We start from the raw sequence: 53,642 nt of genomic DNA, 5'->3' as shown, positions 1-53,642 counted from the left end.
CGACCGGGTGCTCTCGACCACGACCACGACTTCCGGCTTGTTCGACGAGGCGCGGACAAGGACCCACGAGCCGTCTTCCAGGTGGACGCGGACGCCGTTGACGGTGATCACCTCGATGATCTTGCGGCCCAGGATCGAGCCGCCCGCGGCGAACAGGTCCTCGTATTCCTTCACCACCTCGGCGACGACGCCGTATTTCTTCTCGTCGTCGCAGTGCGGGCTCATGGTCAGCGAGGTGAAGGCGATCGGCAGGGCCTTGCGCAGATCGCTGAGCTTCCTGCCGGGGTTGCGATCCAGCATGGCCAGGACGGCGGCGGCGGCGGTCAGGCCGCAGTCGTAGCCGTAGCCAAGCTCGCCGTTCATGAAGAAGTGGCCGCTCTTCTCGAAGCCGGCCAGGGCGCCCAGCTCGGCGCTCTTGCGCTTGATGTAGCTGTGGCCGGTCTTCCAGTAGACGACCTTGCAGCCGTGCTCCGCCAGGATCGGGTCAGTGGCGTAGAGGCCCGTGGACTTCACGTCGACCACGAAGGTCGCGCCGGGATGCAGCGGAGCCAGGTCGCGGGCCAGCATCAGGCCGATCTTGTCGGCGAAGATCTCCTCGCCCTCGTCGTCCACGACACCGCAACGGTCGCCGTCGCCGTCGAAGCCGAAGGCCAGGTCGGCTTTGTGCTCACGGACGGCGTGGGCCATCTCGTGCAGCATTTCGACGTCTTCGGGGTTGGGATTGTACTTCGGGAAGTTGAAGTCCAGATCGGTGTCCATCGGCACCACATCGGTGACGCCCATCTTCTGCAGGGCCTCGACCACGAAGGCGCCGGCCGTGCCGTTGCCGCAGGCGGCGACCACCTTCAGCGGACGCTTGAGGCTGACGCGCTTGGCGACGTCGTCGATGTAGCGCTGGGCCTCGCCCTGGACGCGGATCAGCTTGCCGCCCTCGCGCTCGACGAACTGGGCGCCGAGGACGATCTCCTTCAGGCGGCCCATCTCGTCCGGACCGAAGGTCAGCGGGCGTTGGGCGCCCATCTTCACGCCGGTCCAGCCGTTCTCGTTGTGGCTGGCGGTGACCATGGCCACGCAGGGGATGTCGAGGTCGAACTGGGCGAAATAGGCGGTCGGCGACAAGGCCAGGCCGATGTCGTGGACTTCGCAGCCGGCGCTCAGCAGGCCCAGCATCAGGGCGTTCTTGATCGAGGTCGAGTACGAGCGGAAGTCGTGGCCGACCACGATCTTCGACTGGCCCAGCTCGTGGATATAGGTGCCCAGGCCCAGGCCCAGCGCCTGGACGCCCAGCAGATTGATCTCGGGGCCGAACAGCCAGCGGGCGTCGTACTCGCGGAAGCCGGTCGCCTTGACCAGCGCTTCGTTTTCGTAGGCGGCGGTGTTGGGGACGAGGTCGGCGCGGGGAGCGGAGAACATCGAAAGCTCGCTTCAGTTTGAGGGGGTCGCTTTAGCCGTCTCTTGGTCGGACGGCTAGCGCGGCCCCATGACAGGGCGTCGGGGGAAGGGGGAGGCGACCTACATCACCCCGGCGCGGAGCAGGTCGTGGACATGGAGGACGCCGACGGGTCGATCGGCCTCGACGACGAACAGCACCGTGATCCGGCGCTCGTTCATGATCTTCAGGGCCTCGGCCGCCAAGGCCCCGGGCGCGATGGTCAGCGGGGCGCGGGTCATGACCTCGCCGGCCATGTGCGTGAGCAGTCCGTCCATGTGGCGGCGCAGGTCCCCGTCGGTGATCAGGCCGGCCAGGCGGCCCGAGCCGTCGACAACGCCCACGGCGCCGAAGCGTTTCTCGCTCATCACCAACAGGGCGTCGGGCATGGCGGCCTCGACGCCGATCAGCGGCAGTTCGCCGTCGCCGTGCATCAGGTCGCCGACCGTGCGCAGCATGGCGCCCAGCTTGCCGCCCGGATGGAAGACGCGGAAGTCGCTGGCCGTGAAACCGCGCCGCTCCAGCAGGGCCACGGCGATGGCGTCGCCCAGGGCGATCTGCAGGGTCGTGGAGGTGGTCGGGGCGTTGACCTCGGCCGTGGCCTCGGGCGCGTCGGGCAGCAACAGGAGAATGTCGGCGGCGCGGCCCAGCTGGCTGTCGGCCACGGCGGTCATGGCGATCAGCGGGATCGAGAACCGCTTGGCGTAGGCGAGGGTGTCGGAAAGCTCGCGGCCCGCGCCCGATTTGGACAGGGCCAGCACCACGTCGTCGGGCCCGATCATGCCGAGGTCGCCGTGCGAGGCTTCGGCGGGATGGACGAACATCGCCTGGGCTCCGGTCGAGGCCAGGGTGGCGGCGATCTTGCGCGCCACGTGGCCGGACTTGCCCATGCCGGTGCAGACGATGCGCCCCTTGGCGTCGAACAGGGTTTCGACCGCCTTGGCGAAGGCTTCGTCCAGCGACTCGGACATCGTGCGGAGGGCTTCGGCCTCGGTGCTCAGCACCCGGCGGCCGATCGCGACGGCGTCAAAAGCGCTCATTGCTGGAACTGGCTCGCGGCCTCGACGGCCTTCTTGGCGGCCTCGTCGCGACGACGGGCGGCGTCTTTCTCGCGCTGGATCTTGGTCTTCATCTCGGGCGTCTGCTGCACCGGCGTATGGCCGAACGGCCCCCAGGAGCGGTCGCCCTGGCCTTGCGGCCAGACGAGGGACAAGGTGATCAGAGCCAGGGCGATCAGCCCCATGAGCGGCATGAAGATGCGATCAGGCATGGCCCGCCTATAGCACGGGCGAGGAGCGGGGGGAGGGGGCACGAGAGAGGAAGCGGGAGCGCGAGGTGGTTCCGTGCTTGACGCTGCGGCCGCCTGGCCTTAGCCCGCGCCTGACAATTCCCGATCTACGAAGGAAGCCCGATGCCGACGCTCGTCCTGCTCCGCCACGGCCAAAGCCAGTGGAACCTGGAAAATCGCTTCACGGGCTGGGTCGACGTCGACCTGACCGCCGAGGGCGAGGCCCAGGCCAAGAAGGGCGGCGAACTGATCAAGGACGCCGGCATCCAGATCGACCATGCCTTCACCTCGGTCCAGACCCGCGCCATCCGCACGGGCAACCTCGCCCTGGACGCGGCCCAGCAGAGCTTCGTGCCGGTGACCAAGGACTGGCGCCTGAACGAGCGTCACTACGGCGGCCTGACCGGCCTGAACAAGGCCGAGACGGCTGAGAAGCACGGCGAGGCTCAGGTCACGATCTGGCGCCGCTCGTACGACGTGCCGCCGCCGGAACTGGCGCAGGGCGGCGAGTACGACTTCAGCAAGGATCGCCGCTACAAGGGCGCGACCCTGCCGTCGACCGAGAGCCTGGCCACGACGCTGGTCCGCGTGCTGCCTTATTGGGAGAGCGACATCGCGCCGCATCTGAAGGCGGGCGAAACGCTGCTGATCGCCGCCCACGGCAATTCGCTGCGCGCCATCGTCAAGCACCTGTTCAACGTGCCGGACGACAAGATCGTCGGCGTTGAGATTCCGACGGGCAATCCACTGGTGATCGAGCTGGACGATCAGCTGAAGCCGACCGGCGTTCGCTATCTGGACCAAAGCCGCGCCGAAGCTCTACCCGCGGTGGGTTAAGCTTCACCGGAAACTGTTGGAAAGACGACGTTAATTTTGATCTGCGCATGGTGATCTCAACCTTTGGGATTCCATGCCAGCATGAGCGTCGCCGCGCCGACCACTCAGGACTACAAGCGTCTGACGCAGTATGACGTTGACGTCATCTGCGCCAAGCACGACCGCCTGTGGTCAGCCCGCATGGGCGGCGCGCGCGCCGTGTTCGCCTTCTGCGACCTCTCGGGCCTGTCGTTGACGGGCCGCAATCTCTGCGACGCCGATTTCACCGGCGCGATGATGGTCGGCTGCGACCTGCGCAAGACCAAGCTGGACAACGCCAACTGCTACGGCGCCGACATGCAGGGCGCGGACCTCACCGACGCCTCGCTGCGCCGCGCCGACCTGCGCGGTTCCAGCCTGCGGGGCGCGAACCTGACCGGCGCCGACATGTTCGAGGCCGACTTGCGCGAAGGCACGATCGCCGCCGCCGACCGCAAGGAAGGCTATCGCGTCATCGAGCTGACCCAGCGCGAGGCCTACGCCTCCGGCGCGAACCTCAGCGGCGCGAACCTGGAACGCTCGCGCCTGTCGGGTATCGTCGCCCACAAGGCCGATTTCAGCGACGCGATCCTCAAGGACGCCAAGCTGGTCCGGGCCAATCTCAAGCAGGCCAATTTCAACGGCGCCAATCTCGCCGGGGCCGACCTGTCGGGTGCGAACCTGACCGGCGCGGACCTGCGCAACACGGTCCTGGTCGGCGCCAAGACCATGTCGTGGAACATCAACGACACCAATCTGGACGGCGCCCTGACCGACAAACCGTCGGGCACCAGCGTTTCCGACATGCCGTACGAGCAGATGATCGCCGACCACGCCAAGTGGATCGACACGGGCGGCGCCGAGGGCAAGCCGTCGGTGTTCGACAAGGCCGACCTGCGCAATCTGCGTTCGGTGCGCGGCTTCAACCTCACGGCCCTGTCGGCCAAGGGCGCGGTGTTCTACGGCCTCGATATGGAAGGCGTGCAGATGCAGGGCGCCCAGCTGGAGGGCGCGGACCTGCGAGCCTGCAACCTGCGCCGGGCCGACCTGCGCGGCGCGCGGCTGAAGGGCGCCAAGCTGACCGGTTCGGATCTGCGCGACGCCCAGCTGGGTCCGCTGCTGATCGCCGCCGACCGCGTGCTGCCGGCCGACCTGACCGGCGCCATCCTGGCCAATGCCGATCTCGCCCGAGCGGACCTGCGACAGGCCCGCCTGTCGGGTGCGGACATCTCGCGCGCCAACTTCACGGGCGCGCAGCTGAAGGATGTCGAGCTGACCGGCGCGATCCGTCTGGGAGCCCGGGGGCTCGACGACGTGATCTGAGAAAATTCGCGACAATCGGACGCAGGCTTAACGGTTCGCTCGTCCATCGTCGCTTACAGTCCGCGTAACTGAGGAAATAGAACCTAGCGGGAGCAAAGCGTTATGAACGCCGCGCAAAGCGTGGCCGGGCGTCGTCGCCTGAGCCAAGCCGAGCTCGACATGATCGTAACGGCGCACGAGAAATTCGTTACCGGCAAGCAGGGCGGCAAACGCGCTTCCCTACGCTTCATGCAGCTGTCGGGCCTTGATCTGTCGTTCCGAAACTTGACCGACGCGGACCTGTCCGCCTCGATCCTCGAAGAGTGCCGCATGGTCCGCACCAAGCTGGACCGAGCGAGCCTGTTCGGCTGCGACCTGCGAAAGGTCGACATGCGCCAGGCCTCCTTGGTGCGCGCCGACCTGCGCGGCGCCTGCCTGCGCGGCGCCAACCTCGCCCAGGCCGACCTGACCCAGGCCGACTTCCGCGAAGGCCAGATCGCCATCCCGCATCCCCGCAAGGGCCTGGACACCCTCCGCCACGAAACGCGTCAGGGCGAGGCCGACGAGGTCAACTTTTCGGGCGCCACCCTGGACGGCTCGCGGTTCGAAGGTGTCTCGGCGTTCAAGGCCGATTTCAGCGACTGCTCGCTGCGCGGCGCCAAGCTGTCGGGCGCGAACCTCAAGGAAGCCAATCTGGTCGGGGCCATCCTGGATGGGGCCGACGTAAAGGGCGCCAATCTCGAAGGCGCCAACTTCGCCGGCGCGGTCATGACCGGCGTCGACACCTCGACCGCCCGCGTCAGCGGCGCCCACATGACCGGCGCCCTGCACGGTTCGACCCGCGAAGCGCTCGCCAAGGCCGAGGAACTCTACAACCGCTGCGTCGACAACCAGCGCTGGTGCCAGACCGGCGGCAAGGAAGGCCAAGCGGCGCGTCTCGACGGCGAGGACCTGCGGCCGCTGGGCGGCAAGCTCAAGGGCCTGCGGATGACCGCCATGAGCGCCAAGGGCGCGTGCATGGTGGGCCTGGATCTGTCCGGCGCCCAGCTGCAGGGCGCGAACCTGCAGAACGCCGACCTGCGCATGGCCAATCTGCGTGGCGCGGACCTGCGCGGCGCCAAGCTGTCCGGGGCCAACCTGACCAAGGCCGATCTGCGCCAAGCCTATCTCGCGCCGTTGCCGCTGGGCCCCGGCCGTTCGACCCCCACCAGCCTGGCCTCGGCGCGCATGCGCTATGTGATGGGCCAGGTCTGCGATCTCACCGAAGCCGTCCTGGACGGGGCCGACCTGCGCGGCGCCGACTTCACCGGCGCCCAGACGGCCAAGGCCAGTTTCCGAGGCGTCGACCTGAACCAGGTCCAGGGTCTGGATTTCTCCGCGCCCTAGTCGGCGTTCCCTACATCTTTGTGGCTTCTCATCATCCCGCGCTTGCCGCGGGATGATGCGTTTTGGCTCCCCACCTGAATTGGCGCGCGCGAAAAAGGCGGCGCCTTTCGACGCCGCCCAAGTCAGAGAGGGGAGTGTGGGAAGACGGGACCGGGGTTAGGCGGCCTTTTCGCCCTCGATCAGGGGCGAGGCGATCGTCTTGATCTCCACCGTGCGGGGCTTGAGGGCTTCCGGCAGTTCACGCTTCAGCGCGATCGACAGCAGGCCGTTCGACAGATCGGCGTCGACCACCACCAGGTAGTCGGTCAGCTGGAACTTGCGCTCGAAGTTACGCTCGGCGAGCCCACGGTGCAGGTACTGCTTGGCGTCGTCATTGGCCGCCTTGCGGCCGGTGACGGTCAGCAGGTTTTCCTTCACCTCGACGTTCAGTTCTTCCGGCTTGAAACCGGCCACCGCGATCTCGATGCGGTACTCGTTCTCGCCGATGCTTTCGATGTTGTAGGGGGGATAGCCCGAGGCCGCTTCGTTGCGGGCCGCCGCGTCCAGCTGGGCGGCGAGGCGGTCGAAACCGACGAGCGAGCGGTACAGGGGCGAAAGGTCGATCGTACGCATGGAATTCAGATCCTTCTTATCAAGCAAGGTCTTGTGGGTTGCGTCCCGTGGCGACCCGAAATCGGCGTCGCCCTTGGTCCGGAAGGCCCGGATAACCAGCGCCTTCGTGAAGGTAATTGGTGAGCGGATTTGGACGTTCAAGGGGCGCCAATTCATCGAACGTGAATCGTTTGACGCACCGTTCGCCCCGGTTAAGGTCGCGGCCTCTGTAACGCCGAAGGACACGTCCCCATGCCGCTTCGCCGCCCCCTTCTGCTTCGTCGAAATGTTCTTCTGCTCGCCGCGGCCATGACCCTGTCGGCGCCCGCCGCCTTCGCCGCCGTCGACCCGGCGCTGAAGGCCGCCGTCGCCTCGCCGACCCGTCCCGCCGGCGACGTCGCCCGCGACGGGGCGCGCCACCCCTATGAGAGCCTGTCGTTCTGGGGGCTGAAGCCCAAGCAGACGGTGATCGAGATCTCGCCCGGCGGCGGCTACTGGACCGAGATCCTGGCGCCCTACGCCAAGGCCACCGGCGGGACCTATGTCGCCGGCGTCACCGACCTGTCGAACCCGAGGATTTCCGAAGGGGCCAGGAAGGGGCGCGCCGACTTCGAGGCCCGCTTCTCCGACCCCGCCAAGTACGGCAAGCCACAGTTCGTCAACTTCAGCGGCCAGTCGGGCCCGCTGGGCGCGCCGGGCTCGGCCGACCTGGTCCTGACCGCCCGCAACGTCCACAACTGGACCAGCAACCCGGTCACGGCCGACAAGGTGTTCGCCGACTTCTTCGCCGTGCTGAAGCCGGGCGGCGTGCTGGCGATCGAGGATCACCGCGCCGATCCGCGCTCTGAGAAGGCCGCCGACGGCTATCTCAACACCGCCACCGTGGTCGCCCTGGCCGAGAAGGCCGGCTTCAAGCTGGACGCCAAGTCCGAGATCAACGCCAATCCCAAGGACACCAAGGATCATCCGTTCGGCGTCTGGACCCTGCCGCCCACCAAGCGGTCGGCGCCCGCCGGTCAGCCCGCCGATCCGAACTTCGATCGCAGCAAGTACGACGCGATCGGCGAGAGCGACCGCATGACCCTGCGCTTCCGGAAGCCCGCCTAGGTTTGGCCCGCCTGACTTTGGCCAAGGTCGGTGAGCACGCTGGCGCGTGTGGTGGGGAAATGATGGTTCCAGCAGGGCAGTGGTCACGGCGGGGAGTTCTGGCGAGCGTCGGCGCGCTGGGGCTCGCCGCGTGCGGCAAGAAGAACGATCCGGCCAAGACCGAGGCCAAGGCGGCTCAGAAGACCGGACCCGATACGATCGAGGCGGCGGTGGCCGGCGACTGGCGTCGCCCCGCCGACCGCGCCCGCGACGTCTGGCGCCATCCGGTCGAGAGCCTGAGGTTCTGGGAGCTGAAACCCGGCCAGACGGTGGTCGAGTTCTGGCCCGGCGCCGGCTGGTACACCGACATCCTGGCGCCGTTCCTGGCCGACACTCACGGCAAGCTCTACGAGGCCATGCTGGAGGCGTCCGATCCATCCGATCCGGCGGCCGCCGAGATCGTCGGGGCCTACCGCCGCAAGCTGGCCGACAAGAAGAAGATCTATGGCGAGGTGGCCTTCACCGCCTTCGGCCCCACCAGCGGCCCCGTGGCCCCGGCGGGGGCGGTCGACCTGGTGCTCTTCCTGCGCAACCTGCACAACTGGATGGCCGGCGGCATCGCCGAGAAGGCCTTCAAGGACGCGCTGGCGGCCCTCAAGCCCGGGGGGATCCTCGGCGTCGAGGAGCATCGCGGCGAGCCCGGCCGCGTCCAGGACCTGCTGGCGACGGACGGCTATGTCCAGCAGGACTATGTGATCCAGATGGCCAAGGAGGCCGGCTTCGTGCTGGCCGGGACCAGCGAGGTCAACGCCAATCCCAAGGACACCAAGGACCATCCGTTCGGCGTCTGGACCTTGCCCCCCACGCGCCTGTCGGCGCCGCGCGGCGAGCCGGCCGAGCCGGGCTTCGACCACGCCAAGTACGACGCGATCGGAGAGAGCGACCGCATGACCTTGAAGTTCGTGAAGCCGAAATGAGGCGTGTTCTGATCCTGGCCGCCGCCTTGGCGGTCGCCACCCCGGCCCTGGCCGAGCAGAGCGCGCCCGCTGACAAGGTCTTTCCGTTCCTGGGGCGTTTCCTGGCGGTGCCGGCGGGCGAGCGGGGCCGGATGAAGCTGTCCTACGCGGTCCGCCACGACGGCAAGATGATCCCGAATCTCAAGGCGACCCTGGTCGAGAAGAACGGGACGCGCACGCCGCTGCCGGTCACCGCCGAGGGCCATTTCGAGCGCTTGCCGACCGCCGCGCAGCTGGACGGCGACCCGACCGTCGTCCTCGACGTGCCGGCCGACTGGAAGATGGGCGCCCTGATGGACCTCGCCCCGGCGCTGAAGCCGGCTCAGGCGTATGACGTCCGCGACCTGACGGCGACCGTCAACGAAACCAACGGCGTGATCGGCAAGGCCGCGGGCATCGCCAGCCTGATGGCCCCGAAGATGTCCGGCATCACCTTCCTCAAGGCTGAGGGCGGTGTCGTCGTCTTCGCCGACGGCCACACCGCGGCGCTTCCCGAGGCCAAGGAGATGCCGTACTTCCGACCGGAAGATTACAAGGGCGCCGTGCAGGTAAAGTTGACAAAAACCCCGACTAAGGTCGCCTTCTATGTGGGGAAGAAATAGGCCCTGGGTCGTCTGAACGGTGTTTACTTACCCGTTCTGCCCGGTCTAGCTTTTCACCAACACATATACGCGCAGAGGGAGATCGCGCTCATGGCTACGCTTCAGGAAATCACCGATCGCATCAAGGGCGCCGTGGGCGACGACAGCGGTCTGGGCAAGAGCCTCAAGTTCGACCTGAAGGACGCCGGCGTCATCCACATCGATGGCGGCACGGTGACCAACGAAGACAGCCCCGCCGACCTGACCATGACGCTCAGCCTGGACGACCTGCTGGCCATCGGCGCCGGCTCGCTGGACCCGACCATGGCGGTGATGACCGGCAAGCTGAAGCTGTCGGACATGGGCACGGCCATGGCCCTGCAGCCCAAGATGGGCGCCCTGTTCGCCAAGATGCGCTAAGCCGCGATGACGGAGCCGGCGCGTCTGGTCTCGATTCCAGAGGCCTCGGTTCCCGATAGCGGTAAGGCCGAATGGTTTAGCGGCGCGGATGGGGCGACCCTCCGCGCCGCGACGTTTTTTCCGGACAGCCTCGCCTATCCGGGCGGGGCGCGGGGCTCGGTGGTGCTGAGCCCCGGCCGCAGCGAGCCGATCGAGAAGTATTTCGAGGTCGTCGAGGACCTGCTGGGACGCGGCTTCGCCGTCCTGATCCACGATTGGCGAGGGCAGGGACTGTCGGCTCGAGGCCTGCCCGACCGGCTCAAGGGCCACGCCCAGGGCTTCAAGACCTTCCTGGCCGATTACAGGGCGCTGCTCGACACGTTCGAGACGCGGGTGCCCAAGCCGTGGATCGCCCTGTCCCACTCCATGGGCGGCTGCCTGACCATGCTGGCCCTGGCCCACGGCGAGACGCGGTTCTCCGCCGCGGTGCTGTCCGCGCCAATGCTGGGCCTCAACAGCGGCGGCGTCCCGCCCTGGTTCGCCAGGCCTCTGGCCTGGACGATGTCCCGGGTCGGCTTGACCGGCGAATACGTCCAGGGCGGCCAGTACGACCCGCTGGCCCAGACCTTCGCCGGCGACGCCCTGACCCACGACGAGAAGCGCTACGACCGCTACCAGGCCCAGCTTCGCGCCGAGCCCCAGCTGGCCCTGGGCGGCATGACCTGGGGTTGGGCGGACTTCGCCATCTCGGCCTGCGCCTGGCTGCGCCGGAGCAAGGGCGTGGAGGCGATCTCCATTCCGGTGACCATCGCCGCCGCCGAGCTCGACAACCGGGTGCTCAATCCTGACCAGAAATCGATCGCCGGCCGTATCCCCAAGGGCCGCTACATCGAGGTGCCGGGCGCCTTCCACGAGATCCTGATCGAGACCGATCCGCGCCGGGCGATCTTCTGGCAGGCCTTTGACGAGACCGTCGACCCGGTCGCGCCGCGCGATCCGATTATTTCGCCGAACGCCTCAGACTGACCAGGGCCTCGTCCAGAGGGCGACGGTCGCCGGAGATGACCATCTGGCCGCCGTCCTGGCCGACGGGCTCGCCGCGCCAGTTGGTGACCATGCCGCCGGCGCCCTCGATCAGGGGAATGGCGGCCTCGATGTCCCAGGATTTCAGGCCGGCCTCGATCACCATGTCCATCTTGCCCATGGCGACCATGGCGTAGGCATAGGCGTCGCAGCCCAGGCGGGCCAGCTTGGCGGCGGCGCGCACCTGCAGCCAGGCGCCGCGCTCGGCCCCGTCGAAACAGGCGTCGGGATCGGTGGTGGCGATGACGGCGTCGGTCAGGTCGGCGCATTCGCGGACCTTGATCGGCGTGCTCTGGCCGCGGGCCAGCAGGCGCGAGCCGCCGGCATGGCCGACGAACAGTTCGCCGATATAGGGCTGGCCGATGGAGCCCAGAACGGGACGCCCCTGATGGCGCAGGCCGATCAGGGTGGTCCACAGGGGCAGGCCGGAGATGAAGGCGCGGGTGCCGTCGATCGGGTCGAGGACCCAGACGAACTCGGCGTCCGGGCGGTCCTCGCCATATTCCTCGCCGATGACGCCGTGCTCGGGATACCGCTCGCTGATCAGCTGGCGGATCGCCGCCTCCGCGCCGCGGTCGGCCTCGGTCACCGGGTCGAACGCCGCGTGGGTGTCACGCGGCAGGTTCTTGCCGGCCCCCTTGTCTTCGAGGCCATGGTCGGCGCGGAACAGCGGCAGGATCGCGCCCGCCGAAGCCCGGTTCAGGTCAATGATGAAGGCGTCGAGCGCCGCGAGCTGGTCAGCGGAGAGCGTCATGCGGCGGGTTTAGCGTTCCCGCCTCCGACGCGCTACCGCGGATGATCAAGCGTCAGCGTGCTCGGCGCCGCCGTTCAGCGACTTGGCAAGGTCCAGCAGGCGACGACGCGGACGCTCGCCCAGCAGGTAGTAGGCGCGGATCAGGTCCAGCGTCTCCTTGCGAGCGAACATCTCGCCGCCTTCGGCCGCTTCGCCGGCGCTCTCGCGGCGAGCGTCCGACAGGCCGTCGTAGAAGTAGCCGACCGGCACTTCCAGGGCCTCGGAGAGCTGCCACAGCCGCGCGGCCGAGATGCGATTGGCGCCGCACTCGTACTTTTGGATCTGCTGAAAGCGCACGCCGACCGAACCCGCCAGTTGTTGCTGGGTCAGGCCCAGCAGACGACGGCGGCGGCGCAGGCGCTTGCCCAGGTGGGTATCGATGTCGTTGCCCATGGAAGCCATGCCCCCTACTTGTTACCGGACCCGTCCCGAAACGGAACGGCCTGGGTCCACAGCCGCAAGTCGCGTGCCGCGCGAGGCGGCGTTGCGCCTGGCGGACGAGCGCGCCTAGAAGAGGGTCATGTCGGAAAAGCGTAGACCCTGGGTCCAGGACCTGTTGTGGCGGTTGGAAGCCGTGGGCTTTGACCTGTTCATTGGGACCGTGCGCCTGATGGGCGTGGATCGCGCCTCGGACTTCGGCGGCTGGCTTGGCCGCACGTTCGGGCCGATGAGCGGGGCCCACAAGGTCGCCACGCGCAATCTGAAGCTGGCCTTCCCGGAAAAGGACGCCGCCTGGCGCGAGACGATGCTGCGCGAGCAGTGGGACGGCCTGGGCCGTTCGTTCGCCGAATTCCCGCTGATGGACAAGATCCTGCCGTCCACCGGCCGGGTCGAGGTCGTGAACAAGGAACGCCTGGCCGAGATCGCCGAGAAGAAGCTCCCCGTGGTGTTCGTTTCGGGACATCTGTCGAACTGGGAGGTCATGCCGGCGGCCATCGTCGACAGCGGCGTGATCTGCGAGATGACCTATCGTGCGGCCAACAACCCCTATGTCGACAAGCGCATCAAGGACAGCCGCTTCCGCTACGGCGTGCGCCTGTTCGCGCCCAAGGGCGGAGATGGGGCCCGCGAACTGCTGGACGGCATGAAGGAGGGCAGGTCGGTCGCCCTGATGAACGATCAGAAGTTCAACAACGGCGTGGCCGCCCCGTTCTTCGGCCATGACTCGCGCACAGCGCCGGGACCGACGCGCCTGGCGCTGCGTTTCGGCACGGTGCTGCAGCCGATGTCGGTGCAACGCCTGAAGGGCGCGCGCTTCCGAGCGGTGGTGCACGATCCGATCGTGCCGCCCAAGACCGGCGACCGCACGGCCGACATCGAGGCCGGCGTGCGGATGATCAACGCCTTCATGGAAGACCGCATCCGCGAGCGGCCGGCCGAATGGTTCTGGGTCCACCGCCGGTGGCCGAACGAGGTCTATGCGGAACTGGCCGAACGCGAGCGCGCGGCGGCGGCCGAAGGCTAGATTTCGAGCGCCCCGGCATCCTTCTCGCCGGAACGCCGGAAAGGGCCGGTATAGTGCGGATCGACGCGGCGGCGGCGGCACGGGCCGAAATAGTCAGCCGAGCGGATGAACGGCCGCTGGTGGAAGATCACCGTATTGATCCGGTCCAGCAGCGAGCGCGCCGTGACGGGCTTCACGACCACCTCGGTCACGCCCGCATCGCGCGCCTCGAACACGCGGTGACGCTCGGCGAAGCCGGTCAGCATGATGATCGGCAGGAACGGGTCGACGCTGTCGGGCGAATTGCGAACCAGCTGAGTGAACTGCACCCCGTCCAGCGGCGACATCTTGAAGTCGACGATGGCGATGTCGGTCTGCCAGTCCCGCAGAATCTGCAGGCCCTCGGCCCCGTCCATGGCCTCGCGGATATGCTTGACGCCTACGCCCTTCAGGATCGCCGAGACGATCGACCGAATGTGCTGGTTATCGTCAACCAACAAAAAGCGCAGCTTTTCGAGCGCCACCGACATGGGGGAGCAGCCTCCTCAAGGTTCTCGCGGGAAGACCGGACTTGGGATCGCTCTCCCTGCGATCTCTTGTTCCGATAACGGCGGCATAGCTAACGAATGATTGAAACTCGCGCCAGGGGCGAATTGCGGGAATCTGAGAGTCAAAAGGGGCCGGCTCCGACCAGAAGGGACGGATCCAGATTGCGTCCACGCCACTTCATGCGCCAGCAGAGATGTGGACCGGTCGCGCGACCTTCCTTGCCGGACTCGGCGATCGCCTGCCCTTGGCGGATATAAGTCCCCGCCGAGACGAGAGTTTTTGAGAGGTGCAGATAGGCCGTGATCAGGCCCTGGCCGTGATCGACCAGGACGAGGCCGCCTTCGAAATGCAGTCCGGTCTCGGCGAAGCACACCAGCCCCGAGGCGGGCGCGCGCACCGCCGTGCCGACCGGGACCGCCAGATCCACCCCATAATGGGGACGCTTGGGCTCCCCATTTAAAATCCGTTGCCCGCCGAAGCGCGCCGAGCGTCGCGCGCCCACAACCGGAAGTATGAAGCCGTCCCGGAAGCCCTCGATATCGGCCTGACTCGCGAAGCCGGCCTGTTTGCGGGCGTTCTCGGCGGCCAGCCGCTCCAGAAGGGCCGGGTCGGTCGGGGTCACCTGCTCGGGCGGCAGGCCGTCGATTCGCTGGATGTCGAAGTCGCCGGCGGCGATCGTGGCCTCGTGCGTGGCCGAACCGTCGGCCGTCGTGACCGTCAGCTTGCTGGGCGGTGGGGCGTCGCGATCGAAACCGGCCACGAACCAGCCATCGGCCGAGGCGGCGGTCAGCACCTGGCCATCGACATCGACGATCGCGCGGGGCGCGGTGCGGCCGATGGCGTAGCCACCCTGCACGAACTTGCCGGACAGGGTCAGGCCAGGCGCGGCGGCGCGCGCGGCGTCAGGAATGGCGGCGGCGGGCAGGCCGATGGACAGGGGCAGCGCGGCGAGGACCGCGCGGCGGCTCAGGCCGCCTGCCAACGCTGCAGCGCCTCGCTGGGACCGGCATAGGCTTCCTGGCGCCCGGGGCTCCAGTAACGCAGGGCGTCCAGCGGGATCTGTTTGCTGGTCACGGCGCACAGCACGAAGCGGCCCGGGCTGAGCACGGCGTACTCGCCATCGCCATAGTGCAGGACGGCCAGGCCGTCGGACTTGCCGAGATCACGATCGAAAGCGTTCATGGCTCTTACTCTACGCCACTCGGGCGTCTCAGAACAGATCGCCCTGTTCGGTCGGCGGCGGAATGGACTTGGGGCGCGGCGGTGGCGCCGGGCGGACCGGTGCGGCGGTGGGCGGCGCACCCTCATTGCCGATCACGGCCTCGCGCTCGCCGTCGGCGAACTGCAGGGCCACGTGGTCGCCCAACGCCAGGGCGGCGGACGAACGGACGATGGTCCCGTCGGCCTTACGCACCAGGGCGAAGCCCAGCTCCAGTGGTCGGCGCGGATCCAGCGAGCGGCGCAGTTTTTCCAGGCCGGTCAGCTGGTCCTCGGCCTTGGCCAGGCGGCGCTCGGCGGCGGTCCGCAGGCGATCCCACAGGGCGGGCAGGCGGGCGTGGGCGGCGGCGCGATCCGGCGCGCGTGTCCCACAGGCGTCCAGGCGTCGGGACAGGTCGGCAAGGCGCTCGGCCTTGATCGCCCGCTGGCGGGTCAGAACCTCCGGCGTCAGGCGCGCGGTGGTCTTCAGCAGGTCCTGGGCATGGACGTTGGTGTTGCGATGCAGGGCCGCGTCCAGGCGGCCGGAGGCGATGTCGAACCGCTGCTGGGCCAGGGCCAGGATGTCGTCGGGGCGGGGCAGGCCGCGCGCGGCGCCCATCAGGCGGGTGCGGCGCTCCTCGACCGTCCGCGAACCGCAGCGGTTCAGGCGGCGGTCGAAGTCCGAGATCAGGGCGCGCAACTCGGCCAGCACCGGCGTGGCCATCTCGGCGGCGGCGGTCGGGGTGGGGGCGCGACGGTCGGAGACGAAGTCGATCAGGGTGGTGTCGGTCTCGTGCCCGACGGCCGAGATCAGCGGAATGGTCCCCTCGACCACGGCGCGGGCCAGGCTCTCGTCGTTGAAGGCCCAGAGGTCCTCCACCGAGCCGCCGCCGCGGGCCACGATCAGGATATCGGGGCGGGGGACGAGGCCGCCCGGCTGGATGGCGTTGAAGCCTCGGATCGCCGCGCTGACCTGGGCGGCGGCGGCGTCGCCTTGCACGACGCAGGGCCAGACCAGCACCTGGCAGGGCCAGCGGTCGCGGATACGGTGCAGGATATCGCGGATCACCGCCCCGGTCGGGCTGGTGATCACCCCGACCACGGCCGGCATCGAGGGCAGGGGGCGCTTGCGCTCGGGCGTGAACAGGCCCTCGGCGGCGAGCTTGGCCTTCAGCCGCTCCAACTGGGCCAGCAAGGCGCCGACGCCGGCGGCCTCCATGCTGTCGATGACGATCTGATAGCGCGAGCCGGCCGGATAGGTGGTGATCTTGCCGGTGACGATGACCTCGAGCCCGTGCTCCGGCCGGACGCCCAGGCCCCGGACATTGCCCTTCCAGACGACGCCGTCGATCGCCGACTTGTCGTCCTTGATGGTCAGATAGACGTGGCCGTTCGAGTGGTGGGTGACCTTCGAGAGTTCGCCGCGCAGCCGCACGAAGCCGTAGCGGTCCTCCAGCGTCCGCTTGAGGGCGAAGGCCAACTCGGAGACCGAATAGGGCGGCGCATTGGAATCGTTCGGCGCGAGGTCCGTCATGAGCCTTATCTAGGCCAGCAGGCGGTGATGCGCCAAGGCGGGTCCTGAAACGGAAAATCCCGGGCAGTCGTGAGACTGCCCGGGATCCGCCGCCTGAGAGACTTGTTGTTCTTCTTAGATGTAGCGGCGAAGCGAGCGGGCGAGCTCGGTGGCGCCGCCCTTCTTCTTGGTCTGCTGCGGCTGGTAGGCCACCCGGGCGTGCTCGACGCAGTAGGGGCCTTCCGACGAGCGGCGGCCGCAGAAGGTGAAGCCGTCCGCCGACGGGTCGCCGATCGGCCACTTGCACATGTGCGCGCCCAGGGTCAGCACGGTGGCCGAGCCCGGCTCTTCATGCCGGAAGGCCGGCAGCGGCGCCGGGGCGGAGGCCACCGGAACCGACGAGGGCGCTTCGACCGGCGTCACGCGACGCGGAGCCGAGGGCATGGCCTGGGCGGCCGGACGCGCGGGGCGCGGAGCCTTGAAGGCCGGACGCGCCGGTTGCGAAGGGGCCGCGCGGCCCGACAGGCCAAGGCGGTGAACCTTGCCGATGACGGCGTTGCGCGTGACGCCGCCCAGTTGCTTGGCGATCTGGCTGGCCGACAGGCCGTCCAGCCAGAGTTTCTTCAAGGTCGAGACCCGTTCGTCGGTCCAGCTCATAACCCGTCTCCGCCATCCGATGGAGCGAGGGGCGTCCCCACGCCCCACACCCCATATGTGGTGATCAAACCGCCCCGCCGGCGGTCGTCCTACTAGATATCGTAAAGAATGTGTTAAAACCTACAATGGGCGCCATCGACTCTGTCCACAGAAACAAGATGTTGATTCACGCAAGCCCAAGCTTGCGGAAGGGCGCCGTAGGGCGCACATCCCCGTGGATTCAAGGGATTGAGCGATGAGAGACATGGCCGAGAGCGTCATTCCGCCGCAGCCGCGCGACTATCACGGCTGGAACTGGTCCGGGTTCCTCACCCTCTATCAGCGCGAGATCCGCCGGTTCTGGAAAGTCGGCACCCAGACGGTCGCCGCCCCGGTGGTCACGACCCTGCTCTACATGCTGGTTTTCGTGGTCGCGGTGGGCGACAGCCGGCCGGCCGTGGGCGGGGTGAGCTTCGGCCATTTCGTGGCCCCCGGCCTGATCATGATGGCGATCCTGAACAACGCCTTCGCCAATTCCTCGTCGTCGCTGATCCAGGCCAAGATGATGGGCCTGACGCCCGACTTCCTGACCCCGCCGCTGTCGGCGCTGGAGCAGGTTCTGGGCTTCGCCCTGGGCGCGGCGACGCGCGGCGTGGTGGTGGGGGCTGTGACCGCCCTGGTCATCAGCGTGCTGCCGGGCGCGGGCCTCTCGTTCGTCCACCCCTGGGCGATCGTCTATTTCGCCGTGACGGCCTCGCTGATCCTGGGCCTGGCCGGGGTGCTGGCCGGTCTCTGGGCGGAGAAGTTCGACCAGCTGGCGGCCGTGACCAACTTCCTGATCATGCCCATGACCTTCCTGTCGGGCACCTTCTACCTGGTCGACAAGCTGCCCGAGCCGTTCCGTTCGGCCAGCCATTTCAATCCGTTCTTCTATCTGATCGACGGCTTCCGCTACGGCTTCATCGGCCATGCGGATGGTTCGATCCTGATCGGCGTGGTCGCCACCGGCGTTTTGACCGTGGCGCTGTTCCTCTGGTGCTGGCGCCTGTTCGTCACGGGCTACCGGCTGAAGAGCTGACACCGGTGGCCTATGGGAGACCTGTGGCTCGGGCGACAAAATCGCCGGATTTCATAAGTCTTTCATGGCCGTTTGATTGACACGACGGGGTTCCACGGCGACAACCTGCGGCCTTCCGGTCCCCGTGCGAACAGCGCGGGGGCTTCTTTCCTTTTTGGGAGGTCGTCTTGAGCACTCAGACGTCGTCGTCGAATTCCTCGCAACACCACATTATGGGCGTCTACAACCGCGCTCCGCTGGCGTTCGAGCGAGGCCGAGGCGCGCGCCTGACGTCGACGACCGGTGAAGACTACCTGGACTGCGTGGCCGGCATCGCCACCTGCGGCCTGGGCCACGCCCACCCCGTCCTGGTCGACGCGCTGAAGACCCAGGGCGAGAAGCTCTGGCACGTCTCCAACATCTACACGATCCCCGAGCAGGAAGTGCTGGCCGACAAGCTGTGCGCCCACACCTTCGCCGACGTGGTGTTCTTCACCAACTCGGGCACCGAGGCGATCGAGTGCGCCCTGAAGGCCGCGCGCCGCTACCACGTGGTCAACGGCCAGGCCGAGCGGATCGACGTGATCGGCTTCGAGGGCTCGTTCCACGGCCGTTCGTACGCGGCGGTCAACGCCTCGGGCAACGCCGGCTATCTGGACGGCTTTGGCCCGCGCCTGCCGGGCTTCGTCCAGCTGCCGTTCGGCGACCTGGAAGCGCTCAAGGCCGCCTTGGGCCCGACCACGGCCGCCGTGATCATCGAGCCGGTGCAGGGCGAGGGCGGCGCGCGCGCCCTGACCGAGGCCCAGCTGCTCGAGCTGCGCGACATGACCCGCGAGGCCGGCGTCCTGTTGATCTACGATGAAGTGCAGAGCGGCATGGGCCGGACCGGCAAGCTGTTCGCCCACGAATGGGCGCCGGGCAGCGAGCCGGACATCATGTGCGTGGCCAAGGCCCTCGGCGGCGGCTTCCCCGTCGGCGCCTGCCTGGCCAGCCATGAAGGCGCGAGGGGCATGACTCCCGGCACCCACGGCTCGACCTACGGCGGCAACCCGCTGGCCATGGCGGTCGGCGCGGCGGCCTTCGACGCGATCAACGCGCCCGAGCTGCTGGATAACGTCAAGACCGTGTCGGGCTACTTCACCCAGCAGCTGAACGGCCTGAAGGACCGCTTCCCGGACGTCATCGTCGACATCCGCGGCAAGGGTCTGCTGATCGGCATCAAGGTCGTGCCGAACAACCGCGAATTCATGGTGATGGCGCGCGACCACAAGCTGCTGATCGCGGGCGGCGGCGACAACTGCGTGCGCCTGCTGCCGCCGCTGAACCTGACCATCGAGGAAGCCAGCGAGGCGATCTCCAAGCTCGAGAAGGCTTGCGAGACCGCGCGCGCCAAGGCCGCCGCGTAACCCTACCTGACCTTTGAAACCCCGCTCCGGTGCGCCGGAGCGGGCGTGAGGGATTTGGCCCATGACCGCCCCCCGCCACTTCATCGACCTGTGGAAGCTGGATGGCCCGACGCTTCGGCTGATGCTCGAGGACGCCAAGGCCCGCAAGACCGCCCGCAAGGGCTGGCCGCAGGGCAAGGTCGACGCCGACGCGCCGGCCCGGGACCGCGTGCTGGCGATGATCTTCCAGAAGAACTCGACGCGCACGCGCTTCTCGTTCGACGCGGCGATCCGCCAGCTGGGCGGGGACGCGATCATCTCGACCTCGTCCGACATGCAGCTGGGCCGCGGCGAAACCATCGAGGACACGGCCAAGGTGCTGTCGCGCATGGTCGATGCGGTGATGATCCGCGCCAACAGCCACGCCGATGTCGAGCGCTTCGCCCAGGTCTCGACCGTGCCGGTGATCAACGGCCTGACCGACAAGAGCCACCCGTGCCAGATCATGGCCGACTTGCTGACCATCGAGGAGCGTTTCGGCGACGTCGGTGGCCGGACGATCGCCTGGGTCGGCGACGGCAACAATGTCTGCTCCAGCTTCATCCACGCCGCGCCGCTGCTGGGCTTCGAGCTGAAGATCGCCTGCCCGGCGGTCTACCACGCCGACCTGCACGACCTGGCCCGCGCCGAGAGCCTGCAGGGCCGGGTCAGCATGACCACCGACGCCAAGGAGGCCGTGCGCGGCGCCGACGTCGTCGTGGCCGATACCTGGGTCTCGATGGGCGACACCGATCACGACGAGCGCCTGGCCGCGCTGGAGCCCTATCAGGTCGACGATCGCCTGATGGATCTGGCCAAGCCCGACGGCGTCTTCCTGCACTGCCTGCCGGCCCATCGGGGCGAGGAGGTCACCGACGCCGTGCTGGACGGTCCGCGCTCGCTGGTCTGGGACGAGGCCGAGAACCGCATCCACGCCCAGAAATCCGTGCTGGCCTGGGCGTTCGGGGCGATCGGCTAGGGCGAAAAGGGCGTTGCACTCGCAATTCTCTCTCCACCGTCCTATCTAACCGCGCCATGACCGACATCGCCCCCAATCCCGGCGTCCTCGACGACGTCGTTTCCGCATTCCAGATCGAAGGCCTGCCCGTGCGCGGCCGGATCGTCCGTCTCGGCGCAGCCGTCGACGAGGTGCTGACGCGCCACGACTATCCCGAGCCGGTCGCCAACCTGCTGGGCGAGGCCTGCGCCCTGGCCGCCCTGGTCGGCTCCTCCCTGAAGTTCGAAGGCCGGCTGATCATCCAGGCCCAGGGCGACGGCCCGGTCCGCTACGTCGTGGTCGACTACGACACCTCGGGCGGCCTGCGCGGCTATTGCCGGTTCGACGCCGAGGAGGTCGCGGCCATCTCGGAAGGCTTCACGCGTCCGGGCGCCAAGACCCTGCTGGGCGGCGGCGTCTTCATCATGACCCTCGACCAGGGCGCCGACATGGACCGCTACCAGGGTGTCACGCCGATCGAGGGCGAGACCCTGGCCCTGTGCGCCGAACAGTATTTCGCCCAGTCGGAACAGACCCCGACCCGCGTGCGCCTGGCCGTCGGCCAGGTCGATACGGGCGAGGGCCCCAAGTGGCGCGCCGGCGGCATCCTGATCCAGGTCATCGCGGGCGACGAAGCCCGGGGCGACACCCAGGACGCCTGGACCCACGTCCAGGCCCTGTTCGAGACCACGGGCGAGGACGAGCTGATCGATCCGACCCTGACGACCGCGACCCTGCTGTGGCGGCTGTTCAACGAGGACGGCGTGCGCCTGGTGGAGGAAAAGCCGATGCGCGCCTTCTGCCGGTGCTCGGACGAGCGGATAGCCGTGGTGATGGACTCGTTCTCGGCCGAGGAAGTCGCCGACATGGTCGAGCCCGACGGCAAGATCCACGTGACCTGCGAGTACTGCTCGCGTGTCTACAAGCTGGATGCGCCGACCGCGGCTTGATCGCCGATGATTTGAAAAGAAAAAGGCCGGCGCCCCGAGGCGCCGGCCTTTTTGTTCTCGGTGTCGCTGAGGGTCAGAACCCGCAGCCGACCTTCGTCCAGCCGGCCTGGAAGGCATCGCGATTGGCCGGGGTCTCGAGCGTGGCGATGGACGGACGGGCGATGAAGCGCTGCTTTTCCGTTTCGCCCGCCGAACCGGCGGTCTCAACGAAGCCGCAGACGACCATGGCCTGCTGATAGCGCCCGGTGCGCAGGCCGCGCAGCTCGGTGGTCTCCGGCTGGGCCAACTGCGCGGTGACCGCTTTTTCTATGCGCGGCATCATCGCTTCGACGCGCTTCTGCTGGTTGTGGTTTTGCCAGATCACCAGGCCGCGGCCGATTTCGACCGGCGGCGCTTCAGGCGATCCGGCCTGGGCCGCGTTGAAGAACGGGTGCGAGGGCTGTTGAGCCAGGGTCTGCGGCGCCAAGGCGGCGGCCAGCAGCAGTGCGCAAACGGAAGTCCGAACCAGCATGGCGATACTCCGAAGAACGATGTCTTCGAAGCTCAACCTTCGCGCGCGCGTTGTCAATCTCCGCGCGTTCGTCCGTCAGTTCAGCTTCAGCGCCGCGCCGGGCAGGTGCAGTGAGAATTCGGGAATCTCGACGTCGAACAGTTCGCCCTCTTCGGTGACCATCGAATAGCTGCCCTTCATCGCGCCCGAAGGGGTGGGGAGGGGGCAGTTGGACACGTAGCGGAAGGCCTCGCGCGGCTTCAGTTCCGGCTGCTCGCCGACCACGCCGCTGCCTTCGACGTCGTTCACGCGGTTGAAGGCGTCGATGATCGTCCAGCGGCGCGAGATCAGGGTGACGGTCTCGCCGCCATGGTTCTCGATCTCGACCGTGTAGGACCACAGATAGAGACCCTGTTCGGGCGAGGATTCCTCGGCCGCATAGACCGGGAAGACCCTCACGACGATGTCGCGCGTGCGCGCTTCATAGGTCGCGGCGTCCTGGCCGCGACGGCGGCGCATGCGCTGCATGGACGGTGAGGTTTCACGCCTGATCGAGCGCACGGTTCACATCTCGCGTTAGGTCGGCCAGGGCTTCTAGGCCCACGGAAAGGCGAACGCCGCCCTCGGTCACGCCCAGCAACGGGCGCTCCTCTTCCGGCACCGAACGGTGGGTGGTGGTCGGCGGGTGGGTCGCCATCGACTTGGCGTCGCCCAGGTTGTTGGAGATGTCGACGATCTCCAGGGCGTTCAGGAACTTGAAGGCCGCGTCGCGCGTGCCGAGGTCCAGGGCGATCACGGTGCCGCCGCCGGTCATCTGCTTCTTGGCGATGTTGTGGCCCGGATGGTCGTGGCGGAAGGGGTAGAGCACCTTCTGCACCTTCTTGTGCTCGGCCATGACATTGGCCAGGGCGAAGGCGGTGTCGGTCTGGCGGCGCACGCGCAGGTCTAGCGTCTCCAGGCCCTTCAGCATGACCCAGGCGTTGAACGGCGACAGCGACGGGCCGGTGTGGCGCAGGCTGTCGCGGTAGAATTCCTCGTTGATCGCCTCGCTGGTCAGGATGGCCCCGCCCAGCACGCGGCCCTGACCGTCGATGTGCTTGGTGGCCGAATAGACGACGACGTCAGCGCCCAGTTCCAGCGGCTTCTGGAAGATCGGGGTGGCGAAGACGTTGTCGACGATGACCTTGGCGCCGACCGCGTGGGCCATCTCGGCCACGGCGGCGATGTCGGTGATCTCCAGGACCGGGTTCGAGGGCGTCTCGATCAGCACGGCCTTGGTGTTGGGTCGGATCGCCGCCTCCCAGGCCTTGGGATCGGTGGCGTCGACGAAGGTGGTCTCGACGCCGAAGCGCGGCAGCCATTCGGCGACGATCCAGCGGCACGAGCCGAACAGGGCGCGGCCGGCCACGACGTGGTCGCCGGCGCGGACCAGGCCCATCAAGGCCGAGTGGATCGAGGCCATGCCCGTCGCCTGGGCGCGGCACACCTCGGCGCCTTCCAGCAGGGCCAGGCGGTCTTCGAACATCTTCACGGTTGGATTGTTGAACCGCGAATAGACGAAGCCGGGGTCCTCACCCGAGAACCGGCGGTCGGCGCCCTCGGCGCTGTCGTAGGTGAAGCCTTGCGTGAGATAGAGGGCCTCGGCGGTCTCCATGAACTGCGAGCGCGCGATCCCACCACGGATCAATTTCGTCGCGACGTCCCAGTCTTTCGGATCCTCGGCCACGGCCTGCCTCCAACGCGTAAAAACGCGGGCATAAAGGGTTGGGCGGGGGGCACGGTCAAGCGTGAAGGGCTTTTTCTCAAGCCAAGAATTGTCACGCGCGAAAAGCCAATTGTCACAGGCGAGTTCGACACGGGGAGCCTTAACCAAGAAGTCGGTTCCCCCATTGGAAGGAAACGACCGACCGGGCAGGCGCAGCCTTGCGTTTGCGCCTTTGTTTGGCGAGTGTCGCGCCGATGACCGACGCCCACGCCGCAGGGATTCTGCCCTGCCAGAACATCGAAGAGCTGATCTCCCAGGAGGCGATCAGCTCTCAGACGCCGTTCGATGTCGACCAGGTGCAGCCCGCCAGCCTCGACCTGCGCCTGGGCGCGCGCGCCTGGCGGATCCGCGCCTCGTTCCTGCCCGGCCTGCACCGCAAGGTGCCTGACCGTCTGAAGGACGTGGCCATGCACGAGCTGGACCTGTCGAAGGGCGCGGTGCTGGAGAAGGGCTGCGTCTATATCGCCGAGATCCAGGAGCGCCTGGCCCTGCCGATGACCGTGTCGGCGCGCGGCAACCCGAAGAGCTCGACCGGCCGGGTGGACGTCTTCGTCCGTCTGCTGACCGATCACAGCCGCGCCTTCGACGACGTCGACGCCGGCTATACGGGCCCGCTCTATATCGAGATCGCGCCGCAGACCTTCTCGGTGCTGGTGCGCGCGGGCACCCGCCTGAACCAGCTGCGCCTCAAGCGCGGCGAGCCGGCCAAGCTGGCGACGCGCAGCGTCGGGGTCGACCTGACGCCGGGGACGACGGGCATCGTTGGCTTCCGCGGCCGTCGCCACGCCGGCGTCGTCGACCTGGACCACGAGGACGGCCACGACCCGCGCGACTATTGGGAGCCGCTGGAGGCCCGCCGGGGCGAGCTGCTGCTGGATCCGGGCGAGTTCTATATCCTGGCCTCCAAGGACGACATCGAGATCCCGGTGCTGGAAGCGGCCGAGATGACCCCGATCGATCCGTCGGTCGGCGAGTTCCGCGTCCACTATGCCGGCTTCTTCGACCCGGGCTTCGGCACGGAAGAGGCCTCTGCGGTCGGCTCGAAGGGCGTGCTGGAAGTGCGCAGCCACGAGACGCCGTTCCTGTTGGAGGACGGCCAGACCGTCGCGCGGCTGGTCTATGAGCCGCTGACCTCGCGTCCGGCCCGTCTCTACGGCGAGGGTGGGTCGCACTACCAGCGCCAGGGCCTGAAATTGTCCAAGCACTTCAAGGCTTGGAGCTGACCGGGCGCACGCTGAGTCGTTATGTCGCGGCGGCCGTTCACTAACGGCTGACCAGACTCGCGCTTATCTCGGGGCCTCGTTCTAGTCGGGCCTTGAAGAGATGTTTAGTGGCGTATTGAGGCGTCTGTCGCGTGGGGCGATCGCGGCGGGTCTCGTTTGGATGGCGGGAGCCGGCGCGGCCAGCGCGGCCCCGGCCATGTGGGAAGTCCGCGACAAGGACTCCGTCGTCTATCTGTTTGGCTCGATGCATGTGCTGCGCCCGGACGTCCGCTGGCGCACGACGGCCTTCGATCGCGCCTACGCCGCCGCCGACCGTGTGTGGTTCGAGGCGCGTGTCGATGTCGGGCCGGATCAGATCCAGGCCCTGGTCGACCGCTACGGCGTCGATCCCGACCGCTCCCTGACGGAAAAGCTTTCGCCGACGGCCCTGGCCACCTTGCGTCCGGTGCTGGACCGCGGCGGCGTGCCTCTGGAGCGCGTCGAGCGCCTGCGGCCCTGGGCGGCGGCCATGATGCTGTCGGTCGCCCCGATGACCCGCGAGGGCGGCAGCGTCGCCAGCGGCGTCGACTCGGCCACCACCCGGCGCGCGCGTGTCGCCGAAAAACCGATCGAGACCTTCGAGACCCTGGAGCAGCAGCTGCGGATCTTCGCGGCCCTGCCCGAGGCGGCCGAGCTGACCTATCTCGACGACGTCGCCCGCGAACAGCTGTCCCCGCCGCGGGACGGCGTGGCTCTGGAACGCGCCTGGCTGAAGGGTGACATGGACCGGCTGGGGACGCGTCTCGTGGCGCCCATGAAGGCGCGGCGGCCCGACCTGTATGACGCCTTGCTGGCCCGCCGGAACTTCTCCTGGGCCGACCGGCTGGACGCCGCGATGCGGCAGGGCCAGGGGACCGATCTGGTCGTTGTCGGGGCGCTTCACATGGCCGGCGACGAGGGGTTGCCGGCGCTGATGAAGGCGCGCGGCTATGCCGTGCGGAGAGTTCAATGAGGTGTCGCGGGCCGTGTCGCGCGGCAACGCGCCGCACCACATCTAGTGGACAAACGGTGCTGTTACACAAATTCTAGCCCTTGTCCTCGTGAGGCGCGACTCAGTCCGCCCGACGCCGAGGACGGCGGAAAGTCCACGGAGGCCCCATTGGCCCGTACTGCTCAAGATCCGTTCCTGATCCTCCAAGGCCGCATCGAGGCCTGGGAGCGGTGCGCCCGGATCCCGGGCTGCGACAAGGCCGTCTGGCGCCAGGATGGGGCGGGGCGGGTGATCCGCTGGTCCGACTTCGCCGACCGGTTTTCCCGCTATGGCTGGGAGGTCGTCAGCCGGCCGCGTCCCGGCGTCCTGGGGCGCGCGCTCGCGGTCAAGCGACTCGAGGCCATTCACTGGCGCGGCCTGGCCGAGGACGCGCTGTCGGCCGATCCGTTCCTGGGCCGCCGCGCCGCCTAGAACGTCAAGTTTCTCCGTCGTTTAGTCGCCTCTCCATGACAAAATGACAACCACGCTTGACATGTTGTGGCGTGTGGTGACAAATGTCCTTGTCATTTAGACGGGGTAGCTTGTCATGGAAGAGAAAGTCGGGCGGAAGACCTCCCGGGAAGAGATCGCCCAGCGCATCCTCGTTGGCAGCGGGCTGTTCGGCGCGCTGATCGGCGGGGGCGTCATCGCGATCGATCGCATGGACCTGACGGTTCCCGCGTCTGTCATCACCGTCGGCGCCGGCATCGCGCTGGTCGGCGTGGCCATCGCCTTCTGGGTCTATTGGCGGATGATCGACGAGGCCGCTCGCGAGGCCCAGAAGTTCGCGTGGTTCTGGGGCGGTCAGGTCGGAATGGTCGTCGCCTTCGCGCTCGCCGCGATGTCGAGTTCCGCGAAGCTGACGGCGATGTTCGGCGAGCTCGAAGCCTCCGGATGGGTGCTTCTCGGCATGTTCGCGCTGCTCCTCGCCCAGATCATTGGCTACGTGCTGGCCTGGGCCGGCTGGTGGCTGGCGCGGCGGCGCTGAATCCTCATCGAATTCAAGGAGCACGAGCATGGGTAATCCCCTCACGCCCGCAGGTCGGCGCTATCTGGCCCGCTTCTTCCCCGCGATGATCGCCTATGTGGTGGTGCTGTTCGCATCGCTCTGGTTCATCGAGACCTATCATCCGAAGGGGCCGCTGCTGTGGGCCCTGGGTATCGCCCCGGCGCTGCCGGTCATCGCGGTGATCGCCGTGATGGGCCTCTACCTGATGGAAGAGACCGACGAGTTCCTGCGCACCATCCTGGTCCAGTCCATGCTCTGGGGCATCGGCGTCACCCTGACGCTCTGCACCGCCTGGGGCTTCCTGGAGAACGTCGGGGCGCTGCCGCACTTCCCGCTCTACCTGGTCTTCGCGGTGTTCTGCGGCGCGTTCGGCCTGGCCCAGCCCTTCGTCCGGAGGCGCTATCAATGAAGAACCGCCTGAAGGTGCTGCGCGCCGAGCGCGACTGGAGCCAGGCCGATCTGGCCGACCGGCTGGAGGTTTCGCGCCAGACCATCAACGCCCTTGAGACGGGCAAATACGATCCCAGCCTGCCGCTGGCTTTCAAGATCGCCCGTCTCTTCGAGCAATCCATCGAATCCATTTTCCAGGACGAGGCCTGATCGGCCCGCCTGCTTCGAGGACGCAACCATGAACCTCGCTTCGAAATCTCCCAAACCGCTCGGCAATCGCGGCCTCCGCGCCCTGGTTTTCGCCGTCGTGGCCGCTCCGCTGGGCTATCTGTTCGGCAAGTATCTAGCCGGTCTGGAGAATGCCGGCGTCTGGACCGCGCCGAGCCTCGGCTGGTCCGACGTGCTGGCCATGTTCCTGGCCTTCCTTCTGCTGACCGTCGGGGTGATCACCATGATCGTCAGCGTCAGCCGCAAGACCCTGGGCCGCCAGATCGACCCCGAGGGCGGCCGCCCGGCGACCTCGACCCAAGCGCGCTTCTACGCCCAGAACGGCGGCGTGCTGGTCCTGGCCGGCGTGATGATGGCCGCGCCGGTGGTCGTCCGGGCCGCGTTCGACACCGTTCCGTCGATGATCGCTTCGGCGACCATGATCGGCCTGGTGGCGCTGTTCCTGATCCAGACGGCCGGCAACATCTCGGTCTGGATCCGCAGCGACGAGCTTATGCGCCGCGCCACGGCCGAGATCTCGGCCCTGACCTTCGTTATCCTGCAGGGCGTGCTGTTCCTGTGGGCGGCGGGCGAGAAGCTGGGCCTGCTGCCCCTCCTGACCCTGTGGGACGCCACCTGCGTGATGATGACCGCCTACCTGGTCATCGCCGGTGTCGTCATGTGGCGGCGCGGCCTGGCCGCCTAGAGCCCTTCCGAATTTCGATCTGAACGGCGCGGCCTGACCGCCGCGCCAAACCTTCCACCCGGCGCGCGACGCTGGAGCCTTCCGCGCGCGCCTATCCCAAGGACCAAGACCATGATCCGCAAGACCTCCCACCCCCGCGTCTCGTTCCGAGGCGGTGTCATCCTGCTGGCCATTCTCGCCGCCTGCGGCGTGTTCGGCGGCAACCATGCTCATTCCGCCCCGCTGGCCCCGGCGACGACCGCCCCGAAGGGCGACCGCATCTCGGTGACCGTCACGGGCAAGGGCCCCGACGTCGTGCTGATCCCGGGCCTGGCCTCGTCCGGCGCGGTCTGGGACGCCACCGTCAAGCAGCTGTCGGCCACCCATCGCGTCCACGTCGTCCAGGTGGCGGGCTTCGCCGGCGCGCCGGCGGCCGGTAACGCCGAGGGTCCGGTCGTCGAGCCGGTGGTCGAGGCCGTCGACGCCTATATCAAGGCCAACAAGCTGAAATCGCCGGCCGTGATCGGTCACTCGATGGGCGGCTTCACCGGCCTGCTGCTGGCCCGCCGTCATCCCGAGGACCTCAGCCGCCTGATGATCGTCGACAGCCTGCCGTTCTTCTCGGTGCTGTTCTCGCCGGCCGCCACGGTCGAGAGCGTCAAACCGCAGGCCGCCGCCATGCGCGATGGCACGATCGCCATGAGCCCGGAGGCCTTCGCCAGCCAGCAGGCCATGACCATGCCGCGCTTCGTCAAGTCGCCCGAGGGGCAGAAGCTGGCCCTGGAATGGTCGAAGGCCTCGTCCCAGTCGGTCGTCGGCCGCGCCATGTACGACCTGCTGACCACCGACGCCCGCGCCGACCTGCCGGTCATCAAGACGCCGACCACGCTGCTCTATCCCTACGACCCGGCCATGGGCGCGCCGACCGCGATGATCGACAAGACCTATGCCGACGCCTACGCGGCCCTGCCGGGCGTGACCCTCAAGCGGGTCGACGACAGCCGCCACTTCATCATGCTGGACCAGCCCAAGGCCTTCGCCGAGGCGGTCGAGACCTTCCTGAAATAGTCATCCAGGACCGTCAGCCGCTTGCGCTGGTCGGCGGTCCCCTCCAACTCTCGTCTCAAGCACATCGGGGATCCCATGTTTTTCAACCTCTCGCGTTCGACCCGCCGCATCACGGCTGGTCTGGTCTCGGTCCTGGCGCTCGGCTTCGCGGGGACGGCCCTCGCCGAACCGGCGCTGTGGAAGATCAAGGACCACGACTCGACCATCTATCTGTTCGGCACGATCCACGTGCTGAAACCGGCCACCCAATGGCGCTCCGCCAAGATCGACAAGGCCCTGACCAGCAGCGGCGACCTGACCTTGGAGATCATCGGCGCCGACGATCCGGTGGTCATGCAGCCGCTGATCCTGAAGTACGGACTGGATCCCACCCGCCCGCTGTCGACCAAGATCTCGGCCGAGAAGTTCCAGCACGCCGCCACGGTGGCCAAGGACAGCGGCGTGCCGCCCCAGATGCTGGAAGCGATGCGCCCCTGGCTGGCGGCGGTTTCGCTGTCCATGGGGCCGGTGATCAAGGCCGGCTACGACCCCAAGAGCGGCGTCGAGAACGTGCTGAGCAAGGAGATCGCCGCCGCCGGCAAGCCCTCGAACGCCTTCGAGACGCCGGAGCAGCAGATCCGCTTCTTCGCCGACCTGCCGGCCAAGAGCGAGGCCGACTTCCTCAGCGCCACGCTCGACGACGTCGACGAGGGCGTGGGCAAGATCGACAAGATGGTGGCCGCCTGGGCCGCCGGCGACGTCGGCGAATTGGAAAGCCAGTTCATCGCCGAGATGAAGGGCGACTATCCCGAGCTCTATGAGCTGTTGATCGTCAAGCGCAATGTCGACTGGGCGCAGCAGCTGAAGACCAAGCTGGCCGGCTCGGGCGTGAGCTTCGTCGCGGTCGGCTCGGGCCACCTGGTGGGCGGCGACAGCGTCCAGGCCCAGCTCGCCAAACTGGGGATCAAGGTCGAGCGGGTGGAATAGAGATCTTCCCCCGCGAGCGGGGGAGGTGGCCCGAAGGGCCGGAGGGGGCAAGCTGGATCGAGGCCGCATTGGCCCCCTCAGTCGCTCCGCGACAGCTCCCCCGCACCGCGGGGGAGCATCTATTATTCGGCCGCTCGCTTGGCCATGTAGATCGAGCGCTTGGGCACGCTCATCACCCGTTGCAGCATCGGCTCGAAGGCCTCCAGCGGCATCGACTGGAAGTTCGGGTCGAAGGCTTCCTGGTCGTACACGTGGCAGAACTTGGCCGTGTGCTCGAAGTCCGGATGGCCCCGGAACTGGTCGCGCAGGTCGCGGTCCAGGCCTAGGTGGTGGAAGAAGTAGTAGCCCTGGAAGATGGCGTGATGGGCCACCATCCAGTGGTTCCGCTCCGACACGAAGGGCTGCAGGATCGCCGCGGCGATGTCGGCGTGATTGCGCGGGCCCAGGATGTCGCCGATGTCGTGCAGCAGGGCGCAGACGACATATTCCTCGTCCTCTCCGGCCTGATGGGCGCGGGTCGCGGTCTGCAGGCTGTGATCGAGGCGATCGATGGCGAAACCGCCGCAATCGCCCTTCAGCAGGTTCAGGTGCGAGATCAAGCGCGTCGGCAGCTCGCGCCCGAACTCCATCGACGCGTTGGCGATGATGCCCCAGTCCTCGGCGGTGCCGTCGGTCATGGCGTGGAACTTCGCCCGGTCATGGGCGTGTGGATGGTCTTCGCCATCGGCCATGGCGCTTCTCCCGAACATCTGTTTGAGCCGATCGTGCGCCGGAAGCCGACGGGCGTCAACGCGGGCGTCGACGTCCGCCGGGCGCGGCCTGCACGTCCAGTGAAGGTTTCTTGAAACCCATTTGTTTTTCGCGGGTTGAAGTCTTCCATCGAAGGCCGATCGAGATTGCTCCGGCCTTCGCGACGCTATACTGGCCATGGGGGTTGAGGATCAGTAGCGCCAAGATGACCGTACGGCAGCGAAAGCTGATCGAGCTGGCCGAGGCCGAGCGCATCCAGCTGCTCGTGGACGCCGTCAAGGACTATGCGATCTATCTGCTGGACGCGGATGGAACCGTCGCGACCTGGAATGCGGGGGCGGCCCTGTTCAAGGGCTACTCGGCCGACGAAATTCTCGGCCGGCACTTTTCGACATTCTACACCGAGGAAGACCGCGCGGCGGGGGCGCCCGCGCGGGCGCTCGAAACCGCGGCGCGAGAGGGGCGCTTCGAGTCCGAAGGCTGGCGGGTGCGCAAGGACGGCTCGCGGTTCTGGACGCATGTGGTCATCGATCCGGTGATCGACCCGGCCGGCGACGTGGTCGGGTTCGCCAAGGTCACGCGTGACGTCTCGACCCGCAAGGCTGTCGACCAGGCGCTCTACGAGAGCGAGCAGCGCTTTCAGCGGCTGGTGCAGGGCGTGCGCGACTACGCCATCTACATGCTGGATCCGGTCGGCAACATTACCAACTGGAACAGCGGCGCCGAGAGCATCAAGGGCTACAGGGCCGGCGAGGTCGTGGGGCGCAACTTCGCGATGTTCTACACGCCGGAGGACCGCGCGGCCGGGGCGCCGGCGCGAGCCCTGGCGACCGCTCAGCGCGACGGCAAGTTCGAAGGCGAGGCCGTGCGCGTGCGCAAGGACGGCGAACGCTTCTGGGCCCACGTGCTGATCGACCCGATCCATGACGAGAACGGTCGCCTGCTGGGCTTCGCGAAGGTCACGCGGGACATCACCGAGAAGCGGCGCGTCCAGGAAGAGATCGAACGCACCCGGGAGGCCCTGGCTCAGGCCCAGAAGATGGAGGCCATCGGGCGATTGACCGGCGGGGTCGCCCACGACTTCAACAACCTGCTGACCGTGATCCGGTCTTCGGCCGAGCTGCTGCAGCGTAGTGATCTGGCGGCCTCGCGACGCGAGAAGTATGTCGAGGCGATCGCGTCGGCGGCCGAGCGCGCGGCCCTGCTCACCAGCCAGTTGCTGGCCTTCTCGCGGCGTCAGCCGCTGCAGCCGAAAAGCTTCGACGTGGTGGCCCGGCTCGAGGGCCTGCGGCAGATCATCATGGCTTCGGTCGGCTCGCCGATCCTGGTCGACCTGGTGTTCGGGGGCGGCGAGCTCTGGGTCAGCGCCGATCCGGGCCAGTTCGACAACGCGATCATCAACATCATCGTGAACGCCCGGGACGCCATGCCGGAGGGCGGGCGGATCAAGCTCCGCGTCACGCCGGCATCCAGCGTTCCGCCCGTGCGGGGACACGCCGGCGCCCCCGGCGACTTCGTGGCCGTCGCCATCGCGGACACGGGCACGGGCATGTCGCCGGAAGTCGCTTCGCACATCTTCGAACCCTTCTTCACCACCAAGGGCGTCAACCGAGGAACCGGCCTGGGCCTCAGCCAGGTGTATGGCTTCGCCAAGCAGTCGAACGGCGAGATCAGCGTCGAGAGCCAGCTGGGCGAAGGTTCGGTTTTCACCCTCTACCTGCCCCGATCGGCCCCCGAGACAGCGGCTGCGCCCGAGAGCCCCAATCTTCAGGAAGCCGTCGGGCCGGTTCGCATTCTGCTCGTCGAAGACAACCTGGAGGTCGGGCAGTTCGCCGCGTCCATGCTGGGAGAGCTGGGGCACAAGGTGCACCGCGTCGGCGACGCCCAGACAGCCTATGCGGCGATCGAGGCCGATCCGGCGGGCTACGACCTCGTCTTCACCGACGTGGTGATGCCGGGGGCCAGCGGTCTGGACCTGGCGCGGCAAATCCGGGCGAAGTGGCCTGATCTGCGCGTGGTTCTGACCAGCGGCTACAGCCACATCCTGGTCGAGGAGAACGAGCACGGCTTTCCGCTGCTGCGCAAACCCTACACCCTGGAAAGCCTGATGCGGATCCTGCGCGACGCGGACTGAGACGGCGTCGGCCCTGGACCGGACCTTTGGAGCGGGCGGGGGGAATCGAACCCCCGACATTCAGCTTGGGAAGCTGACGTTCTACCTCTGAACTACGCCCGCCAAAGGGACGCCCCGTTTAGCTCGGCTTGCGCGCCTACTCAAGCGCGGATGGGCGCCTTGCCTTGCGCGACGGCTTGACCTTTAGTGCCGCCTCATCGGGGTGGCAATTTCAGGTAGAGTAGAATGTCGAGAGTTTCGAGCGGGGCGATCGCTGGCCTGGCTCTGCTGGCGGTCGCGCCCACGGCGGGCGCGGAAGTTTCGGCCGCCGCCAAGGCCTTCGGCGCGCGAGAGAGCGTGGTCGACGCCAGCATGTCGCCCGATGGCAAGTCGGTGGCGTTGGTCCAGTCCCTGGCCAATCCGCAGGCGACGGCGGTGTTCGTCGCGCCGCTGGACGGCTCCAGCCAGCCCAAGCCAATCCTGAGCTCGACCGGCAATCCCGACCGCGTGACCGATTGCGGCTGGGTGTCGAACACCCGGCTGGCCTGCAACATCTACATGCTGCTGGTCCGCGACGCCCGGAAGCTGGGCTTCAGCCGCTTGGCCGCACTGGACGCCGACGGCGGCAAGGTCGTTGAGCTCAGCACCCGCAACCGGAACTTCTCGTGGAGCTACCAGCAGTTCGGTGGCGGCATCGTCGACTGGCTGGCCGACGACCCCTCCGGTGCGGTGCTGATGACCCGCGACTATTCGGAGGAGGGGACCACCGGCACGCTGCTGGGCAACCAGCGCGAAGGTCTGGCCGTCGAGCGCGTGGATACGCTCACCCTGGCCCGCACGCCGGTCGTGCCGCCGCGCGGCGACGCGGCGGAGTACATCTCCGACCAGCACGGGACGGTGCGCATCGTCGGTCAGCGTCTGAAGACCAACACGGGCTACAGCACCGTGCGCGTCAACTACCTGTATCGGCCCGTCGGCGGCGGCGAGTGGGTCGCGTTGAGCAGCTATGACGACGACGCCCATACCGGTTTCATGCCCGTGGCGGTCGATCGCGACCTCAACGCCGCCTACGGCTTCGAGTGGATCAATGGCCGCCAGGCGGTGGTGCGGGTCAGCCTGGACGGTAGCGCCAAGCGCGAGGTGATGGTCGCCCACGACGACGTCGACGTGGATCGCCTGATCGCGATCGGTCGCGACCGGCGCGTGGTCGGGGCCAGCTACGCGACCGAGAAGCGTCAGGCGGTGTTCTTCGATCCAGCTCTCAAGGGCCTGGCGGCGGCGCTTACCAAGGCCCTGCCGGGGCATCCGGCGGTCCACTTCGTCGACGCCAGCCAGGACGGTTCGCGCCTCCTGCTCTGGGCCGGCAGCGACGTCGATCCGGGCCACTACTACCTGTTCGACAAGACCAGCAAGAAGCTGGCCGAGGTCATGCCCGGCCGGCCGGAGCTGGCGTCGTACAAACTCTCGACCGTGCAGCCGGTCAGCTACAAGGCCGCCGACGGGACCCTGGTGCCCGGCTATCTGACCCTGCCGCCGGGCAGCGACGGCAAGAACCTGCCGGCCATCGTCATGCCGCACGGCGGTCCCAGCGCGCGCGACGAGTGGGGCTTTGACTGGCTGGCCCAGTTCTTCGCCCACCAGGGCTATGCGGTGCTGCAGCCGAACTATCGCGGCTCCAGCGGCTATGGCGAGGCCTGGTTCCAGCAGAACGGTTTCCAGTCGTGGAAGACCGCGATCGGCGACGTCAACGACGCCGGCCGCTGGCTGCTGTCCCAGGGCATCGCCGCGCCGGGCAAGCTGGCCATCGTCGGCTGGTCCTACGGCGGCTACGCGGCCCTGCAGTCGTCGGTGCTGGACCCCGACCTCTTCAAGGCCATCGTCGCCGTGGCCCCGGTCACCGACCTCGATAGCCTGCGCGAGGACCACCGCGCCTTCAGCAACTTCAAGATCTGGGACAACTTCATCGGGCGCGGCCCGCACGTGAAGGAAGGCTCGCCCGCCCAGAACGCCGAGCGCATCAAGGCCCCGGTGCTGCTGTTCCACGGCGACGAGGATTCCAACGTCCGCATCGGCGCGTCGCGTCTGATGCAGTCTCGGCTGAAGGCGGCCGGCCGCAAGGTCGAGCTGGTGGAGTTCCGGGGTTTGGACCACCAGCTCGACGATTCCGCCGCTCGCGCGACCATGCTGGACAGGGCGGATGCGTTCCTGAAGGGCGCGCTGGGCCTCTAGCCCTTGGCCAGCTCCAAGGCCTTGTCCAGGGCCTGATCGGCGGGGACGCTGACGTCAGGTTGGATACCGGCGCCTTCCCAGTCCCAGTCGGTGTCGGGATCGAAGGTTCGGCCCACCGGGACGAAGGCGACCAGGCCCGCGCCCAGGGGCTCGAAACCGCCGAAGTGGTTGGCGCCGCCGGTGTGCTCGCCGACCAGCACGCCGCGATGGGTGCGCTTCAGCGCCAGGGCCAGGTGCTCGGCGGCCGAGCCGGTGCGGGTCGAGGTCAGGTAGAAGACCTTGGCGCCGCGCAGGCGGGTCTCGGCGTTGGGGGTCACCCAGTGTTCCTGACGGAAGACGCCGGCGGGCGCCTTCACCTGGCGCATATTGCCGCCGCGCATGGGCGGGCCGCCGCGCGCGTCGATCAGCGACTGGGCCACGTCCATGCTCACCAGGCGGGTAGGCTGGGCGTACAGATAGGGCAGCATAACGTCCATCTCGGCCATGCCGCCGCCGCGATGGGTGCGGGCGTCCAGGATGATCGCCTTGGCGCCGGCGTGCTCCTTCATGAAGGTCTCCAGCGCCGCCAGGGTCTCGGGCCTGCCGTCGAACATGTTGAACTTGATGTAGGCGACGCCGTCCGCGATCCACTTGGGATCCTCGATGGCCGGTGGACGCGGGCCGCCGGGACCACCCGGGCCAGGACCACCCGGGCCAGGACCACCGGGGCCAGGACCACCGGGGCCAGGACCGCCTGGGCCACCCGGACCATCGATGCGGACGCGGCGCGGGCCGGGGCCGCCGGTAGGGCCCCCGGGCCTTTCGAGCGCGACGCGCAGATGATTGTCCGGATGCAGGGCGCGCAGATCCTCGGTCATGCGCCTGGCCAGGGTCATCGGATCGGTGATCTGAGCGTAGGTCGCCGCGTTGGCGCGCAGCAGGGTCGCGTATTGCTTGCCGACCTTCGGATCGAGGTAGGAGGCTTCCAGTTTGCCCGCCAGAGTCTCGATCGCCGCGGCGTATTCGGCCGGCGTGGCCGGGACCGGCGCGGGCGCCTGGATGGGAACCGACGCCGTCGCTGGCGGTTGCTCCTGAGCCGTCGCCGGCAAGAACGTGGTGAGGGTCAGGCCGACTCCGGCCAAGATGACCAAATTGCGCCGCACAGTTCGTCTCCTTATGCGTTATGAGACGGATGGGGAGTTGATCGCCGCGTGGAAGTCCTGACGGAAATCTCTCGGAAAGCTGAACTGTTGAAAAGCCCACCTCGCATGGCTTTCGGAGAGGTCTCGATAGATGTCGAGAGCCGCCGCGTGCGCGCGCCCACGGGCGCCAGCAGCCTGGAGCCGCGAGTCTTCGATTTGCTGCTCACCCTGGTGGAGCGTCCGGGCCTGACCGCGTCGCGCGATCATTTGATCGAAACGGTGTGGGGCCAGGTCGACGGCTCCGACGAGGCGCTGAGCCAGGCCGTGGCCAAGCTGCGCCGCGCCCTCGGCGATGACGCCCGCGCGCCGCGCTTCATCGAGACGGTGCCGAAGCTCGGCTATCGCTGGATCTATGAGGAGCGCCAGCCCGCGCTGCGCCTCGCCGCGCAGCGCTGGTCGCGGGGACCGGCCTGGATGGCGGCCACCGCCATGGTCGCGATCGTCGTCGGCGGCGCCGGCGGCCTCGGCGCCTATGCCTGGGTGCAGGCGGCCGAGCCGCGCAAGTTCGAGATCCGCAAGGTCCGCATGGAGCGCGGCGTCGACGGTCGCTGCCTCAAGCAGGTGCAGGTGATCCGCGGCGTGGGCCGACCGACCGACGCTGAGCGCGCGCCGCCCAAGCCGTCCTCGCCCGGCTGCGTGCAGCCACGCGAGTTCGTCGAGCGCTAGACGTCCCGCCCGGCGGCCGGACTCAGCGCGCCGTGTCGTCCAGGAAGGCCGAGGTCCAGGCCAGCGGCGCGTTCCAATTGATCGCCACCTCGTTCTGGGTGAACGAGCGGTAGTCGTCGGTCCAGCAGGTCTGGGGCCGGCACTTGCCCTTCATCTCCTTGGCCACGGGGTCGCCCATGCTGGTCGAGTTCGGACCGCCTGACAGCACGCCCGACGGCGGGGCGGGATATTTGGCGTCGGCCTGCTTGGCCCAGAAGCGGTGGTGCGGGTTCTGCATCGGCCGCGCGCCGAAGCCGGTGACGTACGAGCGGTCCAGCGGATTGCGGCCCAGCACGTAGTCCATGGCGTCGATCGCGCCGAAGCGATAGCCGATCTCGCCGGTGAAGTCGTAGGCCAGGCCCAGCACCATGGCCCGGTTCAGCACCGAACTGTTCGAGCCCCACGGATAGCCCGGCGCGGCGTAGGGCAGGGCGTAGCCCTGGCTGATGTCGTCGGACAGATACTTGCCGGCGGTGGTGGTCAGGTTGGCGCGGGCCTGGGTGATCTCGGCGGGCTTCAGGCCGTTCGGCGCGAGCGCCAGGGTGATCGTGCCGAGGGCGCCGACGGAGCTCCAGCCGATGTCGCCGGTCGTCCGCGTCCCCACGGTCGGCGAGGCCAGGAACAGCGGCGAGGCGCGCAGGACCTTTTCGTACTCGGCGTCGCCGGTCGTGGCGTAGAGCTCGGCGGCCGCCCAGTAGAATTCATCGGCCAGCTCACCGTCGCCATAGCCGCCGCTGCCGGTGAACGGCCCGATCGCATAGATCTCGGGATTGGCTTGCGCGGCGGCGAAGGCGCGGCGGGCGGCGTCGAGGCACTGGGCGGCGAAGGTCGGGTCGATCGTCTTCCACACGCGGGCGGCCTGGGCGGCGACGGCGGCCAGGTTCAGGGTCGCGCCGGTGGTCGGATAGTAGAGATAACGCACCTGCTTGTCGTCGGCCGGGGCGGTCGGCAGGCCGGTCCAGTAGCGGTCGGCGAGCTTCTGGTGCGCCATGCCCGAGGCGTCGATGGCGGTCAGGGTCAGCTTGCCGTCCGAGGGCTTCTGCTTGCCGACCGGGACCTGGGCGGTCTTGCCTCGCGGAACCTGCATGGCCAGCAGGAAGGTCAGCTCGAAGCGGGCCTCGTCCAGGATGTCGGGGACGCCGTTGGCGTTCTCTGGCAGGGCCAGGGCGCCGTCGCCCAGGGCTTTCAGCGCGCCGGGTCGCTTCAGCACGGTCGCGCGCTCCCAGGCGTTGACCAGGGTCCAGACCGAGATGCCGCCGTTGACGACGTACTTACCGTGGTCGCCGGCGTCGTACCAGCCGGCGCTGGCGTCCAGCGTATAGTCGCAGCCCGGCCAGACCTGGCCGCGCTCGTCGGCGAGGTCGAAGCAGGTCGCCTTGTCCGGGGCGTGGCCGGCGGGGCGGGCGAGGTCCGCGCGTTCGACGAAGCGGGCCTGGATCGGCACGCCGGCGCGCTGCTGGTAGAAGAATGACAGGGCCGCGCGGGTCAGCTTGCCGTCCGGCTTGGCCTTCAAGGCGAACGAGCGGCTCTCGGTCGCGCCGATCTTGAGGCGGTAGCCGTCGCCGGCCTTGTGAAAGGCCGAGAAGTCGATCTGGTGGACGTGCTCGCCCGAGGCGGCGTCATCACCGAACACCTTGGTCTTGCCCTGGGCAGCGACCGCGCCCGAGGCGTCCAGCAGGGTCCAGTCCAGCGCGTCCTTGGCGGGATCGGCCAGCACGGCGCGCTTGGGGCCCAGGGCTTCCAGGCCGGTCTGGTTCAGGCGGATGGCGCGGGGCGCTTCCTCGGCCTGGGCGGCGCCCGCGAGCACGAACAACGAGGCGAACGACAGGGCGGCCAGACGGGGCATCAACGCTTCCTCCCGGCGCGTCTTCCAGGTGTTCGGCGCGCGCCTTGACCGCCAAGCTAGCGGCAAGACGACAGCGTTGTCACGAGCTTTGTTACCGGTATCTCGATGTTGGCGGCGCGGTCGCCTGGACACCGGTGTCGGCCCGCGTAAGACAGGCTCAGGGAACAGACTCCGGGAGGACGCCATGCTCAGCCGCCGCCAAACCCTGGGAGGCGTGGTCGCCGGTGGCGCTCTGCTGGCGACCGGAACCGCCGTGGCGCGCGAGACCGCCGACGCCGCGCTCAGGACCCTGCTCGACAAGCTGGCCAAGGGGGGCGCGGCCGCCGATCGTGTGGCGGCGTTGAAGGGCTTCCCGGCCGAGGGCCTGTCGCCCAATGCCCGCCTCGATCGCGACGCCGTCCTCCAGGCCTTCGAATCCGAGGCCGAGATCGTCAGCCGCTTCCCTTTTGGAACGGGCCCCGGCTCGCCCTATGCGGTCACCCCCCGTGCGGGCGCCTGGCTCAGGGTCGCCGACGCGGTCAAGGCGGGCGGCGAGTCGCCGGGCGCGCTGAGCGTGAAGCTCGATATCGAGACCGACAGGATCCTCGCCGACGCCGGCCAAGGCGTGGTCCCGCCGGCCTTCGTGATCGACAAGCTGGTGGCGGGCATCGCCAAGGCGGGCGCGGGCGCCTCCGGCGATCTGGCGACCGCCCTGACGCGCCAGGGCGAAACCCTGACAACCCTCAGGGCCAAGGCCGGCGACGGCGCGGGCGTTCGCTTCAAGGACGCCGAGGCCTATTACGCTCTGGTCCTGAAGGCCAATCTCGGCATGGCGATCACGCCGGCCGAGGCTCACGCGCGGGGTCTGGAGGCGGCCCGACGGTTCGGCGCGCGGGCCGACAGGTTGCTGCGGGCTCAGGGGCTGACCAAGGGGACGCTGGGCGCGCGGCTGACGGCCCTGTCACGCGATCCACGATGGCTCTACGCCGACGACAATGCCGGCCGCGACAAGCTCGTCGCTGACATGAACGTCTGGCTGGACAAGGCCAGGGCTCGCCTGCCGACATCGTTCGGCGCCGTGCCGCCCGGGACCCGGACCGCCAGGATCTCGCGCATGTCGCCCGCCGACGAGGCCGCTGCCCGTCAAGGCTATCGGGATGCGCCGAGCTTCGACGGCAAGCGGCCGGGCGTCTATTTCGTCGACCTGGCCGCCATCCGTAGTCGCCCCAGCTGGACTCTGGCCAGCGTGGTCCACCACGAAAGCGCGCCCGGCCACATGTTGCAGATCCCGATGGAGGAAGGCTCCGGCGCACATCCGCTGCGCTCGCGGGTTGCTTGTCCGGGCTTTGTCGAGGGCTGGGCGATCTATGCCGAGCAGGTCGCCGACGAGGAGGGCGCCTTCGCCAACGATCCGCTGTCGGAGCTGGGCTATCTGCAGTGGATGCTGTTTCGCGCCGGCCGCCTGGTCGTCGACACCGGCCTGCACGCCAAGGGCTGGAGCCGCGCCAAGGCCGAAGCCTGGTTCGCCGACCTGCAAGGCCCGGCTCCCGTCTTCGCGCCCATCGCCCAGGATGTCGAACGCGCCGCTATCGGGCCGGGCAGCGCGGCGGGCCAGGGGCTGGCGTGGCTGGAACTGGTCCGCCTTCGCGAGGCCGCCCGCAAGCGCCGGGGCCGCGACTTCGACCCCAAGACCTTCCACGACGACGTGCTGTGGCCGGGAACTCTGCCGCTGTCGATGCTGCGGGCGCGGGTGCTGGCCCAATAGAGAAAACCCCGCCTGGCGGGCTGGCCAGGCGGGGTTTCGAAACGATCCTTGGGATCGCCTAGTTCTGCGGAGGAGCGCCTTGCGGCGGGCCGGGAGGCGGGCCGCCCTGGCCGCCTTGCTGGGCGCGACGGGCGCGCATCTGTTCGAAGGCCACCTTCATCTCGTCGACGGTGACCTTGCCGTCCTTGTCGCCGTCGAGCATGGCGAAACGGTCTTCCGGACGGCCGGCGGTGGTCCACTCGGCCTTGTCGACGACGCCGTCGGTGTTGGTGTCGAGGCGTTTGATGGCCTCTTCCGGAGTCGGCATCCGCATCTGCGGGGGCGGAGCGTCCTGAGCCATCGCAGCGCCGGCGGCGAGGCTGCTGAGCGAGGCGAGCGCGACGAGAAGCGTGCGGCGCATAGAGGGTGTTTCCTTCCGGGTGAGATGTCCCTGGTCGGTGTGAATGGCCTTGGATTGTTGCTGGCTTATTTCGAGATTGCGGCGGTATCGGACCGGGCGAGACGTGGTCAGTGCTTCCCGCGATCACGCCCGAAGTTCGGTTCGGCGCTTTCCTGGCCGGCGGCGACGATGCCGCGTCGGATCGCCCGGGTGCGGGTGAAGTGGTTGTGCAGGGTGTCGGCGTCGCCCCAGCGGATCGCGCGGCTCATGGCCTGCAGGTCCTCGGTGAAGCGGCCCAGCATCTCCAGCACCGCGTCCTTGTTGGCCACGAAGATGTCGCGCCACATGGTCGGGTCGCTGGCGGCGATGCGGGTGAAGTCGCGGAAGCCCGAGGCCGAGTACTTGATGACCTCGTTCTCGGTGACGTTCTCGAGGTCGGCCGCGCTGCCGACGATCGTGTAGGCGATCAGGTGGGGCAGGTGCGAGACGACGGCCAGCACCAGGTCGTGGTGCTTGTCGTCCATCAGCTCGACCTGGGCCCCGAAGGCGCGCCAGAAGGTCGATAGCTTGGCGACGGCGGCCGCGTAGCGCTCGTCCTCGCTCTCGAGGGGGGTGAGGATCGTCCAGCGGTTCTCGAACAGCTCGGCGAAGCCGGCGTCGGGGCCCGACTGCTCGGTGCCGGCGATCGGGTGACCGGGGATGGCGAAGATCTTCGACAGGTCCTGGGCGCGGAAGGCCTCGGCCACATTGCCCTTGGTCGAGCCGACGTCGGTCAGGGTGGCGCCGGCCTTCATGGCCGGGATCACGATGGCGGCGAGGTCGGGGATCGACAGCACCGGGGTGGCGATGACCACCAGATCCGCGTCCTTGACCGCTTCGGCGATGTCGCCGGTGACGTGCTCGGCGACATTCAGTTCGACGACGCGGGCCCGGTGGACCTCGCTGGCGTCGGCCACGGTGACTTCGCCCACGACGCCGTGCTCACGGGCCGCGCGGATGATCGAGCCGCCGATCAGGCCGAAGCCGATGACGGTGATCTTGGGATAAAGGACGCCGGGATTGGACATCTAGCGGCCCATGAACTCGGCGAGCAGGTCGACGACGGCGCGGTTCTGCTCTTCCAGGCCGATGGTGATGCGGATCGAGTCCGGCAGGTTGTAGTTGCCCACGGCGCGGACCAGATAGCCCCGCGACGCCAGGAAGGCCTCGGCCTCGCGGGCGGTCTTGCCCGGCGTGGTCGGGAAGGTCGCCAGCACGAAGTTGGCCGCCGAGGGCGTCACTTCCAGGCCGACGCCGCCCAGCTGCTGGGCCAGCCAGGGCCGCCACTGCTCGACCAGGGCCAGCGAGCGGGCCTGGAACTCGTCGTCGAACAGGGCCGCGATGGCGGCTTCCTGGCCGGGGATCGAGGTGTTGAACGGCGGACGGATGCGCTCGATCGGCTCGATGATGTGGTTGGGCGCATAGCCCCAGCCGACGCGCAGGGCGGCCAGGCCATGGATCTTCGAGAAGGTCCGCGTGACGATCACGTTCTCGGCGGTGCGGGCCAGGTCGAGGCCGTCCTCGAAGCGCGGATCGCTGCAGAACTCGGCATAGGCGCCGTCCAGGACGAGGATCACCGACGGCGGCAGGGCCGCGTGCAGGGTGCGGATTTCCTCGCCGGTCAGCCAGGTGCCGGTCGGATTGGCGGGGTTGGCGATGAAGACCAGGCGCGTGCGTTCGTCGACGCACTTCATCACCTCGTCGACGTCGATGCGGTGGTTGATCTCCTTGGCCATCCGCACCTCGCCCTGGCAGGCGCGGGCCCCGATGGCGTAGGCGGCGAAGCCGTGCTCGCCCTGGACGATGTTGTCGCCCGGCTCGAGATAGACCTGGTTCAGGAGGGCGAAGATCTCGTCGCTGCCGTCACCGAAGGTCAGGCGCTCGGGCTCCAGCTTGAAGCGCTCGGCCACGGCGGCGCGCAGGATGCCCGCCTTGCCGTCCGGATAGATGTGCAGGCGGTCGACGGCGTCGCGATAGGCTTGGCGGGCCCTGTCGCTGCTGCCCAGGATGTTTTCGTTGCTCGACAGCTTCACCGGGTGGGCGATGCCCTCGACCTTCGACTTGCCGCCGACATAGGCGTGGATGTCCATGATCCCGGGCTTGGGGACGGGACGGGGCGCGGCGAAGCGGTCGGTGGGAGCGGCGGTCATCGGACTACTCGGTTACGGACGGCTCGATGGGCGAGCGGCCGGTTCTTACACGTCGAACTGTTCGGGCGCAGCCCCGATGACGCCAGTGAGCTGGCCGGGCCCTCGGGCCAGGCGCTCGTCCTGCGGCTGGAAGAAGCCCGACAGCGAGAACAGCTTCAGCCCGCCGGCTTCGGCGATCAGCTCGGCGGCGATGTCGGTCTGGCTCAGGGTCTCGACGATGGCGGCGGCGTTCTTGGGCGAGTCGGTGACCCAGAAGGTCTGGTCGCCGCCGGTCGGCTCGACGTCCACCTCGGCCACGGCCAGCGCGGCCTGCGGACCCCAGGTCGCCAGACAGGGCAGGGCGGCGAAGACCTTCAGCTTGGGCTCGGCCAGCAGGCGGCCCCACCAGGGCGTGTCGGACACGAGCGGCAGGACGGCGACGCCCCAGGGCGAGCGGGCGATGGTCAGGGCGTCCTGTGCCGTAGGAACGATGGAGAGGCGCGGCGCGGTCCCGAAGCGGAGGCGGGTCAGCTCCACGGCGCGGGCCGGCTCGCGGCCGCCGAACACGCCCAGATGATAAGGGCCCTGGCGCGCCAGGTTGTCGGCCATGATCTCGCGCCAGATGCGGATGACCAGGCCAGCGCCGGCGCCCTTGCGCGGCGCCTCCAGCAGCTTGCGGACGATCTGGGCCTCGCGGCCGGGACGCAGGCCAAAGCCCGTATCGCCCGAGGCGCGCTTGGCCGCCGCGACGGCGCCGGCCAGGCTGGCGCGCTCGTCGATCAGCTTCAGCAGTTCACCATCGATGGCGTCCAGCCGCCATCGGACTTCTTCGAGAGACGGTGTGGCGTCCGTCGCGTCGCTGCCCATGTTCTTCCCCGAAATTGGAGGGCGGACCATAGTCTTTGCCGCCAAACACGCAATAGCCAGCCCGCACGGGAAGAAAATTGCGTGGTTGGCGCCCGATCAGTAGACCGTCGGCGCGGGTCCGGTGTCGATCACGCCCAGGAACGTGCGGCCGTCCCGGAACTGGAGATCGGCCTCGATCACCGGTTCCTGACCCATAGCCTGGGCGGCCGCGGCGAGCGCCTGCTCGGGCGTCCTGATCGGTTGCGACAGGTCGGCCCGCTCCTTGAGCGCCACGTTCAGGGAGCCGGTGACGCGGCCCTGCGAGTCGACGCCGAGCACGCCGGACTTGGCCTTGCCCTCGGCGTCGCCGGCCAGGAGGTGGCTCTGTTGGACGGTGATCTCGCCGCCCGCCTCGCTCCAGCGCTTCACGGCGGCTTCCCAGTTGCGGCCCCGCAGGTACGAGACGTGGGAGAGGCGGGTCTCCAGGATCATCGAGGCGGTCTTGTCCTGGGCCAGGCGGCCGAGCAGACCCGTGAACGCCGTCTTGGCGCCGCCGGCCTTGAAGAAGATCGCGCCCTGGTCATCCGGTCCGGCGCGCAGGTGCAGCTGCATGTTGTCGGCCGAGACCAGCTGGAACGGTTTGGCGCCGGGGGCGGGGAGGAAGTTCAGCTTGGCGCCTTCGATCGAGACGCGCGGCGGATATTCGGTGACGTGCGAGATGCTGGCGCGCAAGGCTTGGCCGGTGATGGTCACGTCGCCCGCCTCGGGACGGGTCAGAACCACGCCTTCCGGCGCGACCAGCACCCAGTGAGTCAGGTCGTAGACGGCGGCCTCGCCCTTCAGCACTGGCGCGCGGACGGCCCAGCCGGTGGGCTCGGCGATGCGGACGTCGGCCAGGTCGATGTCCATCCGGAACGGGAAGCCGTGGAAGGTCCGGGCGCTCCATGACAGGTCGTAGCCACGCGACTTCAGGTCAGCCGACTGGGCGTCCATGCGCTGCTCGGCCTGACCGCGCAGCCAGAACCAGCCATAGCTCCAGCCGCCCGCGACCAGAGCGGCGAGGATGAAGGGCGCGAACAGACGGCTGCGCCGAGCCTTTTGGGGGGCTTTGCGGGACGGGGCGTCGTCGTTATGGGTCATGTAAAGGGCGCGTCCAGTCGGGAACGGTGATGAGCTTAGAGAGCGGCGGCGAGGATCGCTGGGTGTTCGGGTACGGATCGCTGATGTGGCGGCCCGGGTTCCCGTTCATAGACCGAAGAACGGCCGTGCTCCACGGGCGGCGGCGGGCCTTCTGCATCTATTCGGTGCATCATCGCGGCACTTACGAGCGTCCCGGCCTGGTCCTGGGTCTGGCCCCCGGCGGCTCGGTGCGCGGCATGGCCTATCGCGTGGCGGCCAGCGAGTGGGAGGGCGTCTACGCCTATCTCCGCGAACGCGAGCAGCCGACCGAGACCTATTTCGAGACCTCCCGCGAGGTGAAGATCGACGGCGATGGGCGGGTTGAGGCGCTGGTCTTCCTGTCGGACATGAAGCACGGCCAGTGGGCCGGGGCGCTGACCCTGGAGCAGCAGGCGGAACTGATCGCCGGCGCCAAGGGCCTGTCGGGGCCGAACATCGACTATCTCCGCGACCTGGTCCTGCATCTGCGTGAGGACGGCGTGAATGACCACGCCATGGAGAAGCTGCTGAAGTTGGTCGAGGCGCGGGAAGGGCGCTAGATCCCTTCGTCCTCGAGCGCCTTGGTCGCCGTGTCGATCCGGGTCTGCAGCTCGCGCATGAACTCGCCGCGCTTCAGGCCGGCGGGGATCGGCTCCAGATAGTGGAAGACGATCGTGCCGGGCTTGACGATGAAGCCCTTGTTCCAGTGCGAGCCGCAGTTCAGGGCCAGCGGCGTGACGGGCATGTTCAGTTCGCGATAGAGCGCGGCGATGCCGGGCTTGTATTCGCCCGGTTGGCCTACGGCGCCGCGCGTGCCTTCCGGGAAGATCACGATCTGGCGGCTCTCCTGCATGCGCCCGACGGAGTCTCGGACCAGCTTCTTCAGCGCCGTCGAATGGCCGCCGCGGTCGACGACGACCATGCCCGCCTTCAGTCCGTGCCAGCCGAACAGCGGCACCATCAGCAGTTCCTTCTTCATCACGAAGCAGGCGTCGGGCAGCAGGGCGAACTGGCTGAAGACGTCGAACATCGACTGATGCTTGGGCGCGAGCAGGGCCGGGCCGGTCGGGCGATATTGCTCGCCGCGCACCTCGACCTTGACGTCCGCCAGCCAGCGCAGGCCCCAGATCAAGCCCTTGGCCCAGGTCGACAGCGACCAGGTGTTGGCGCGGCGGGGCAAGGGATAGGTCAGGATCATCCCGATCGACCAGCCGATCGACCACAGCCAGAAGAACAGCTGGAAAAGAAACGAACGCAGATAGATCAAGACGCTTCCTTCACCGCCGGGGCGGCCTTCTCTTTTGGTCCCAGCCCAAGGAACGCCTCGCGGCCCAGGATCGCCAGGTATTTGCAATATTCCACGATCATCCGCCGGGCGCTGATGCTGGTCTTCCACCAGCGGTGGGCGTTGAGGTCGGTCTTGACCGGGTAGGGGTGCAGCGTCACGTCCGGCATGGCGGCCCGCAGCTCCAGCATCGAGCGCGGCATGTGATAGTCGGCCGTGACCACGATCAGGCTCTTATAGTCCTTGGACTTGGCCCAGTCGGCGGTCTCGATGGCGTTGCCGACCGTGTTGGCGGCGGTGAACCCCAGGTCCACGCAGCAGTCATAGATCGGCTTGACCGCCTTGGTGACGGTCTGGACATCGGCGCGGGTCGCCTCGCGATTGACGCCGGAGATCAGCAGGCGCTGGCCCTTGCCCTCCTCGAGCAGCTTGGTGGCGGCCTCCAGGCGGACGTTCGACGCGCCGGTCAGCACCACGACGCCATCGGCGATCGGCGGTTCGGGCGCGGGCGTCGACTGGTCCACGCGGCCGGCGAAGGCCAACAGGCCCAGGCCCCAGATCATCAGGGCGATCAGCAGCGCGGCCAGGCTCTTCACGGCATTTCCCCCACGATGCGCGAGGCGGCCAGGCGGGCCGAGATTCCGGCGATCAGGGCGGCGACCAGCGGACAAGGCAGGGCGACGGCCAGATCGATCCAGGCCAGCGGCAGGATCGGCGCAACCCCCGCGCCACCGCCGAAATACCGCGCGATCACGCCGATGATGGCCGCGCCGGTCCCGCCCAGCAAGCCCGCCGCCGCGCCCATGACGGCGAAGCGGTTCTGGAACAGGCCGGCGATGAAGCCTTGCTCGGCGCCGGAGAAGTGCAGCACCTCGATCACGTCGCGACGCGCGGCCAGGCCGGCGCGGGTGGCGAAGGCGATGACGGCGGCGGTCGCGGCGGCGATCAGGGCGAAGACGCCCAGGGCCGCCAGTCGCGCCAGGCGGGCGGCGCGCTCGATGTCGGCGATCCAACGGCTGTGATCGTCCACCGTGGCGTCGACCCCGGCCGTCTTCAGGGCCCGGTCCAGCATAGCGGCGGTGGGCGGAGCCTTGGGATCGAGATCCAGGGTGACCAGGCGCGGGGTCGGCAGGTCGGCGACCAGGGCGTCCTTGCCGAGCCAGGGCTCCAGCAGGGCTTCGGCCTTCTCGCGCGGCAGGGCCTGGGCCTCGACCACGCCCTTGATCCCGGCCAGGGCTTCGGCGGCGCGGGCCGCGGCGCTGTCGGGGCTTTCGTTGGCGCGGGCGCGGACCACCACCGTGGCCGAGCCGGTCAACTGCGAGGTCCAGCCATTGGCGGCGCGATTGGCGGCCAGGGCGGCGAACCCCGTCAGGCAGGCCAGGAAGCACAGCACCGCGACGACGAAGATCAGAGCCCCGTCGCGGGCGTCGCGCGGCGGCAACAGCGGGCCGGGTTTCCAGCGGGCGACCTGGAAGAACTCGCTCATCGCGGGCCTCCGACATCGACCAGGCGGCCTTGCTCGAGGTGCAGGGTCGGGCGGGCGGCGCGGGCCACCAGGTCCTCGTCGTGGGTGGCGATCAGGACCGTGGTGCCCAGGCGATTGAGCTCGACGAACAGGCGCAGCAGGCGCAGCGACATGGCCGGGTCGACATTACCGGTCGGCTCGTCGGCCAGCAGGACGTCGGGGCGGTCGACCACGGCGCGGGCGATGGCCAGGCGCTGCTTCTCGCCGCCGGACAAGGTCGCGGGCAGGGCGTGCATCCGGTCGCCGAGACCGACCCAGCTCAGCAGTTCGGCGACGTCCTCGCGATAGGTGGCCGGCTTGCGCTTGAGGATCCGCAGCGGCAGGGCGGCGTTGTCGAACACCGAAAGATGCTCGAGCAGGCGGAATTCCTGGAACACCACCCCGATCCGGCGGCGCAGGAACGGCAGGTCGGACGTGTGAGTCAGGCTCACATCGCGGCCGAAAAGCTCGACGCGACCCCGTGACGCACGGTGGGCCAGATAGATCAGCTTGAGCAGCGAACTCTTGCCCGCGCCCGAGGCCCCGGTCAGGAAATGGAACGAGCCCTGATCCAGGGAAAAGCTTATGTCCCTTAGGGTTTCCGGCGCCCGGCCGTAGCGCATTGAGACGCCTTCGAAGCGGACCACCGGTAGGGCGTCATCGCCCTGTTGTGTGTCGATCCGCAAGGCGCGTCACTGGGCTTTCTGGACATGAGGGTTAAAATCAGCGACCCCATTGAGCTGTGTGGGGAGCGTTCGATTCGCGGCCATGATACTGACCTGTCCGGAGTGCGCCAGCCGCTATTTCGTCGACGACTCTAAGGTCGGCTCGGCTGGCCGTGTCGTGCGCTGCGCCTCCTGCGGCAACCGTTGGACGGCCCGTAACGAAGAGGCGAACGACCTCTTCGACGATCCTGAACCCCCGACCCTGGCCAGCCAGGCCGAGAGCGCCGATCAGGTTTCCGAGGCCTTGGCCGGAGGCGCCGGCGGCGAGGCCGACGAACCGCCGGTCAGCGCCTTGCCCGGCGAGGAGCTGCCGAAAGTCTTCCGCGCCCGCGCCGACGCCGAGCGTCGCCTGCGCGAAGCCACCGCCACGGGCGTCATCTGGGCCGGCATGGCCGCCGCCATGGCGGTCGTCGTGGTCGCCGCCCTGATCTTCCGCATCGACGTCGTCCGCATCCTGCCCGGCTCGGCGGGGGCCTATGCCGCCGTCGGTCTGCCGGTGAACACCGTCGGCCTGGTCATCGATCGCGACAGCATCAAGGCACAGCCCTCGATGCAGGACGGCCACGCCGTCGTGATCATCACCGGTTCGATCCGCAACATCACCGAGCATGCGGTGACGGCCCCGCCGCTGCGCGTCGAGCTGCTGAACAAGGATTCAAAGCGCGTCGCCGGTCAGCTGGCCGCGGCGGCCGACGCCAAGATCCCGCCGGGCGAGGTGCGCCACTTCTCGATCACCTTCATGAACCCGTCGCGTACGGCCAAGGATCTGCAGATCGGCTTCGCGACCGAGGCCGGCGCCTCCAAGGCGGTGAAAGCCGCCCTGAAGAAGCCCGAAGGCCACGGAAACGAACCCGAACTGTCGCTTCGCGGGGCCCAAGACGCCCCCGTCGAGCACGAAGCGGCTGGACAGGAACCCCCGGGACATGAGAGCGGGGAGGCAAATTCCCCTCCCTCTCGCGAACCCGCCCATCATGAATGACACCACGCAGCCCGAAGTCCTGATCTCGGAAGCCGAGATCGCCGAGCGGGTTCAGAAGCTGGCCGAAGCCATCGCGCCGCGCATCGACGACGACACCGTCGTGGTCTGCCTGCTGACCGGCGGTCTCTGGTTCGCCGCCGACCTGACCCGCGCCCTCTACAAGGCGGGCCGCAATGTGCGTTTCGACGCCCTGTGGCTGGCCTCCTACCACGACGAGCGCAAGAGCACGGGTCGTTGCGAGGTCCGCGCCGACCTGCAGCGTCCGCTGATCGGCCGTCGCGCCCTGGTTGTCGACGACGTCTTCGACACCGGCCTGTCGCTGTCGGAGGCCGCGCGCCTGGTGAAGGACGCCGGGGCCAGCGAAGTGCTGACCGCCGTCTTCGCCCGCAAGCCCTGGCCCAAGGATCGCGGCATGGAGCCCGACTTCGTCGCCTGGGAAGCGCCCGCGCGCTATCTGGTCGGCTACGGCCTCGACGACGAGGGCAAGAGCCGGGGCCTGCCGTACATCGGCGCGATGGACTGACGATTTGGTTTCCTTCTCCCCTTGCGGGAGAAGGTGTCGGCGTAGCCGACGGATGAGGGGTTGATAGGCCTGTCCGATAGGGCGGCGCGACCCCTCACCCGACCCACTTCGTGGGCCACCCTCTCCCGCAAGGGGAGAGGGGTTTCTCAGATCAGACCCAGTCCGGCACGAGATCCCGCGCCAGTATTTCCTCATAGGTCGGCCGCGCGCGGATCACCGCGTAGCGGTCGCCGTCGACCAGGACCTCCGGCACCATTGGCCGGGTGTTGTATTCGCTGGCCATGGCCGAGCCGTAGGCGCCGGCCGACATGAAGGCCACCAGCTCGCCCGCCGCCAGCGGCGGCAAGGCGCGATCACGTGTAAACGTGTCGCCCGTCTCGCAAACCGGACCCACCACGTCATAGACCGTCTCGCCGCCGCGCTTCGTCACCGGACGGATGTCGTGGAAGGCGTCGTACATGGCCGGACGCATCAGATCGTTCATGGCCGCGTCGATGACCAGGAACTTGCGGCCTTCCGGACGCTCGTGGACGTGCATCACTTCCGAGACCAGCACGCCGGCGTTGGCGGCGATCACCCGGCCCGGCTCGAAGGCCAGCTTCACGGGCAGGCCCTTGGTGACCTCGCCGACCATGGCCGCGAACTCGGCCGGCGAGGGCGGTTCGGGGTGGTTGAAATAGGGCACGCCCAGGCCGCCGCCCAGGTCCAGGCGCTCGACCGACAGGCCTTCGCCCAGCAGCTGCTCGACCAGGCCCCGCATCTTGGTGAAGGCCGCCCGCATGGGCGTGAGGTCAGTGATCTGGCTGCCGATGTGGCAAGCCACGCCGATGGGCTCGAGATTGGCGTTGTTGCTGGCGTTGGCGTAGAGGCGCGCGGCCTCGGCGAACGAGACGCCGAACTTGTTCTCGGACTTGCCGGTGGCGATCTTGGCGTGACCGCCGGCCGCGACGTCCGGATTGACCCGGAAGGCGACCTTGGCCTTCACGCCCAGGCCAGCCGCGACTTCGGCGATCAGGTTCAGCTCTGGCTCTGACTCGACATTGATCTCGGCGACGCCGGTCTTCAGGGCGAACTCGATCTCGCGACGGGCCTTGCCGACGCCGGAGAAGACAATGCGCTCGGGCGGGATGCCGGCCGCCAGGGCGCGGCGGACCTCGCCCTCCGAGACCGTGTCGGCGCCGGCGCCCAGGTCGCCCAGCACCTTCAGCACCGCGACGTTGGAATTGGCCTTCACGGCGTAGGCGACCAGCGGGTCGACCACGCCGGCCGCGACCAGGGCGTCACGGAACACGGTGAAGTGCCGCTCCAGGGTGGCGCGGGAATAGACGTAGACCGGCGTGCCGACCTCGGCCGCGATCTTGGCCAGGGGCACGCCCTCGCAGGCCAGGCCCTGGGGGGCGTACTCGAAGTGGTTCAACGGATCGCCTTAGTTCGGGGTGGCGCCGGGGAAGCCGGCGGCGGACGGGCCGCCGAACGGATCCTTGGTGCCCGGCAGCGGCGCGGCGCGGATGGTGCGGCTGCTGGAGGCCGGGTCACGGACCTCCTGCGTGCCGCCGGCGCGGGCCGGCTGGTTGGCCTGGGCCGAGCCGGCGCGGCGCTCGGCCTCCCAGGCGGCTTTCTTGGCCGGATCCCACATCGGCGCGGGACGCTCCAGGACGCCTTGCTTGCCGCAGGCCGCAGCGGTCAGGGCGAGCGCCGCCAGGGCGATCAGGGTGACGGGACGCCCAAAGCTCTTCTTAAAGCGGGTCATGCGAGCACTTCCTTCCAACGCGCGATCTGGGCGCGGACCTGGGCGGGAGCCGTCCCACCATAGCTCATGCGGCTGGCCGCTGAGGCGGCCGGAGTCAGAACGGCATAGACGTCCTGGGTGATCCGCGACTCGATCGCCTGGAACTGCTCCAGGGAAAGATCCGCCAGGTCGACGCCAAGGGTTTCAGCCGCCTTCACGGCCGAGCCTGTCACGTGGTGCGCGTCGCGGAAAGGCATGTTCAGCGTCCGCACCAGCCAGTCGGCCAGGTCCGTGGCGGTCGAGAAGCCCGCGCCGGCGGCCTTGGCCATGGTCTCGGTGTTCGGCGTCAGGTCGGCGACCATGCCGGCCATGGCCAGCAGGCTCAGTTCGAGAGCGTCGAAGGCCTCGAAGGTCGGGACCTTGTCCTCCTGCATGTCCTTCGAATAGGCCAGCGGCAGGCCCTTCATGACCACGGTCAGGGTGGTCAGAGAGCCCAGGATGCGGCCGACCTTGGCGCGGATCAGCTCGGCGGCGTCCGGGTTCTTCTTCTGCGGCATGATCGAGCTGCCGGTCGTGAAGGCGTCGGTCAGCTTGATGAAGCCGAACATCGGCGTCGTCCACAACACGATCTCCTCGGCCAGGCGCGACAGATGCGTGGCGGTGATCGAGGCGGCCGACAAAGCTTCCAGGGCGAAGTCGCGCGCCGAGACGCTGTCCAGCGAGTTGGCGGTCGGGCGATCGAAACCCAGGGCCGTCGCCGTCTGCTGGCGATCGATCGGGAAGGGCGAGCCGGCCAGGGCGGCCGCGCCCAGGGGGCACTCGTTCATGCGGGCCCGGGCGTCGCGGAACCGGCTGGCGTCGCGGCCGAACATCTCGACATAGGCCATCAGGTGGTGGCCGAAGGTCACCGGCTGGGCGGGCTGCAGGTGGGTGAAGCCCGGCATCAGGGCGTCGGCATAGGTCTCGGCCTGGGCCAGCAGCGCCTTCTGCAGCGCTTCCAGCTGATCGGCGGACCGGTCGGCGGCGTCGCGGACCCACAGGCGGAAGTCGAGCGCCACCTGGTCATTGCGCGAGCGGGCGGTGTGCAGGCGACCGGCGGCCGCGCCGATCATCTCGCGCAGCCGCGCCTCGATGTTCATGTGGATGTCTTCGTACTCGTCGCGGAACGGGAAGGTCCCGGTCAGCAGCTCGTCCTCGATCCGCGCGAGGCCGCCGAGGATTTCCTCGCCATCGCTGCTTGAAATCACGCCCTGGTTCATCAACATCCGCGCGTGGGCGCGGGAGCCTGCCAGGTCCTGCGCCCAAAGGCGCTTGTCGAAGCCGATGGAGACGTTGATCGCCTGCATCAGTTCCGCCGGCTTGGCCGTGAACCGACCGCCCCACATGGCTT

The 53,642-nt window shown here is 68.4% G+C and carries 58 protein-coding genes, 1 tRNA gene and 2 pseudogenes (2 of these 61 running past the window's edge); 31 read left to right on the top strand and 30 right to left on the bottom strand.

Annotated features, from left to right (window positions below):
* The 3 genes from AC1RRV_RS13985 to AC1RRV_RS13975 form a co-directional block, all read right to left on the bottom strand.
* A protein-coding gene (locus AC1RRV_RS13985; protein ID WP_492860259.1) for a phosphomannomutase/phosphoglucomutase crosses the window boundary here: on the bottom strand, nt 1-1,413 show its 5' portion. 84 nt of this gene lie to the left of the window's left edge; only the first 1,413 of its 1,497 coding nucleotides appear in the window; its start codon is at nt 1,411-1,413; the stop codon falls past the left edge of the window.
* A gap of 99 nt (nt 1,414-1,512) precedes the next feature.
* Nucleotides 1,513-2,469: a KpsF/GutQ family sugar-phosphate isomerase gene (locus tag AC1RRV_RS13980; protein ID WP_492860258.1), complete on the bottom strand. Its 957-nt coding sequence runs from the start codon at nt 2,467-2,469 to the stop codon at nt 1,513-1,515.
* Complete coding sequence (locus AC1RRV_RS13975; protein WP_492860518.1) at nt 2,466-2,681, bottom strand: hypothetical protein; 216 nt, start codon at nt 2,679-2,681, stop codon at nt 2,466-2,468. The genes AC1RRV_RS13980 and AC1RRV_RS13975 overlap by 4 nt, the downstream gene beginning before the upstream one ends.
* Before the next feature lie 159 nt (nt 2,682-2,840).
* On the opposite strand from AC1RRV_RS13975, the gene gpmA reads away from it, so the two are divergent.
* From gpmA to AC1RRV_RS13960, 3 genes are all read left to right on the top strand, one after another.
* Nucleotides 2,841-3,554 carry a 2,3-diphosphoglycerate-dependent phosphoglycerate mutase gene (gpmA, locus tag AC1RRV_RS13970; RefSeq protein ID WP_492860257.1) on the top strand — a complete coding sequence of 238 codons (714 nt, stop codon included), beginning with the start codon at nt 2,841-2,843 and terminating at the stop codon, nt 3,552-3,554.
* An 81-nt stretch (nt 3,555-3,635) separates the two neighbouring features.
* Nucleotides 3,636-4,895, top strand: coding sequence for a pentapeptide repeat-containing protein (locus AC1RRV_RS13965; RefSeq protein WP_492860256.1), 1,260 nt, complete (start codon nt 3,636-3,638; stop codon nt 4,893-4,895).
* Nucleotides 4,896-4,997: 102 nt separating this feature from the next.
* Nucleotides 4,998-6,260 carry a pentapeptide repeat-containing protein gene (locus tag AC1RRV_RS13960; protein WP_492860255.1) on the top strand — a complete coding sequence of 421 codons (1,263 nt, stop codon included), beginning with the start codon at nt 4,998-5,000 and terminating at the stop codon, nt 6,258-6,260.
* 156 nt (nt 6,261-6,416) lie between these two features.
* Here AC1RRV_RS13960 and AC1RRV_RS13955 read toward each other — a convergent pair whose 3' ends face one another.
* Nucleotides 6,417-6,872 carry an Hsp20 family protein gene (locus tag AC1RRV_RS13955; protein WP_492860254.1) on the bottom strand — a complete coding sequence of 152 codons (456 nt, stop codon included), beginning with the start codon at nt 6,870-6,872 and terminating at the stop codon, nt 6,417-6,419.
* A gap of 231 nt (nt 6,873-7,103) precedes the next feature.
* On the opposite strand from AC1RRV_RS13955, the gene AC1RRV_RS13950 reads away from it, so the two are divergent.
* The 5 genes from AC1RRV_RS13950 (at nt 7,104) to AC1RRV_RS13930 (ending at nt 10,959) form a co-directional block, all read left to right on the top strand.
* Nucleotides 7,104-7,958 (top strand): class I SAM-dependent methyltransferase, encoded by an 855-nt coding sequence (locus AC1RRV_RS13950; protein ID WP_492860253.1) that lies wholly within the window; start codon nt 7,104-7,106, stop codon nt 7,956-7,958.
* 59 nt (nt 7,959-8,017) lie between these two features.
* Nucleotides 8,018-8,914, top strand: coding sequence for a class I SAM-dependent methyltransferase (locus AC1RRV_RS13945; protein ID WP_492860252.1), 897 nt, complete (start codon nt 8,018-8,020; stop codon nt 8,912-8,914).
* Complete coding sequence (locus AC1RRV_RS13940) at nt 8,911-9,555, top strand: hypothetical protein (protein WP_492860251.1); 645 nt, start codon at nt 8,911-8,913, stop codon at nt 9,553-9,555. The genes AC1RRV_RS13945 and AC1RRV_RS13940 overlap by 4 nt, the downstream gene beginning before the upstream one ends.
* A 90-nt stretch (nt 9,556-9,645) precedes the next feature.
* Nucleotides 9,646-9,954 carry an SCP2 sterol-binding domain-containing protein gene (locus AC1RRV_RS13935; protein WP_492860250.1) on the top strand — a complete coding sequence of 103 codons (309 nt, stop codon included), beginning with the start codon at nt 9,646-9,648 and terminating at the stop codon, nt 9,952-9,954.
* A 6-nt stretch (nt 9,955-9,960) separates the two neighbouring features.
* A complete protein-coding gene (locus AC1RRV_RS13930; RefSeq protein WP_492860249.1) occupies nt 9,961-10,959 on the top strand; it encodes an alpha/beta fold hydrolase in 999 nt (332 codons plus the stop codon).
* On the opposite strand, the gene hisN is transcribed toward AC1RRV_RS13930, so the two are convergent.
* Both hisN and AC1RRV_RS13920 read right to left on the bottom strand, forming a co-directional pair.
* On the bottom strand, nt 10,934-11,770 hold the full coding sequence (gene hisN / locus AC1RRV_RS13925; RefSeq protein ID WP_492860248.1) for a histidinol-phosphatase: 837 nt from the start codon (nt 11,768-11,770) through the stop codon (nt 10,934-10,936). The genes AC1RRV_RS13930 and hisN overlap by 26 nt on opposite strands.
* A gap of 45 nt (nt 11,771-11,815) precedes the next feature.
* The gene (locus tag AC1RRV_RS13920; RefSeq protein ID WP_492860247.1) at nt 11,816-12,211 is read right to left on the bottom strand and encodes a helix-turn-helix domain-containing protein; all 396 of its coding nucleotides are present in this window, start codon (nt 12,209-12,211) and stop codon (nt 11,816-11,818) included.
* Nucleotides 12,212-12,329: 118 nt separating this feature from the next.
* Here AC1RRV_RS13920 and AC1RRV_RS13915 point away from each other — a divergent pair, with 118 nt between their 5' ends.
* Complete coding sequence (locus tag AC1RRV_RS13915; protein WP_492860246.1) at nt 12,330-13,274, top strand: lysophospholipid acyltransferase family protein; 945 nt, start codon at nt 12,330-12,332, stop codon at nt 13,272-13,274.
* Here AC1RRV_RS13915 and AC1RRV_RS13910 read toward each other — a convergent pair.
* The 5 genes from AC1RRV_RS13910 to gcrA form a co-directional block, all read right to left on the bottom strand.
* Entirely contained in the window at nt 13,271-13,783 is a 513-nt protein-coding gene (locus tag AC1RRV_RS13910; RefSeq protein WP_492860245.1) for a response regulator, read from the bottom strand. The genes AC1RRV_RS13915 and AC1RRV_RS13910 overlap by 4 nt on opposite strands.
* A gap of 140 nt (nt 13,784-13,923) precedes the next feature.
* Nucleotides 13,924-14,784: a M23 family metallopeptidase gene (locus AC1RRV_RS13905; protein WP_492860244.1), complete on the bottom strand. Its 861-nt coding sequence runs from the start codon at nt 14,782-14,784 to the stop codon at nt 13,924-13,926.
* A complete protein-coding gene (locus AC1RRV_RS13900) occupies nt 14,769-14,984 on the bottom strand; it encodes a DUF2093 domain-containing protein (RefSeq protein ID WP_492860243.1) in 216 nt (71 codons plus the stop codon). Before AC1RRV_RS13900 ends, AC1RRV_RS13905 begins: the two co-directional genes overlap by 16 nt.
* 28 nt (nt 14,985-15,012) lie before the next feature.
* Nucleotides 15,013-16,533, bottom strand: coding sequence for an exodeoxyribonuclease VII large subunit (gene xseA, locus AC1RRV_RS13895; RefSeq protein WP_492860242.1), 1,521 nt, complete (start codon nt 16,531-16,533; stop codon nt 15,013-15,015).
* Between the two features lie 114 nt (nt 16,534-16,647).
* Nucleotides 16,648-17,169 carry a cell cycle sigma 70 cofactor GcrA gene (gene gcrA / locus AC1RRV_RS13890; protein ID WP_492860241.1) on the bottom strand — a complete coding sequence of 174 codons (522 nt, stop codon included), beginning with the start codon at nt 17,167-17,169 and terminating at the stop codon, nt 16,648-16,650.
* 235 nt (nt 17,170-17,404) lie between these two features.
* Between gcrA and AC1RRV_RS13885 the strand changes: the two genes are divergently transcribed.
* The 4 genes from AC1RRV_RS13885 (at nt 17,405) to AC1RRV_RS13870 (ending at nt 21,576) form a co-directional block, all read left to right on the top strand.
* The gene (locus AC1RRV_RS13885; protein ID WP_492860240.1) at nt 17,405-18,226 is read left to right on the top strand and encodes an ABC transporter permease; all 822 of its coding nucleotides are present in this window, start codon (nt 17,405-17,407) and stop codon (nt 18,224-18,226) included.
* 167 nt (nt 18,227-18,393) lie between these two features.
* The gene (locus AC1RRV_RS13880) at nt 18,394-19,611 is read left to right on the top strand and encodes an aspartate aminotransferase family protein (RefSeq protein WP_492860239.1); all 1,218 of its coding nucleotides are present in this window, start codon (nt 18,394-18,396) and stop codon (nt 19,609-19,611) included.
* A 61-nt stretch (nt 19,612-19,672) separates the two neighbouring features.
* Nucleotides 19,673-20,608, top strand: a complete 936-nt coding sequence (argF, locus tag AC1RRV_RS13875) for an ornithine carbamoyltransferase (protein WP_492860238.1) — start codon at nt 19,673-19,675, stop codon at nt 20,606-20,608.
* A 56-nt stretch (nt 20,609-20,664) separates the two neighbouring features.
* Nucleotides 20,665-21,576, top strand: coding sequence for an Hsp33 family molecular chaperone (locus tag AC1RRV_RS13870; RefSeq protein WP_492860237.1), 912 nt, complete (start codon nt 20,665-20,667; stop codon nt 21,574-21,576).
* Nucleotides 21,577-21,649: 73 nt separating this feature from the next.
* On the opposite strand, the gene AC1RRV_RS13865 is transcribed toward AC1RRV_RS13870, so the two are convergent.
* Genes AC1RRV_RS13865 through metZ form a run of 3 tightly spaced genes read right to left on the bottom strand, consistent with a single transcriptional unit; the run spans nt 21,650 to nt 23,792 of the window.
* Nucleotides 21,650-22,123, bottom strand: coding sequence for a hypothetical protein (locus AC1RRV_RS13865; protein ID WP_492860236.1), 474 nt, complete (start codon nt 22,121-22,123; stop codon nt 21,650-21,652).
* A gap of 39 nt (nt 22,124-22,162) precedes the next feature.
* Nucleotides 22,163-22,627 (bottom strand): Co2+/Mg2+ efflux protein ApaG, encoded by a 465-nt coding sequence (gene apaG, locus AC1RRV_RS13860; RefSeq protein ID WP_492860235.1) that lies wholly within the window; start codon nt 22,625-22,627, stop codon nt 22,163-22,165.
* Entirely contained in the window at nt 22,608-23,792 is a 1,185-nt protein-coding gene (metZ, locus tag AC1RRV_RS13855; protein WP_492860234.1) for an O-succinylhomoserine sulfhydrylase, read from the bottom strand. Before metZ ends, apaG begins: the two co-directional genes overlap by 20 nt.
* A gap of 233 nt (nt 23,793-24,025) precedes the next feature.
* Between metZ and AC1RRV_RS13850 the strand changes: the two genes are divergently transcribed.
* The 9 genes from AC1RRV_RS13850 to AC1RRV_RS13810 all read left to right on the top strand — a co-directional run bounded on the left by AC1RRV_RS13850 (nt 24,026) and on the right by AC1RRV_RS13810 (nt 30,388).
* Nucleotides 24,026-25,054 carry a 2'-deoxycytidine 5'-triphosphate deaminase gene (locus AC1RRV_RS13850; protein ID WP_492860233.1) on the top strand — a complete coding sequence of 343 codons (1,029 nt, stop codon included), beginning with the start codon at nt 24,026-24,028 and terminating at the stop codon, nt 25,052-25,054.
* Between the two features lie 160 nt (nt 25,055-25,214).
* Nucleotides 25,215-26,045 (top strand): TraB/GumN family protein, encoded by an 831-nt coding sequence (locus AC1RRV_RS13845; RefSeq protein ID WP_492860232.1) that lies wholly within the window; start codon nt 25,215-25,217, stop codon nt 26,043-26,045.
* 147 nt (nt 26,046-26,192) lie between these two features.
* Nucleotides 26,193-26,495 (top strand): hypothetical protein, encoded by a 303-nt coding sequence (locus AC1RRV_RS13840; protein ID WP_492860231.1) that lies wholly within the window; start codon nt 26,193-26,195, stop codon nt 26,493-26,495.
* A 115-nt stretch (nt 26,496-26,610) separates the two neighbouring features.
* Nucleotides 26,611-27,051, top strand: coding sequence for a hypothetical protein (locus AC1RRV_RS13835; RefSeq protein ID WP_492860230.1), 441 nt, complete (start codon nt 26,611-26,613; stop codon nt 27,049-27,051).
* A gap of 28 nt (nt 27,052-27,079) precedes the next feature.
* The gene (locus AC1RRV_RS13830; RefSeq protein ID WP_492860229.1) at nt 27,080-27,481 is read left to right on the top strand and encodes a hypothetical protein; all 402 of its coding nucleotides are present in this window, start codon (nt 27,080-27,082) and stop codon (nt 27,479-27,481) included.
* Nucleotides 27,478-27,672 carry a helix-turn-helix transcriptional regulator gene (locus AC1RRV_RS13825; RefSeq protein WP_492860228.1) on the top strand — a complete coding sequence of 65 codons (195 nt, stop codon included), beginning with the start codon at nt 27,478-27,480 and terminating at the stop codon, nt 27,670-27,672. The genes AC1RRV_RS13830 and AC1RRV_RS13825 overlap by 4 nt, the downstream gene beginning before the upstream one ends.
* Before the next feature lie 28 nt (nt 27,673-27,700).
* Nucleotides 27,701-28,375: a hypothetical protein gene (locus tag AC1RRV_RS13820; RefSeq protein WP_492860227.1), complete on the top strand. Its 675-nt coding sequence runs from the start codon at nt 27,701-27,703 to the stop codon at nt 28,373-28,375.
* A gap of 111 nt (nt 28,376-28,486) precedes the next feature.
* Nucleotides 28,487-29,422 (top strand): alpha/beta fold hydrolase, encoded by a 936-nt coding sequence (locus AC1RRV_RS13815; protein WP_492860226.1) that lies wholly within the window; start codon nt 28,487-28,489, stop codon nt 29,420-29,422.
* A 75-nt stretch (nt 29,423-29,497) separates the two neighbouring features.
* Nucleotides 29,498-30,388 carry a TraB/GumN family protein gene (locus AC1RRV_RS13810; RefSeq protein ID WP_492860225.1) on the top strand — a complete coding sequence of 297 codons (891 nt, stop codon included), beginning with the start codon at nt 29,498-29,500 and terminating at the stop codon, nt 30,386-30,388.
* 122 nt (nt 30,389-30,510) lie between these two features.
* On the opposite strand, the gene AC1RRV_RS13805 is transcribed toward AC1RRV_RS13810, so the two are convergent.
* Nucleotides 30,511-31,119, bottom strand: a complete 609-nt coding sequence (locus AC1RRV_RS13805; protein ID WP_492860224.1) for an HD domain-containing protein — start codon at nt 31,117-31,119, stop codon at nt 30,511-30,513.
* 224 nt (nt 31,120-31,343) lie between these two features.
* Between AC1RRV_RS13805 and AC1RRV_RS13800 the strand changes: the two are divergent.
* The 3 genes and pseudogenes from AC1RRV_RS13800 to AC1RRV_RS13790 all read left to right on the top strand — a co-directional run.
* Nucleotides 31,344-32,129: pseudogene (locus AC1RRV_RS13800) on the top strand (PAS domain-containing protein); the annotation flags it as partial.
* A gap of 12 nt (nt 32,130-32,141) precedes the next feature.
* A pseudogene (locus tag AC1RRV_RS13795) lies at nt 32,142-32,244 on the top strand (hypothetical protein); the annotation flags it as partial.
* Nucleotides 32,238-33,272 (top strand): ATP-binding protein, encoded by a 1,035-nt coding sequence (locus AC1RRV_RS13790; RefSeq protein ID WP_492860517.1) that lies wholly within the window; start codon nt 32,238-32,240, stop codon nt 33,270-33,272. The pseudogene AC1RRV_RS13795 and the gene AC1RRV_RS13790, both read left to right, overlap by 7 nt.
* Nucleotides 33,273-33,299: 27 nt before the next feature.
* Here AC1RRV_RS13790 and AC1RRV_RS13785 read toward each other — a convergent pair.
* Nucleotides 33,300-33,374 (bottom strand) — tRNA-Gly (locus AC1RRV_RS13785).
* A gap of 123 nt (nt 33,375-33,497) precedes the next feature.
* On the opposite strand from AC1RRV_RS13785, the gene AC1RRV_RS13780 reads away from it, so the two are divergent.
* On the top strand, nt 33,498-35,480 hold the full coding sequence (locus AC1RRV_RS13780) for a S9 family peptidase (protein WP_492860223.1): 1,983 nt from the start codon (nt 33,498-33,500) through the stop codon (nt 35,478-35,480).
* On the opposite strand, the gene AC1RRV_RS13775 is transcribed toward AC1RRV_RS13780, so the two are convergent.
* A complete protein-coding gene (locus AC1RRV_RS13775) occupies nt 35,477-36,622 on the bottom strand; it encodes a S41 family peptidase (protein ID WP_492860221.1) in 1,146 nt (381 codons plus the stop codon). The two genes, AC1RRV_RS13780 and AC1RRV_RS13775, sit on opposite strands and share 4 nt — an antisense overlap.
* Nucleotides 36,623-36,727: 105 nt before the next feature.
* Here AC1RRV_RS13775 and AC1RRV_RS13770 point away from each other — a divergent pair, with 105 nt between their 5' ends.
* A complete protein-coding gene (locus AC1RRV_RS13770; RefSeq protein ID WP_492860220.1) occupies nt 36,728-37,327 on the top strand; it encodes a winged helix-turn-helix domain-containing protein in 600 nt (199 codons plus the stop codon).
* A 22-nt stretch (nt 37,328-37,349) separates the two neighbouring features.
* Here the strand turns inward: AC1RRV_RS13770 and AC1RRV_RS13765 are convergent, their stop codons facing one another.
* A complete protein-coding gene (locus AC1RRV_RS13765; RefSeq protein WP_492860219.1) occupies nt 37,350-39,212 on the bottom strand; it encodes a glycoside hydrolase family 9 protein in 1,863 nt (620 codons plus the stop codon).
* Between the two features lie 184 nt (nt 39,213-39,396).
* Between AC1RRV_RS13765 and AC1RRV_RS13760 the strand changes: the two genes are divergently transcribed.
* Nucleotides 39,397-40,956 carry a DUF885 domain-containing protein gene (locus AC1RRV_RS13760; RefSeq protein ID WP_492860218.1) on the top strand — a complete coding sequence of 520 codons (1,560 nt, stop codon included), beginning with the start codon at nt 39,397-39,399 and terminating at the stop codon, nt 40,954-40,956.
* 58 nt (nt 40,957-41,014) lie between these two features.
* On the opposite strand, the gene AC1RRV_RS13755 is transcribed toward AC1RRV_RS13760, so the two are convergent.
* From AC1RRV_RS13755 to AC1RRV_RS13735, 5 genes are all read right to left on the bottom strand, one after another.
* Nucleotides 41,015-41,356, bottom strand: coding sequence for an EF-hand domain-containing protein (locus tag AC1RRV_RS13755; RefSeq protein ID WP_492860217.1), 342 nt, complete (start codon nt 41,354-41,356; stop codon nt 41,015-41,017).
* Between the two features lie 107 nt (nt 41,357-41,463).
* Nucleotides 41,464-42,402, bottom strand: coding sequence for a prephenate/arogenate dehydrogenase family protein (locus AC1RRV_RS13750; protein WP_492860216.1), 939 nt, complete (start codon nt 42,400-42,402; stop codon nt 41,464-41,466).
* A complete protein-coding gene (gene hisC, locus AC1RRV_RS13745) occupies nt 42,403-43,524 on the bottom strand; it encodes a histidinol-phosphate transaminase (RefSeq protein ID WP_492860215.1) in 1,122 nt (373 codons plus the stop codon).
* A gap of 45 nt (nt 43,525-43,569) precedes the next feature.
* The gene (locus AC1RRV_RS13740; RefSeq protein WP_492860214.1) at nt 43,570-44,370 is read right to left on the bottom strand and encodes a chorismate mutase; all 801 of its coding nucleotides are present in this window, start codon (nt 44,368-44,370) and stop codon (nt 43,570-43,572) included.
* A gap of 96 nt (nt 44,371-44,466) precedes the next feature.
* Nucleotides 44,467-45,489, bottom strand: a complete 1,023-nt coding sequence (locus AC1RRV_RS13735; protein ID WP_492860213.1) for a DUF2125 domain-containing protein — start codon at nt 45,487-45,489, stop codon at nt 44,467-44,469.
* 29 nt (nt 45,490-45,518) lie between these two features.
* Between AC1RRV_RS13735 and AC1RRV_RS13730 the strand changes: the two genes are divergently transcribed.
* Nucleotides 45,519-46,067 (top strand): gamma-glutamylcyclotransferase, encoded by a 549-nt coding sequence (locus tag AC1RRV_RS13730; protein WP_492860212.1) that lies wholly within the window; start codon nt 45,519-45,521, stop codon nt 46,065-46,067.
* Here the strand turns inward: AC1RRV_RS13730 and AC1RRV_RS13725 are convergent.
* Genes AC1RRV_RS13725 through ftsE form a run of 4 tightly spaced genes read right to left on the bottom strand, consistent with a single transcriptional unit; the run spans nt 46,064 to nt 48,982 of the window.
* The gene (locus AC1RRV_RS13725) at nt 46,064-46,774 is read right to left on the bottom strand and encodes a lysophospholipid acyltransferase family protein (RefSeq protein WP_492860211.1); all 711 of its coding nucleotides are present in this window, start codon (nt 46,772-46,774) and stop codon (nt 46,064-46,066) included. The genes AC1RRV_RS13730 and AC1RRV_RS13725 overlap by 4 nt on opposite strands.
* Nucleotides 46,771-47,388, bottom strand: coding sequence for a YdcF family protein (locus AC1RRV_RS13720; RefSeq protein ID WP_492860210.1), 618 nt, complete (start codon nt 47,386-47,388; stop codon nt 46,771-46,773). Before AC1RRV_RS13720 ends, AC1RRV_RS13725 begins: the two co-directional genes overlap by 4 nt.
* A complete protein-coding gene (locus tag AC1RRV_RS13715; protein WP_492860209.1) occupies nt 47,385-48,278 on the bottom strand; it encodes a cell division protein FtsX in 894 nt (297 codons plus the stop codon). The genes AC1RRV_RS13720 and AC1RRV_RS13715 overlap by 4 nt, the downstream gene beginning before the upstream one ends.
* On the bottom strand, nt 48,275-48,982 hold the full coding sequence (ftsE, locus tag AC1RRV_RS13710; RefSeq protein ID WP_492860208.1) for a cell division ATP-binding protein FtsE: 708 nt from the start codon (nt 48,980-48,982) through the stop codon (nt 48,275-48,277). Before ftsE ends, AC1RRV_RS13715 begins: the two co-directional genes overlap by 4 nt.
* 58 nt (nt 48,983-49,040) lie before the next feature.
* Here ftsE and AC1RRV_RS13705 point away from each other — a divergent pair, with 58 nt between their 5' ends.
* Nucleotides 49,041-50,000 carry an MJ0042-type zinc finger domain-containing protein gene (locus tag AC1RRV_RS13705; RefSeq protein WP_492860207.1) on the top strand — a complete coding sequence of 320 codons (960 nt, stop codon included), beginning with the start codon at nt 49,041-49,043 and terminating at the stop codon, nt 49,998-50,000.
* The gene (locus AC1RRV_RS13700; protein WP_492860206.1) at nt 49,945-50,523 is read left to right on the top strand and encodes a phosphoribosyltransferase; all 579 of its coding nucleotides are present in this window, start codon (nt 49,945-49,947) and stop codon (nt 50,521-50,523) included. Before AC1RRV_RS13705 ends, AC1RRV_RS13700 begins: the two co-directional genes overlap by 56 nt.
* A 151-nt stretch (nt 50,524-50,674) precedes the next feature.
* Here AC1RRV_RS13700 and lysA read toward each other — a convergent pair whose 3' ends face one another.
* The 3 genes in view from lysA to argH are tightly spaced (at most 9 nt apart) and all read right to left on the bottom strand, a layout consistent with a single transcriptional unit that may run on beyond the window.
* Nucleotides 50,675-51,940 carry a diaminopimelate decarboxylase gene (lysA, locus tag AC1RRV_RS13695; RefSeq protein ID WP_492860205.1) on the bottom strand — a complete coding sequence of 422 codons (1,266 nt, stop codon included), beginning with the start codon at nt 51,938-51,940 and terminating at the stop codon, nt 50,675-50,677.
* A gap of 9 nt (nt 51,941-51,949) precedes the next feature.
* Nucleotides 51,950-52,291, bottom strand: a complete 342-nt coding sequence (locus AC1RRV_RS13690) for a hypothetical protein (RefSeq protein WP_492860204.1) — start codon at nt 52,289-52,291, stop codon at nt 51,950-51,952.
* A protein-coding gene (gene argH / locus AC1RRV_RS13685; protein WP_492860203.1) for an argininosuccinate lyase crosses the window boundary here: on the bottom strand, nt 52,270-53,642 show its 3' portion. It continues 49 nt past the right edge of the window; the window shows 1,373 of its 1,422 coding nt (coding positions 50-1,422); the start codon falls outside the window, past its right edge; its stop codon occupies nt 52,270-52,272. Before argH ends, AC1RRV_RS13690 begins: the two co-directional genes overlap by 22 nt.

The organism is Caulobacter sp. GW821-FHT11E10 (assembly GCF_058808375.1).
Note: the sequence above shows the minus strand (reverse complement) of the source record. Positions and strands in the feature narration are given on the sequence as shown.

Excerpts from the sequence above, each read along its gene's own strand:
- AC1RRV_RS13980 (WP_492860258.1), bottom strand. The coding sequence starts at position 2,469 with ATGAGCGCTTTTGACGCCGTCGCGATCGGCCGCCGGGTGCTGAGCACC.
- AC1RRV_RS13975 (WP_492860518.1), bottom strand. The coding sequence starts at position 2,681 with ATGCCGCTCATGGGGCTGATCGCCCTGGCTCTGATCACCTTGTCCCTC.
- gpmA (WP_492860257.1), top strand. The coding sequence starts at position 2,841 with ATGCCGACGCTCGTCCTGCTCCGCCACGGCCAAAGCCAGTGGAACCTG.
- AC1RRV_RS13965 (WP_492860256.1), top strand. The coding sequence starts at position 3,636 with ATGAGCGTCGCCGCGCCGACCACTCAGGACTACAAGCGTCTGACGCAG.
- AC1RRV_RS13960 (WP_492860255.1), top strand. The coding sequence starts at position 4,998 with ATGAACGCCGCGCAAAGCGTGGCCGGGCGTCGTCGCCTGAGCCAAGCC.
- AC1RRV_RS13955 (WP_492860254.1), bottom strand. The coding sequence starts at position 6,872 with ATGCGTACGATCGACCTTTCGCCCCTGTACCGCTCGCTCGTCGGTTTC.
- AC1RRV_RS13950 (WP_492860253.1), top strand. The coding sequence starts at position 7,104 with ATGCCGCTTCGCCGCCCCCTTCTGCTTCGTCGAAATGTTCTTCTGCTC.
- AC1RRV_RS13945 (WP_492860252.1), top strand. The coding sequence starts at position 8,018 with ATGATGGTTCCAGCAGGGCAGTGGTCACGGCGGGGAGTTCTGGCGAGC.
- AC1RRV_RS13940 (WP_492860251.1), top strand. The coding sequence starts at position 8,911 with ATGAGGCGTGTTCTGATCCTGGCCGCCGCCTTGGCGGTCGCCACCCCG.
- AC1RRV_RS13935 (WP_492860250.1), top strand. The coding sequence starts at position 9,646 with ATGGCTACGCTTCAGGAAATCACCGATCGCATCAAGGGCGCCGTGGGC.
- AC1RRV_RS13930 (WP_492860249.1), top strand. The coding sequence starts at position 9,961 with ATGACGGAGCCGGCGCGTCTGGTCTCGATTCCAGAGGCCTCGGTTCCC.
- hisN (WP_492860248.1), bottom strand. The coding sequence starts at position 11,770 with ATGACGCTCTCCGCTGACCAGCTCGCGGCGCTCGACGCCTTCATCATT.
- AC1RRV_RS13920 (WP_492860247.1), bottom strand. The coding sequence starts at position 12,211 with ATGGCTTCCATGGGCAACGACATCGATACCCACCTGGGCAAGCGCCTG.
- AC1RRV_RS13915 (WP_492860246.1), top strand. The coding sequence starts at position 12,330 with ATGTCGGAAAAGCGTAGACCCTGGGTCCAGGACCTGTTGTGGCGGTTG.
- AC1RRV_RS13910 (WP_492860245.1), bottom strand. The coding sequence starts at position 13,783 with ATGTCGGTGGCGCTCGAAAAGCTGCGCTTTTTGTTGGTTGACGATAAC.
- AC1RRV_RS13900 (WP_492860243.1), bottom strand. The coding sequence starts at position 14,984 with ATGAACGCTTTCGATCGTGATCTCGGCAAGTCCGACGGCCTGGCCGTC.
- xseA (WP_492860242.1), bottom strand. The coding sequence starts at position 16,533 with ATGACGGACCTCGCGCCGAACGATTCCAATGCGCCGCCCTATTCGGTC.
- gcrA (WP_492860241.1), bottom strand. The coding sequence starts at position 17,169 with ATGAGCTGGACCGACGAACGGGTCTCGACCTTGAAGAAACTCTGGCTG.
- AC1RRV_RS13885 (WP_492860240.1), top strand. The coding sequence starts at position 17,405 with ATGAGAGACATGGCCGAGAGCGTCATTCCGCCGCAGCCGCGCGACTAT.
- argF (WP_492860238.1), top strand. The coding sequence starts at position 19,673 with ATGACCGCCCCCCGCCACTTCATCGACCTGTGGAAGCTGGATGGCCCG.
- AC1RRV_RS13870 (WP_492860237.1), top strand. The coding sequence starts at position 20,665 with ATGACCGACATCGCCCCCAATCCCGGCGTCCTCGACGACGTCGTTTCC.
- AC1RRV_RS13850 (WP_492860233.1), top strand. The coding sequence starts at position 24,026 with ATGACCGACGCCCACGCCGCAGGGATTCTGCCCTGCCAGAACATCGAA.
- AC1RRV_RS13845 (WP_492860232.1), top strand. The coding sequence starts at position 25,215 with ATGGCGGGAGCCGGCGCGGCCAGCGCGGCCCCGGCCATGTGGGAAGTC.
- AC1RRV_RS13835 (WP_492860230.1), top strand. The coding sequence starts at position 26,611 with ATGGAAGAGAAAGTCGGGCGGAAGACCTCCCGGGAAGAGATCGCCCAG.
- AC1RRV_RS13830 (WP_492860229.1), top strand. The coding sequence starts at position 27,080 with ATGGGTAATCCCCTCACGCCCGCAGGTCGGCGCTATCTGGCCCGCTTC.
- AC1RRV_RS13825 (WP_492860228.1), top strand. The coding sequence starts at position 27,478 with ATGAAGAACCGCCTGAAGGTGCTGCGCGCCGAGCGCGACTGGAGCCAG.
- AC1RRV_RS13820 (WP_492860227.1), top strand. The coding sequence starts at position 27,701 with ATGAACCTCGCTTCGAAATCTCCCAAACCGCTCGGCAATCGCGGCCTC.
- AC1RRV_RS13815 (WP_492860226.1), top strand. The coding sequence starts at position 28,487 with ATGATCCGCAAGACCTCCCACCCCCGCGTCTCGTTCCGAGGCGGTGTC.
- AC1RRV_RS13810 (WP_492860225.1), top strand. The coding sequence starts at position 29,498 with ATGTTTTTCAACCTCTCGCGTTCGACCCGCCGCATCACGGCTGGTCTG.
- AC1RRV_RS13805 (WP_492860224.1), bottom strand. The coding sequence starts at position 31,119 with ATGGCCGATGGCGAAGACCATCCACACGCCCATGACCGGGCGAAGTTC.
- AC1RRV_RS13780 (WP_492860223.1), top strand. The coding sequence starts at position 33,498 with ATGTCGAGAGTTTCGAGCGGGGCGATCGCTGGCCTGGCTCTGCTGGCG.
- AC1RRV_RS13770 (WP_492860220.1), top strand. The coding sequence starts at position 36,728 with ATGGCTTTCGGAGAGGTCTCGATAGATGTCGAGAGCCGCCGCGTGCGC.
- AC1RRV_RS13765 (WP_492860219.1), bottom strand. The coding sequence starts at position 39,212 with ATGCCCCGTCTGGCCGCCCTGTCGTTCGCCTCGTTGTTCGTGCTCGCG.
- AC1RRV_RS13760 (WP_492860218.1), top strand. The coding sequence starts at position 39,397 with ATGCTCAGCCGCCGCCAAACCCTGGGAGGCGTGGTCGCCGGTGGCGCT.
- AC1RRV_RS13755 (WP_492860217.1), bottom strand. The coding sequence starts at position 41,356 with ATGCGCCGCACGCTTCTCGTCGCGCTCGCCTCGCTCAGCAGCCTCGCC.
- AC1RRV_RS13750 (WP_492860216.1), bottom strand. The coding sequence starts at position 42,402 with ATGTCCAATCCCGGCGTCCTTTATCCCAAGATCACCGTCATCGGCTTC.
- hisC (WP_492860215.1), bottom strand. The coding sequence starts at position 43,524 with ATGACCGCCGCTCCCACCGACCGCTTCGCCGCGCCCCGTCCCGTCCCC.
- AC1RRV_RS13740 (WP_492860214.1), bottom strand. The coding sequence starts at position 44,370 with ATGGGCAGCGACGCGACGGACGCCACACCGTCTCTCGAAGAAGTCCGA.
- AC1RRV_RS13735 (WP_492860213.1), bottom strand. The coding sequence starts at position 45,489 with ATGACCCATAACGACGACGCCCCGTCCCGCAAAGCCCCCCAAAAGGCT.
- AC1RRV_RS13730 (WP_492860212.1), top strand. The coding sequence starts at position 45,519 with ATGAGCTTAGAGAGCGGCGGCGAGGATCGCTGGGTGTTCGGGTACGGA.
- AC1RRV_RS13715 (WP_492860209.1), bottom strand. The coding sequence starts at position 48,278 with ATGAGCGAGTTCTTCCAGGTCGCCCGCTGGAAACCCGGCCCGCTGTTG.
- AC1RRV_RS13700 (WP_492860206.1), top strand. The coding sequence starts at position 49,945 with ATGAGAGCGGGGAGGCAAATTCCCCTCCCTCTCGCGAACCCGCCCATC.